The 54,189-nt window shown below is 66.5% G+C and carries 49 protein-coding genes, 1 tRNA gene and 1 pseudogene (1 of these 51 running past the window's edge); 26 read left to right on the forward strand and 25 right to left on the reverse strand.

Annotated features, from left to right (window positions below; translation table 11 throughout):
• The 6 genes from ACFWU5_RS19990 to ACFWU5_RS20015 form a co-directional block, all read right to left on the reverse strand.
• Nucleotides 1-284, reverse strand: partial view of a helix-turn-helix domain-containing protein gene (locus ACFWU5_RS19990; protein WP_379268203.1) — the 5' portion only. It extends 106 nt beyond the left edge of the window; only the first 284 of its 390 coding nucleotides appear in the window; it begins with the start codon at nucleotides 282-284; its stop codon lies beyond the left edge, outside the window.
• Between the two features lie 211 nt (nucleotides 285-495).
• Entirely contained in the window at nucleotides 496-1,677 is a 1,182-nt protein-coding gene (locus tag ACFWU5_RS19995; RefSeq protein WP_379268204.1) for an alpha/beta hydrolase family protein, read from the reverse strand.
• A 157-nt stretch (nucleotides 1,678-1,834) separates the two neighbouring features.
• On the reverse strand, nucleotides 1,835-2,299 hold the full coding sequence (locus ACFWU5_RS20000; protein ID WP_379245030.1) for a DUF5130 domain-containing protein: 465 nt from the start codon (nucleotides 2,297-2,299) through the stop codon (nucleotides 1,835-1,837).
• A complete protein-coding gene (locus ACFWU5_RS20005; RefSeq protein WP_379245028.1) occupies nucleotides 2,286-2,564 on the reverse strand; it encodes a hypothetical protein in 279 nt (92 codons plus the stop codon). The genes ACFWU5_RS20000 and ACFWU5_RS20005 overlap by 14 nt, the downstream gene beginning before the upstream one ends.
• Nucleotides 2,565-2,639: 75 nt before the next feature.
• Nucleotides 2,640-4,241, reverse strand: a complete 1,602-nt coding sequence (locus tag ACFWU5_RS20010) for a glycoside hydrolase family 13 protein (protein WP_379268205.1) — start codon at nucleotides 4,239-4,241, stop codon at nucleotides 2,640-2,642.
• A gap of 198 nt (nucleotides 4,242-4,439) precedes the next feature.
• On the reverse strand, nucleotides 4,440-4,853 hold the full coding sequence (locus ACFWU5_RS20015) for a globin (RefSeq protein WP_379268206.1): 414 nt from the start codon (nucleotides 4,851-4,853) through the stop codon (nucleotides 4,440-4,442).
• A 179-nt stretch (nucleotides 4,854-5,032) separates the two neighbouring features.
• On the opposite strand from ACFWU5_RS20015, the gene ACFWU5_RS20020 reads away from it, so the two are divergent.
• Complete coding sequence (locus tag ACFWU5_RS20020; RefSeq protein ID WP_379245022.1) at nucleotides 5,033-5,716, forward strand: HNH endonuclease; 684 nt, start codon at nucleotides 5,033-5,035, stop codon at nucleotides 5,714-5,716.
• Nucleotides 5,717-5,726: 10 nt separating this feature from the next.
• On the opposite strand, the gene ACFWU5_RS20025 is transcribed toward ACFWU5_RS20020, so the two are convergent.
• Nucleotides 5,727-6,296, reverse strand: coding sequence for a helix-turn-helix domain-containing protein (locus tag ACFWU5_RS20025; RefSeq protein ID WP_379245020.1), 570 nt, complete (start codon nucleotides 6,294-6,296; stop codon nucleotides 5,727-5,729).
• A gap of 67 nt (nucleotides 6,297-6,363) precedes the next feature.
• Here ACFWU5_RS20025 and ACFWU5_RS20030 point away from each other — a divergent pair, with 67 nt between their 5' ends.
• Nucleotides 6,364-7,056: an AzlC family ABC transporter permease gene (locus ACFWU5_RS20030; protein WP_379268207.1), complete on the forward strand. Its 693-nt coding sequence runs from the start codon at nucleotides 6,364-6,366 to the stop codon at nucleotides 7,054-7,056.
• Between the two features lie 40 nt (nucleotides 7,057-7,096).
• Complete coding sequence (locus ACFWU5_RS20035; RefSeq protein WP_379245016.1) at nucleotides 7,097-7,417, forward strand: AzlD domain-containing protein; 321 nt, start codon at nucleotides 7,097-7,099, stop codon at nucleotides 7,415-7,417.
• 153 nt (nucleotides 7,418-7,570) lie between these two features.
• Here the strand turns inward: ACFWU5_RS20035 and ACFWU5_RS20040 are convergent, their stop codons facing one another.
• From ACFWU5_RS20040 to ACFWU5_RS20070, 7 genes are all read right to left on the reverse strand, one after another.
• Nucleotides 7,571-8,242 (reverse strand): hypothetical protein, encoded by a 672-nt coding sequence (locus ACFWU5_RS20040; protein ID WP_379245014.1) that lies wholly within the window; start codon nucleotides 8,240-8,242, stop codon nucleotides 7,571-7,573.
• Nucleotides 8,243-8,246: 4 nt separating this feature from the next.
• Complete coding sequence (locus ACFWU5_RS20045) at nucleotides 8,247-8,672, reverse strand: acyl-CoA thioesterase (protein WP_379245134.1); 426 nt, start codon at nucleotides 8,670-8,672, stop codon at nucleotides 8,247-8,249.
• 41 nt (nucleotides 8,673-8,713) lie between these two features.
• A complete protein-coding gene (locus ACFWU5_RS20050; RefSeq protein ID WP_379268208.1) occupies nucleotides 8,714-13,597 on the reverse strand; it encodes an NAD-glutamate dehydrogenase in 4,884 nt (1,627 codons plus the stop codon).
• A gap of 223 nt (nucleotides 13,598-13,820) precedes the next feature.
• Nucleotides 13,821-15,497 carry an energy-dependent translational throttle protein EttA gene (gene ettA / locus ACFWU5_RS20055; protein ID WP_379245010.1) on the reverse strand — a complete coding sequence of 559 codons (1,677 nt, stop codon included), beginning with the start codon at nucleotides 15,495-15,497 and terminating at the stop codon, nucleotides 13,821-13,823.
• 58 nt (nucleotides 15,498-15,555) lie between these two features.
• The gene (locus ACFWU5_RS20060; RefSeq protein WP_379268209.1) at nucleotides 15,556-16,122 is read right to left on the reverse strand and encodes a single-stranded DNA-binding protein; all 567 of its coding nucleotides are present in this window, start codon (nucleotides 16,120-16,122) and stop codon (nucleotides 15,556-15,558) included.
• A gap of 121 nt (nucleotides 16,123-16,243) precedes the next feature.
• Nucleotides 16,244-17,203, reverse strand: coding sequence for a serine/threonine dehydratase (locus ACFWU5_RS20065; RefSeq protein ID WP_379268210.1), 960 nt, complete (start codon nucleotides 17,201-17,203; stop codon nucleotides 16,244-16,246).
• Entirely contained in the window at nucleotides 17,200-19,248 is a 2,049-nt protein-coding gene (locus ACFWU5_RS20070) for a cytochrome c oxidase assembly protein (protein WP_379268211.1), read from the reverse strand. Before ACFWU5_RS20070 ends, ACFWU5_RS20065 begins: the two co-directional genes overlap by 4 nt.
• A gap of 137 nt (nucleotides 19,249-19,385) precedes the next feature.
• On the opposite strand from ACFWU5_RS20070, the gene ACFWU5_RS20075 reads away from it, so the two are divergent.
• The 10 genes from ACFWU5_RS20075 (at nucleotide 19,386) to ACFWU5_RS20120 (ending at nucleotide 33,048) form a co-directional block, all read left to right on the forward strand.
• A tRNA-Arg gene (locus ACFWU5_RS20075) sits at nucleotides 19,386-19,459 on the forward strand.
• A gap of 203 nt (nucleotides 19,460-19,662) precedes the next feature.
• Nucleotides 19,663-20,859, forward strand: coding sequence for an MFS transporter (locus ACFWU5_RS20080; RefSeq protein ID WP_379245003.1), 1,197 nt, complete (start codon nucleotides 19,663-19,665; stop codon nucleotides 20,857-20,859).
• Between the two features lie 28 nt (nucleotides 20,860-20,887).
• Nucleotides 20,888-24,577, forward strand: a complete 3,690-nt coding sequence (locus ACFWU5_RS20085) for a nitrate reductase subunit alpha (RefSeq protein ID WP_379268212.1) — start codon at nucleotides 20,888-20,890, stop codon at nucleotides 24,575-24,577.
• The gene (gene narH / locus ACFWU5_RS20090) at nucleotides 24,577-26,226 is read left to right on the forward strand and encodes a nitrate reductase subunit beta (RefSeq protein WP_379244999.1); all 1,650 of its coding nucleotides are present in this window, start codon (nucleotides 24,577-24,579) and stop codon (nucleotides 26,224-26,226) included. The genes ACFWU5_RS20085 and narH overlap by 1 nt, the downstream gene beginning before the upstream one ends.
• Nucleotides 26,223-26,903: a nitrate reductase molybdenum cofactor assembly chaperone gene (gene narJ, locus ACFWU5_RS20095; protein WP_379268213.1), complete on the forward strand. Its 681-nt coding sequence runs from the start codon at nucleotides 26,223-26,225 to the stop codon at nucleotides 26,901-26,903. Before narH ends, narJ begins: the two co-directional genes overlap by 4 nt.
• Entirely contained in the window at nucleotides 26,900-27,622 is a 723-nt protein-coding gene (gene narI, locus ACFWU5_RS20100) for a respiratory nitrate reductase subunit gamma (RefSeq protein WP_379268214.1), read from the forward strand. The genes narJ and narI overlap by 4 nt, the downstream gene beginning before the upstream one ends.
• 131 nt (nucleotides 27,623-27,753) lie before the next feature.
• Entirely contained in the window at nucleotides 27,754-29,271 is a 1,518-nt protein-coding gene (gene glpK, locus ACFWU5_RS20105) for a glycerol kinase GlpK (RefSeq protein ID WP_379268215.1), read from the forward strand.
• Nucleotides 29,272-29,315: 44 nt separating this feature from the next.
• A complete protein-coding gene (locus tag ACFWU5_RS20110; RefSeq protein ID WP_379268216.1) occupies nucleotides 29,316-31,028 on the forward strand; it encodes a glycerol-3-phosphate dehydrogenase/oxidase in 1,713 nt (570 codons plus the stop codon).
• Nucleotides 31,025-31,831 (forward strand): MIP/aquaporin family protein, encoded by an 807-nt coding sequence (locus ACFWU5_RS20115; RefSeq protein ID WP_379268217.1) that lies wholly within the window; start codon nucleotides 31,025-31,027, stop codon nucleotides 31,829-31,831. The genes ACFWU5_RS20110 and ACFWU5_RS20115 overlap by 4 nt, the downstream gene beginning before the upstream one ends.
• Nucleotides 31,832-31,860: 29 nt before the next feature.
• Entirely contained in the window at nucleotides 31,861-33,048 is a 1,188-nt protein-coding gene (locus ACFWU5_RS20120; RefSeq protein WP_379244987.1) for a nitrate/nitrite transporter, read from the forward strand.
• Here ACFWU5_RS20120 and ACFWU5_RS20125 read toward each other — a convergent pair.
• Nucleotides 33,038-33,532 carry an SRPBCC family protein gene (locus tag ACFWU5_RS20125; RefSeq protein WP_379268218.1) on the reverse strand — a complete coding sequence of 165 codons (495 nt, stop codon included), beginning with the start codon at nucleotides 33,530-33,532 and terminating at the stop codon, nucleotides 33,038-33,040. The two genes, ACFWU5_RS20120 and ACFWU5_RS20125, sit on opposite strands and share 11 nt — an antisense overlap.
• A gap of 71 nt (nucleotides 33,533-33,603) precedes the next feature.
• Between ACFWU5_RS20125 and ACFWU5_RS20130 the strand changes: the two genes are divergently transcribed.
• On the forward strand, nucleotides 33,604-34,635 hold the full coding sequence (locus ACFWU5_RS20130) for an LLM class flavin-dependent oxidoreductase (RefSeq protein WP_379268219.1): 1,032 nt from the start codon (nucleotides 33,604-33,606) through the stop codon (nucleotides 34,633-34,635).
• On the opposite strand, the gene ACFWU5_RS20135 is transcribed toward ACFWU5_RS20130, so the two are convergent.
• Together ACFWU5_RS20135 and ACFWU5_RS20140 are read right to left on the reverse strand one after the other, a co-directional pair.
• Nucleotides 34,619-35,182, reverse strand: coding sequence for a TetR/AcrR family transcriptional regulator (locus tag ACFWU5_RS20135; protein WP_379268220.1), 564 nt, complete (start codon nucleotides 35,180-35,182; stop codon nucleotides 34,619-34,621). The genes ACFWU5_RS20130 and ACFWU5_RS20135 overlap by 17 nt on opposite strands.
• A gap of 101 nt (nucleotides 35,183-35,283) precedes the next feature.
• The gene (locus ACFWU5_RS20140; protein WP_379268221.1) at nucleotides 35,284-36,171 is read right to left on the reverse strand and encodes a LysR family transcriptional regulator; all 888 of its coding nucleotides are present in this window, start codon (nucleotides 36,169-36,171) and stop codon (nucleotides 35,284-35,286) included.
• A gap of 123 nt (nucleotides 36,172-36,294) precedes the next feature.
• Here ACFWU5_RS20140 and ACFWU5_RS20145 point away from each other — a divergent pair, with 123 nt between their 5' ends.
• The 3 genes from ACFWU5_RS20145 to ACFWU5_RS20155 are packed head-to-tail and all read left to right on the forward strand — an operon-like array spanning nucleotide 36,295 to nucleotide 38,674.
• Nucleotides 36,295-37,755 carry an alpha/beta fold hydrolase gene (locus tag ACFWU5_RS20145; protein WP_379268222.1) on the forward strand — a complete coding sequence of 487 codons (1,461 nt, stop codon included), beginning with the start codon at nucleotides 36,295-36,297 and terminating at the stop codon, nucleotides 37,753-37,755.
• 8 nt (nucleotides 37,756-37,763) lie between these two features.
• Nucleotides 37,764-38,201, forward strand: coding sequence for a DUF2871 domain-containing protein (locus tag ACFWU5_RS20150; RefSeq protein WP_379268223.1), 438 nt, complete (start codon nucleotides 37,764-37,766; stop codon nucleotides 38,199-38,201).
• Nucleotides 38,198-38,674 carry an anthrone oxygenase family protein gene (locus ACFWU5_RS20155; RefSeq protein ID WP_379268224.1) on the forward strand — a complete coding sequence of 159 codons (477 nt, stop codon included), beginning with the start codon at nucleotides 38,198-38,200 and terminating at the stop codon, nucleotides 38,672-38,674. The genes ACFWU5_RS20150 and ACFWU5_RS20155 overlap by 4 nt, the downstream gene beginning before the upstream one ends.
• A gap of 58 nt (nucleotides 38,675-38,732) precedes the next feature.
• On the opposite strand, the gene ACFWU5_RS20160 is transcribed toward ACFWU5_RS20155, so the two are convergent.
• From ACFWU5_RS20160 to ACFWU5_RS20170, 3 genes are all read right to left on the reverse strand, one after another.
• Nucleotides 38,733-39,056 (reverse strand): HipA domain-containing protein, encoded by a 324-nt coding sequence (locus tag ACFWU5_RS20160; protein ID WP_379268225.1) that lies wholly within the window; start codon nucleotides 39,054-39,056, stop codon nucleotides 38,733-38,735.
• A gap of 139 nt (nucleotides 39,057-39,195) precedes the next feature.
• Nucleotides 39,196-40,077: an oxidoreductase gene (locus tag ACFWU5_RS20165; protein ID WP_379244971.1), complete on the reverse strand. Its 882-nt coding sequence runs from the start codon at nucleotides 40,075-40,077 to the stop codon at nucleotides 39,196-39,198.
• A gap of 86 nt (nucleotides 40,078-40,163) precedes the next feature.
• A complete protein-coding gene (locus ACFWU5_RS20170; protein WP_379268226.1) occupies nucleotides 40,164-41,294 on the reverse strand; it encodes a GDSL-type esterase/lipase family protein in 1,131 nt (376 codons plus the stop codon).
• Nucleotides 41,295-41,401: 107 nt separating this feature from the next.
• Between ACFWU5_RS20170 and ACFWU5_RS20175 the strand changes: the two genes are divergently transcribed.
• The 5 genes and pseudogenes from ACFWU5_RS20175 to ACFWU5_RS20195 all read left to right on the forward strand — a co-directional run bounded on the left by ACFWU5_RS20175 (nucleotide 41,402) and on the right by ACFWU5_RS20195 (nucleotide 45,511).
• On the forward strand, nucleotides 41,402-41,881 hold the full coding sequence (locus ACFWU5_RS20175; RefSeq protein WP_379244967.1) for a MarR family winged helix-turn-helix transcriptional regulator: 480 nt from the start codon (nucleotides 41,402-41,404) through the stop codon (nucleotides 41,879-41,881).
• 110 nt (nucleotides 41,882-41,991) lie between these two features.
• Nucleotides 41,992-42,429 (forward strand): annotated as a pseudogene (locus ACFWU5_RS20180) (nitroreductase family deazaflavin-dependent oxidoreductase); the annotation flags it as partial.
• A 397-nt stretch (nucleotides 42,430-42,826) separates the two neighbouring features.
• Entirely contained in the window at nucleotides 42,827-43,690 is an 864-nt protein-coding gene (locus ACFWU5_RS20185) for an ABC transporter permease (protein ID WP_379268227.1), read from the forward strand.
• Nucleotides 43,683-44,516 carry an ABC transporter permease gene (locus tag ACFWU5_RS20190; RefSeq protein ID WP_379268228.1) on the forward strand — a complete coding sequence of 278 codons (834 nt, stop codon included), beginning with the start codon at nucleotides 43,683-43,685 and terminating at the stop codon, nucleotides 44,514-44,516. Before ACFWU5_RS20185 ends, ACFWU5_RS20190 begins: the two co-directional genes overlap by 8 nt.
• 2 nt (nucleotides 44,517-44,518) lie before the next feature.
• Entirely contained in the window at nucleotides 44,519-45,511 is a 993-nt protein-coding gene (locus ACFWU5_RS20195; protein WP_379268229.1) for an ATP-binding cassette domain-containing protein, read from the forward strand.
• A gap of 3 nt (nucleotides 45,512-45,514) precedes the next feature.
• On the opposite strand, the gene ACFWU5_RS20200 is transcribed toward ACFWU5_RS20195, so the two are convergent.
• A complete protein-coding gene (locus ACFWU5_RS20200) occupies nucleotides 45,515-45,835 on the reverse strand; it encodes a hypothetical protein (protein ID WP_379244959.1) in 321 nt (106 codons plus the stop codon).
• A gap of 328 nt (nucleotides 45,836-46,163) precedes the next feature.
• Here ACFWU5_RS20200 and ACFWU5_RS20205 point away from each other — a divergent pair, with 328 nt between their 5' ends.
• Complete coding sequence (locus tag ACFWU5_RS20205) at nucleotides 46,164-46,652, forward strand: DUF4254 domain-containing protein (RefSeq protein ID WP_379268230.1); 489 nt, start codon at nucleotides 46,164-46,166, stop codon at nucleotides 46,650-46,652.
• 3 nt (nucleotides 46,653-46,655) lie between these two features.
• Here ACFWU5_RS20205 and ACFWU5_RS20210 read toward each other — a convergent pair whose 3' ends face one another.
• Genes ACFWU5_RS20210 through ACFWU5_RS20220 form a run of 3 tightly spaced genes read right to left on the reverse strand, consistent with a single transcriptional unit; the run spans nucleotide 46,656 to nucleotide 49,255 of the window.
• A complete protein-coding gene (locus ACFWU5_RS20210) occupies nucleotides 46,656-46,973 on the reverse strand; it encodes a hypothetical protein (RefSeq protein ID WP_379268231.1) in 318 nt (105 codons plus the stop codon).
• Entirely contained in the window at nucleotides 46,974-48,125 is a 1,152-nt protein-coding gene (locus ACFWU5_RS20215; RefSeq protein ID WP_379244953.1) for a fatty acid desaturase family protein, read from the reverse strand.
• A gap of 35 nt (nucleotides 48,126-48,160) precedes the next feature.
• Nucleotides 48,161-49,255 carry a ferredoxin reductase gene (locus ACFWU5_RS20220; RefSeq protein ID WP_379244951.1) on the reverse strand — a complete coding sequence of 365 codons (1,095 nt, stop codon included), beginning with the start codon at nucleotides 49,253-49,255 and terminating at the stop codon, nucleotides 48,161-48,163.
• A gap of 142 nt (nucleotides 49,256-49,397) precedes the next feature.
• On the opposite strand from ACFWU5_RS20220, the gene ACFWU5_RS20225 reads away from it, so the two are divergent.
• Nucleotides 49,398-50,045 carry a TetR family transcriptional regulator gene (locus tag ACFWU5_RS20225; protein WP_379244949.1) on the forward strand — a complete coding sequence of 216 codons (648 nt, stop codon included), beginning with the start codon at nucleotides 49,398-49,400 and terminating at the stop codon, nucleotides 50,043-50,045.
• A gap of 51 nt (nucleotides 50,046-50,096) precedes the next feature.
• Here ACFWU5_RS20225 and ACFWU5_RS20230 read toward each other — a convergent pair whose 3' ends face one another.
• A complete protein-coding gene (locus ACFWU5_RS20230; protein WP_379268232.1) occupies nucleotides 50,097-51,440 on the reverse strand; it encodes an MFS transporter in 1,344 nt (447 codons plus the stop codon).
• A gap of 90 nt (nucleotides 51,441-51,530) precedes the next feature.
• Between ACFWU5_RS20230 and ACFWU5_RS20235 the strand changes: the two genes are divergently transcribed.
• Complete coding sequence (locus tag ACFWU5_RS20235; protein WP_379268233.1) at nucleotides 51,531-52,085, forward strand: PadR family transcriptional regulator; 555 nt, start codon at nucleotides 51,531-51,533, stop codon at nucleotides 52,083-52,085.
• Entirely contained in the window at nucleotides 52,082-54,112 is a 2,031-nt protein-coding gene (locus ACFWU5_RS20240; protein ID WP_379268234.1) for an FAD-dependent oxidoreductase, read from the forward strand. Before ACFWU5_RS20235 ends, ACFWU5_RS20240 begins: the two co-directional genes overlap by 4 nt.
• The last annotated feature ends 77 nt before the right edge of the window (nucleotides 54,113-54,189 follow it).

The raw sequence follows: 54,189 nt of genomic DNA on the forward strand, positions 1-54,189 counted from the left end.
TTGCGCATCGATTCCGCCACCTGGGCGACGAGTTCACCCAACGAAGTGCCAAGGGCCCCCGCGAGCGCCGCGATCATCTCGCTCGACGGCTCCTTACGCCCGCGTTCGACCTCGGACAGATACTGCGGCGAAATACCCGCCCGACCTGCGGTATCCACCAGCGTGCAGCCCTGCTCCAAGCGCAGCGCACGCAGGCGTTCGCCCAGCGCCTCACGCCACAGAGGTTCAGGCTGCCGTTCCCCACGTCCGCCTGGAATCACCCGCAACCCGCTGTGCTCGCCCATACCCGCCAGCGTAGAACTCGCGAGCCGAATCCCCGCGGTCATCTGCTCTGGGCGTAACCCGAACCGGCCCCCGCTCGAGCGCACCGATACGTCTCTTCAAGGGGCCCGCCCTGATCTGGACTGAGTGGAGGGTGCGACGAAGGAGTACCCGGAGGGAGGGAAGATCAGGGGCCCGAAGGGCCCCGCTCGAGCGCGCCAGCGCTCCAAAGACTCAGAAAAGCTTGTCTGCCCAGCTCAGTGCATCGGCGAAGGACGCCGACACGATGTGACTGTGGTCGACGTCGTCGTACTTGCGGTAGTCGACCGATTCCCCACGTCCCTGCTGTTCGCGAACCATGTCATCGGTCGATGCCAGCGGAACCGTGAGATCGGACTTACCCTGCAGCACCAGCACCGGAACGGTGAATCGCAAGCCGCCCGGGTCGTTGTCGTCGAGCACGCGCAGCAGCCCGGACACATCACCGTCGGAGGTGAACACGTCCTTCGGCGACAGTCCGCCCCATTGATCGCGCAGTCCGCCGGTGCATTCGGCGTCGGCGACCGGCAGCAGCGACCGGGCGCGGTCGGTGAGGAAGCGTGCCGGATCGACGTCGGTGATGGTCTGGGCGCCGCGCACCAGCAGGGGCACGTAGATCGAGATGTCGCCCGTGCCGAGTTTGCCCAGCGGGTTCGACGCCGCCCATTTCGCCATGCGGACCTGTTCGCCCAGATGCGAGGCGGGCGCGAGCGCGATGGCGCCCAGCAGCGGCGAGGCGGGGGCCCAACCGGCGGAGTCCGCGGCGGCGAACAGGGCCGCGTGACCGCCCTGCGAGTGCCCCATCGCCACCCAGCGCGCACCGACGGTTTTGTCGACTTCCCGTGCCGCGGTAGCGATATCGGCCATCGCGCGATGTTCGGTCTCGCCGATCAGGTAGCCGTGATCGCCGGGCGTACCCAGTCCCACATAATCGGTCCTGGCCACCGCGTACCCTTCGGCAACCCAGCGGGCCTGCTCGTCCCGACTCGGCGTGGACCCTTCGGACCGCGACGCCGCGCACACATCGGCGACCCCGGTACTCCCTGGCGCCCAGGAGATCAGCGGCCAACCACCTTCGGGCGCAACGCCTTCGGGCACCGCCAGCGTCCCCGACACCGCGACCGGCCGTTCCTGCGCGTCCAGCGATCGGTACAGCGTCAGGAAGTTGCGGGCCCCCGGCACGGCGTGCGACCCGGACAGCGGCTGCGAACGGATCACCGAACCACGCGGTCCCGGAATCGATTCCGCGCTGGGGTTGTAGAACTCCGACAAAGGAGCGGCCGCGGCGAATTCGACCGGCGTGCTGTCGTCGGCGCAGGCCGAAGCGGTCAACGCCAGGCAAGCCGCCACGAACACCGAAGCGATACGTCTGTACAAGTTCCCCCCACTACGCCGACTGCCGATAGACCGCGGACCAGGTTACGCGAACCCCGTGCGCGACCTGGCATCCCACGGTGACCGAGCAACCTTTCCCCGCGAACACGAACGGCGCGTTCACCTTTCACAGTGAACGCGCCGCACGGTCGAAGAAGTACTAGCGACCCATCGCCGCCGACATCACGCGGACCGCGGAGATCAGGCCGTCGATCAGGTTGCCCTGACGGAACGAGGCCGACGCGGCGGTGACGCCGAGCTGGCAGATGCGGTCGTTGGCACGCTCGGCCACATCGGCACCCGAACGCACCTCGATCGCACTCTGGTTCGGGGACACCGCGATCAGCACCGAGTGGGCCGACTCCGGGGTGTTGGGCAGGATCGCGTCGGCACCGGCCGCCGGATCGGTGCCCAGGTCACCGAGGTAGATGTTGAAACGGACCTTGGTCGCGCGAGTCGCCTCGGTGAGCGCGTTGTCCAGGGCCACCCGTTCACGATCGGTGAACGGCACCTCGTCGAACATCGCACCGGGCTCGTGCACACCGGACACGCGGCCACTGCTGGTCACCACGAACCCGTGCGGCAGGTCGGCATCGACCACCGCGGGCCAATTAGAACTTGCCACTTGCCCGGCCTCCGATCAGGTCCGCATGCGCGGTTTCGAGAGCCGCATGGCTGCCATGCGGCTCGGCGGTGTGGTGACCCGCCGCGGCGGTCACCTCATCGGTAGCACTCCACAGCACCGGCCGGTGGGTCCACTTCTGCCCGAGTGCGAAGTGGGCCGGCTTCTCACCGGAGAATGGCTTACCGAGATAGGACAAGCCCGCGATCGCGAAGTAGATCGCGGCCGGGATGCCGACGAAGATCAGCACTGTCTCGAGAATGCTCACGCTGCCACGGTAGACGATGCTGTGTAGTAGTTCATCCTCCGGCCACCGGTTTCCGCCTCGCGTGTCCGTCTGCGGTTACACCAACCAGGCCGCCGCGTTCGGTGGCAACCGGTCGTCGGTGACCGGTGCGCTCGACAGCAACACCTCGCCCGGCGGCAGCTGGATCGTGTTCTCCGAGGCGTTGAGCACGCAGATCAGCCCGCCCGGACGACGGAAGGCAAGGCAGCCGTCGGGACTGCCGTACCACTCGATGCGCTGCCCGCCGAACTCCGGTCGGGTGCCGCGCAGGTCGATCGCCAACCGGTACAGCGACAGTGTCGAGTGCAGGGTTTCCAGTTGCGCTTCGACGGTGCGATCGGCCCAGTCGGCGGGGATCGGCAGCCACGGCTTACCGGTGGTGAAACCGAACGGGGTGGTGGCGCCCTCCCACGGCATCGGCACCCGGCACCCGTCGCGACCGCGTTCGGTGTGGCCCGATCGCTGCCACACCGGGTCCTGCAGAACGTCTTCGGGCAGGTCGTCGACATTGGGCAGGCCCAGTTCGGCGCCGTTGTAGATGAACACCGCGCCGGGCAGGGCGAGTTCGACCATCATCATCGCGCGCGCCCGCGCGACACCGGTTTTGCCGCCGCCGTAGCGGGTCACCTCGCGCGCGATGTCGTGGTTGGACAGCGTCCAGGTGGGCGGTGCGCCCGCGGCGGCGACCGCGTCCAGGGAGTGCGTGATCGCCTCGTGGACCTTGTCCGCGGCGAACGGGGTCTCGGCCAGCCGGAAGTTGAACGCCAGGTGCAGTTCGTCGGGGCGCACGTATTCGCCGAATCGGACGTTGTCGTCGACCCACACCTCGCCGATCGACACCGCCTGCGGGTAGTCGTTGAGCACCGTGCGGATGCGGCGGTGGATCGCGTGCACGCCGGGGTTGTTGAAGCGGGGATCGTCGTCGTCGTTGACCAACATCTTGGTCTGCACCTTGGCCATATCGGGCAGACCTTCCGGCTTGGCCATGCCGTGCGCGACGTCGAGACGGAACCCGTCGATGCCACGGTCGAGCCAGAACCGCAGGGTCTTCTCGAAATCGGCGGCGACCTCGGGATTGTCCCAGTTCAGATCGGGTTGCTCGGGCGCGAAGATGTGCAGGTACCACTGGCCCGGGGTGCCGTCGGCCTCGGTGACCCTGGTCCACGCCGGGCCGCCGAAGATGCTGGGCCAGTTGTTGGGCGGCTGCTCGCCGTTCTTCCCGCGACCGTCACGGAAGATGTACCTGGCACGCTCGGGACTGCCCGGCGACGCCTCCACCGCGGCGTGGAACCACGCGTGTTCGACGCTGGTGTGGTTGGGCACCAGGTCCATGGTCACCTTGATCTCGCGATCGTGTGCCTCGGCGATCAACGCGTCCAGTGCTTCCAGCCCACCGAACAGCGGGTCGATATCGCGCGGATCGGACACGTCGTACCCGCCGTCGGCCTGCGGTGAACGCATCACCGGACAGATCCACAACGCGTCGACGCCCAATAGCTCCAGGTACCCCATCTTCTCGCGCACCCCGCCCAGATCACCGACCCCGTCACCATCGGAGTCGGCGAACGAACGCGGATAGACCTGATAGAACACGGCCGTTTTCCACCATGGAGCGGTGCTTGCTTCCCCCGGCACCAGCGAGGCAGGTGTCTGTGTCACACGTGCAATATTGCCAAAGGTCGCCGACATTAATCATCTGAGGCGAGACTTTCTGCGAATCTGGCAAATTGCCAGCGTTCGCCACGCCGCGGCGTTACATCGTGGTAAAAGACGGCATCGGCGCGAAATCGGGCGGCCATGTTCTCGACATCAGCGAACACCGGGCACCCGTACGCTGGGTGGCGCCGCCCGTGAGGGTCAGATCGTCGAGTTCTGCAAGGAGGATGCGGCCATTTGGAAATAGTCGAGCAGGGCCTTGCGATGTTCGTTGTCCAGGATCGCGGGTTCGATCTCGCCGATGGCGATCCGCATGCACCGCATCCACGCGTCGCGTTCCAGCGGACCGATCACGAACGGGTTGTGCCGCATCCGCAACCGCGGATGCCCGCGCTCGTCGGAGTAGGTGCGCGGACCGCCCCAGTACTGCTCGAGAAACATCCGAAATCGACGCTCAGCCGGACCGAGGTCCTCTTCCGGGTACAGCGGTCGCAGGATCTCGTCGGCCGCGACCTCGCGATAGAACACCGACACCAGACGGCGAAACGTCTCCGCGCCGCCCACGGCTTCGTAGAAGGAGGTCGTTGTCTGCTCACCGGAAGTCACGCGCTCCATTGTGCCCCGGTTCGCCGCGCCCCGAACGGGTCGGTCACGAACGCGCTGCCCTTCAACCACAGTTCACCCGGAAGTTTGAAAAATAGCCGTGCAATACCGCCGGAACCATGGTCAACTGAGGGCAGTATCGGCCCCAGATACCACATGATCCTGCCAATCATGAAATTGAGGTCACGACGATGAAGCAGCGACCCAGCACTCGTTCACACGAGGTGCGTGCGCACCGACAACTCCAGCCCGCCGACGTCCACAATCGGGGCTCGGGGGCTGTTCCGCTGCACATCCTGTCCGATCACACCCATATCCCCGCGCCACTTCATCTCGCCGGAGACCACGACGCCGCCGCCTGGCGCAAACGCCGGGTCCTGCTCCTGAACGCCACCTACGAGCCACTCACCGCGCTGTCCGCGCGTCGCGCCGTCGTGCTGCTGATCTGCGCCAAGGCAGACGCTGTCCACGAAGACCCCGAAGGCCCGGTCCTGCACTCCGCGGGCTCGGCAGTGGCCATTCCGTCCGTCATCCGCCTGCGCACCTACGTGCGCGTGCCCTACCGCGCCCGCGTGCCGATGACCCGCGCCGCGCTCATGCATCGCGACCACTACCGATGCGGGTACTGCGGCGGCAAAGCCGAAACCATCGACCACGTGATCCCCCGCAGTCGCGGCGGCGAACACTCGTGGGAGAACTGCGTGGCCAGCTGCGCCCCCTGCAATCACCGCAAAGCCGACAAGATGCTGGTCGATCTGGGTTGGCACCTGCGCCACCCGCTGGTCTCGCCCAAGGGACCGCACTGGCGGCTGCTGTCGACCACCGCCGATCTGGATCCGATCTGGTTGCAGTATCTGGGCGAGGGAGCCGCCTGACACCGGCGGTTCAGGCGCTTTCGATCACCATCGTGGCCCAGGTTCCCGGTTCGAGGGCTTCGAAGATGTGCGGGAGATCGCCCAGGTAGCGGATGTAGTCGCCGGGGCGCATCTCCACGGGCTCGTCGGCCGGGCCTGCCATGGCATGACCTGCCGCGAGCACGACGTGTTCGACCACGCCGGGGGTGTGCGGGTCGGAGCGGCGGATGTGGCCGGGCTCGGCGGCGATGCGGTAGACGTCGCAGCGAGTCAGCGACTGGCCCGCTGCGAGCAACGTCACCCGGTAGTCGGCATCCGCGGACGGGACCGGCGAACCCTCGTCGGCGCGGATGACCTGAACGTTGGCGCGCGGGGGATCCAGTAGCCGGGAGAACGGCATCTCCAGCGCGACACACAGTGCCCACAGGGTTTCCAGGCTGGGATTGCCGGTGCCCGATTCCAGTTGCGACAGTGTGGATTTCGCCACACCCGCCCGGCTGGCCACCTCGGTCAGCGAGAGCCCGGCACGCGCGCGTTCACGCCGCAGCGCGGCCGCGATCACCGCCTGGGGCGGTCCGACGACAGGGTCCTGCCGGTCCATCTACGCCTCCTGGGGCCGTGCGATACCGCGTTGACTTTACCCACCCTCAGCGTTCACTATAAACAACATGCGTTCGATATGGCGAACACTCGACCGGGGAACCGCGGCTGCCGTAGCCGCGGCGTGCTTTGCCGTTGGCCTGTTCGGAGTGTCCTACGGTGCGTCCACGATCGCGGCCGGATTCCCGATGTGGATGCCGATCGTGATGGCGGTGACGGTGCTGGCAGGCGGGTCGGAACTGTTGTTCTTCGGCATCGTCGCCGCCGGTGGCAGTCCCCTGGCGGCGATGGTGGCCGGTCTGCTGCTCAACGCGCGGCATCTGCCGTACGGGTTGGCGGCGCCGGAAGTGTTCGGGCAGGGCTGGAAACGCGCACTGGGCATCCACATGCTCAACGACGAATCGGCGGCCTTCGCCGCGGCACCCGGCAATCCTGAACGCAAACGCGCCGCGTATTGGGCCTGCGGGATCGGCGTGGCGCTGTGCTGGCCGCTCGGCGCGACCCTCGGTGCCGCCCTGGGCTCGCTGGTGCCCGACACTTCCGCGCTCGGCTTGGACGCGGTGTTCCCGGTGATTCTGCTGGCCTTGATCCTGCCCGCGCTGCGCGACCGGGCGACGTTGCGTCCAGTGCTGGTCGGGGCCGGAGTGGCCGTGGTGGTCGCGCCGTTCGTCCCGGCGGGTCTGCCGATCCTGATCGCACTGTGCGGACTGGTGTTCGCGTTGCGCACGCCTGCACCCGTGGCCGAGGCGGTAGCGGCATGACTCTTCGTCCGACCGCCGCTTCGATCAGTACGGAAATGACATGAGCGCGCCGTACCTGCTCCCCGCGATGCTGGCCCTGGCGGTGGGAACCTACGCCCTGCGCTGGACCGGACCCGCGATGCGCCATCGACTACGCCTGTCCCCCAAGGCAATACACCTGCTGGACACCGGCGCCCTCATCCTGCTCGCAGCCCTGGTAGCCACCGCGACCCTGCCCACCGGCTCCGACCACATGGGCATCGCGCTACCCGCGGGCGTCGCCGTCGGCGGCCTGCTCGCCTGGCGCCGCGCTCCACTGCTGGTCACCGTGTTGGCCGCGGCAACGACAACGGCCCTGCTGCGACTGGTGGGCGTTCACTGACCCCAAACCACTAAGCCCGCACCACCCATGCCCGGCGGGCGGCAGCGGCACCCTGCAAACCCAAAATCCGCCATGACAGCAATTCAGCTGGGCGACCCCAATCCGCCACGGCAGCAATTCAGCTGGGCGACCCCAATCCGCCACGGCAGCAATTCAGCTGGGCGACAAAGGAATCCCGCCGCCCAGACGCCGTGCCACCGACCCATACCGGGCATCCAACCGCAACCACGTCCGCGTGGCCCGAACCCGAACCAACTCCGACGGCTGAATACGCCGCGACTCAGTCTTCTCCCCCGCGTGCGGAATGAAGTCCATCGCGGTGAGCGCGAACACGACCCGCATCGGGACCTGAACCTCGAGATCGTCCGCGCCGGTCACGGTGAGCACCGACTGATCCAGCAGCGAAGCGGGCGGCCCCTTGGGACCACCGTGATCGCGGGCCACCTCGGCCCCACGCTCGGCCAACTCGACCAGCGTCCGAGCGGGCACATCGTCGACGTGGGTGAAGCCGTCGGTCGGCGGCAGCGCGCCCCGCCATGCGGAATCCATCGAGTACCCGAGGTCGATCGGATGACCGGTGCTCAATCCCGCCAGGACCATGTCGGCTCCGACGGTGACATCGTCGACCCCGAGTTCGGCGGTGATCGTGCGCACTGCCAGGGTCTCGAAACCTGTTGTCACCCAAGCGGAGACGAGACTGGAGCCGCGCCGCCGCAGCCGAACCACCGCGGCGGGGTCGAGGCGGAGAGCGCGGGTGAGAAACGTCGCCAGGTTCTCGCGTTCCGCCGGGTCGGGTGTGTGCAGTACCCGCTGTTCAGAACTCACGAAATCAGGCCCGCCACAACGCGAGATAGTCGCGTTCGGTCTCGCTGAGCCTGCGCAAACGCTGGGTGTCGATGTCGAACGCGGCCAGCTGGGTGGTCGCGATGACCGCGGGCGGCGAATCGGGGGCCGCGCCGTTGGCCCGCACCTCGTAGCCGATCGTGAAATCGACCGCGCGCAACTGCTTGACCCACATCGCGATATCCAGCGGTGTGTCCTCGTGCCGCAACTGCCCGCGGTACTTCACGTGCAGGTCGACCAGCACACAACCCTGGCGCCCCATCGACGCCGTCGGCTTGTCGTCGTCGAACAGCCACGGAATCCGTGCCTCTTCCAACAGGGTCACCATTCGGGCGTGGTTGACGTGCTGGAACACGTCCATATCCGACCAGCGGATCTCGACCTTGGCGTGAAAACGCTGCGGCAGCACCAGGTCTGCCGCGGGCGTGGCGGTGTTGCCGTTCGGCGAACTCGTCACCGTACCTCCGATTGGGCGCCCACCCCGCTCACCATGCTCCGCACCTGTCGTGCGGCAACCGACAGTGTGGCGAGGTCGTGGGTCCCGGACTCGAACAGTTCCGACAGTGCCGCGCGCGCACGGCCGAGTCGGGACTGGTTCTTCGACTCCCAGTATGCAATTTTCTCGTCGGCGGTTTCCTCCGGGTCACCCGCGGACAGCACATCCAGGGTCAGCGAGCGCAGCGAACCGTACATGTCGTCGCGCAGGGCAAGGCGAGCCAGCGCGTGCCAGCGGTCGCCGCGTTCGAGGTGGCTCACCGCCTCGAGCAGCCAGTCGATCTTGAGATGCTCGTTCAGGGCGTAGTACAGCGCGCCTACTTCGGCACCGTCACGATCGGTGATGTCGGCGATATCGACGATGTCCAACAGCGGGTACAACCCCAGCAGTCCGAACACCTCGGTGGCCAGGTCGGTCGGGGCCCCGCGCGCGATCAGCTCGGCCGCGCCCTGGGTGAGCGAGGTGACGTGATGCCCACGCAACCAGCCGGGCACCTGCGGTGCCAGCTCCTGCACTCGGCGGTGATACCGATTGATCTCCGCGCCGACCGCGACCGGCTGCGGGCGGTTGCTCAGCAGCCAGCGCGAGGCGCGGTCCAGGGTCCGCTTGGACTCCAGTTCGAGCAGATCGCGCACCGCGGTCGGGGCGTCGGCGCTGCGGATGCGCGACCAGATGTCGTGCAGCCCGAAGATCTCGGTGACCGCGGCGAACGCGCGCACGGTGTCGGTGGTGGTGGCCCCGACTTCCTCGTTGAGACGATGCGCGTAGGTGATGCCGCCGTAGTCCACGACCTCGTTGACGATCATCGTGGTGACGATCTCGCGGCGCAGCCGGTGCTTCTTGATCGCCGCGCCGAACCGTTCCCGCAGCGGGGTCGGGAAATACAGCGGCAGGGTGCTGGCGAAGAAGGCGCTGTCGGGCAGGTCGGTGTCCAGCAGATCGGCTTTGAGTCCCAGCTTCACGTGCGCGAGCAGGTTGGCCAGCTCCGGGGAGGCCAGGCCCGTGCCCTCGTCGTGGCGGCGGGCCAGTTCCGCGGGCGACGGCAGCGCTTCCAGTTCCCGGTCCAGACCGCGTCGCCGTTCCAGGTCGGCGATCACGCGGCCGTGCACGGTGAGCATGTGCGGTGCGTCGGTGCGGGAGATGCCGATCAACACGTTCTGATCGACGTTGTCGTGCAACACCATTGCCGCGACTTCGTCGGTCATCGAGGCCAGCAGCGGATTACGGTCGGCGGGGTCGAGTCCGCCCGCGCTGACCACGCCGTCGAGCAGGACCTTGATATTGACCTCGTGGTCGGAGCAGTCAACGCCCGCGGAATTGTCCAGGGCATCGGTGTTCATCTTGCCGCCGTTGCGGCAGAACTCGATTCGACCCAGGGCGGTGGCACCCAGGTTGCCACCTTCGCCGATCACCTTGACCCGCAACTGGTTTCCGTCGACTCGCACCGCGTCGTTGGACTTGTCGCCCACGTCGGCATTGGTTTCCGAGCTCGCCTTCACGTAGGTGCCGATGCCGCCGTTCCACAGCAGCTGCACCGGCGCGAGCAGGATCGCGCGCACCAGTTCCGGCGGCGACAGCGTCTGCACCGAATCGGGCAGGCCCAGCGCGACACGGGCCTGCGGCGAGATCGGCACCGACTTCACGGTCCGCTCGAACACGCCGCCGCCCTCGCTGATCAGGCTGCGGTCGTAGTCGGCCCACGACGATCGCGGCAGCGCGAACAGCCGTTCGCGTTCGGCGAAGGAGGTGGCGGCGTCGGGGTTCGGGTCGAGGAAGATGTGGCGGTGGTCGAAGGCGGCGACCAACCGGATGTGCGGGGACAGCAGCATCCCGTTGCCGAACACGTCACCGCTCATGTCGCCGACGCCGACGACGGTGAATTCCTGGCTCTGGGTGTCGATGTCCATCTCGCGGAAGTGGCGTTTGACCGCTTCCCACGCACCCTTGGCGGTGATGCCCATCGCCTTGTGGTCGTAGCCGACCGAGCCGCCGGAGGCGAACGCGTCGCCCAGCCAGAAGCCGTAGTTCTGCGCCACCTCGTTGGCGATATCGGAGAAGCTGGCGGTGCCCTTGTCCGCGGCGACCACCAGGTAGGTGTCGTCGCCGTCGCGGCGAACGACCCGGTCCGGCGGCAGCACCGCGCCGGTGGCCAGGTCGACATTGTCGGTGACGTCGAGCAACCCGGAGATGAACGTGCGATAGCAGGCGATGCCCTCGGCGATGCCGGCCTGACGGTCCACGGTCGGGTCGCCGGTGGCCGCGGGCGGACGTTTCACCACGAAACCGCCCTTGGCGCCCACGGGCACGATGACCGCGTTCTTCACCGCCTGCGCCTTGACCAGGCCCAGGATCTCGGTGCGGAAGTCTTCCAGGCGATCGGACCAGCGCAGCCCACCGCGCGCGACCGAGCCGAACCGCAGGTGCACACCCTCCACGCGCGGCGAGTACACGAAGATTTCGAATTGTGGTCGCGGCTTGGGCAATTCGGCGATCTCGCGCGGTTCCACCTTCAACGCCAGGTAGTCGCGCGGTCGGCCGTCGGCGTCCACGACGTAGTTGTTGGTGCGCAGGGTGGCCTTGATCAGGCCGAGGATGGCGCGCAGGATGCGGTCGGCGTCCATGCTGACCACGTCGTCGATCCCGGCCCGCACCCGTGCCTCGATCGCCACGGCCTTGTCGACCGAGACCGTGTCCGGATCGAATCGGGCGGCGAACAGGTCGACGAAATCGCGCGCGACCTCCGGATGCGCCAGCAGCACCCGCGCGATATTGGCCTGCGAGTACGGAAATCCGGCCTGCTGCAGGTATTTCGCGTACGCGCGCAGGATCGCGACCGACCGCCACGGCAGCCCGGCGCGCAGCACGAGTTCGTTGAGGCCGTCGGCTTCGGCGCGGCCGTACCAGACCGCCTCGAACGCCTCGGTGAAGCGGGTGCGCAGTGCGTCGGCTTGGCCGGGCGCCTCGAGCAGCAGTGCGGCGTCCAGGTCACCGCCCAGGGCGTTGCGCAGCAGTTCCGGACGCGCCTGCAGGCCGAAGTCGTAGATCCAGCGCTCGGTGCCGCCTTCGCGTTCGAGCTGGTAGGGCCGTTCGTCGACCACTTCCACGCCCAGGCTCTGCAGCACGGGCAGCACCTGACTCAGCGACACCCCGGTGCCCGCGATGTACAGGCTGAACCGCCACGAACCGGGCGCCGCCTCTGGCCTGCGGTACAGGTACTGGTCGATGCCGCCCTCGGCGAGGTGCTCGAGGCGCACCACATCGGCCAGCGCGCGATCGGGCGCGAAGTCCTCCTTGTAACTTTCGGGCAGTGCCTCCGAATACCGTTTCACCACAGCGGGATCGATCAGCGTCGAGGACGCGACCGCGTCACCGATGCGGTCGTCCCAGGTGTGGCTGGCGTCGTTCAGCAGGGTCTGCAGCCGCAGCCGGTTGTCCTCGGACGTATCAGGGGCGGCAACACCTTTGGCTTCGGCGGGCAGCATCACCGTGAAATACACACTGGCGAGCTCACTTTCGCTCACCCGTGCCGAATAGTCGATGTCCACCCCGCCCAGTTCCGCGACCAGGATCTCCTGCATTTCCAGGCGCACCGCGGTGGTGTAGCGGTCGCGCGGCAGGTACACCATGCAGGCCACGAAGCGGCCGTACCCGTCGCTGCGCAGGAAAAGCCTTACCTGCCTGCGCAATCCGACACCCAGCACCGCGACCGCAGTGCGGCGCATGGCATCGGTGTCGGCGGAGAACAGTTCGGTGCGCGGGAACGACTCGATCACCTCGAGCATCGCCTGCCCGGAGAACGAATCCTTGTCGAAGCCCGCACCCTCGATCGCGGTGCGCACCCGGCGGTTGATCACCGGGATGTCGAGCACGTTCTCGTGCACCGCGCTCACGGTGAACACCCCGATGAACAGGTGCACACCCACCACCGCGCCCGCGGCGTCGACATCGGCGACGCCGACGAAGTACGGGTACACCGAGCGGTGCACGGTCGCGCGCACCAGGCCCTGGGTGAGCAGCAGCAGCGGCCGGTCCTCGCCGTTGATGGGCACCTGGAAGTCGGTGCCGATATCGGGGCGAAGCACCCCCAGGCTCGCGCCGGGCACCGGCGTGGACACGGTGTGCCCGTCGCGGACCTCGCGCCGGTAGCGGGCATACCCGAGCAGCGTGAAATTGCCCGCAGCCAACCAGCGCAGCAACTGCGCGCAATCGGCCACCTCGACCGCGGGGAACGGCGTAGAGCTCGAGTCTGCGGCCCGATCGAGCTCGTCGGCCAGCGAACTCTGTACTGCGGCCATGGCTTCGGTGTCGTCGATCACCTGGCGCACATCGGCGATCACCTCGGGCATGGTGCGCTCGATGTCGTCGAGCTGCGCCCGGCTGGTCGAGGGGTGCAGCTGCAGGTGCATCCACGACTCGGTGAGCCCGGTGGCCCCGTTGCCGTCCACTTCGTGCGCCGCCGCGCCGGTGAGGTCTCCGTCGGCGTCGCGGGTGACCTCGAAGATCGGGTGGATCACCTCGGACACGGTGACCTGCATGCGGCCAAGCGCCGCGGTGATCGACTCCACCAGCAGCGGCATGTCGTCGGTGACCACCTGCACCGCCGCGCCCATCCCCGTGCCGTCGTCGGGGTGGTGCACGCGGACCTTGGCGTTGCCCGGCCGCCGGACCGCGGCCAATTCCATGTGGTGCCGGAAGATCTGGGTGATTCCAGGGATCGGGAAGTCGATGTCGCCGGCGTCCACGTGTCGGAAGTACGCCTGCTCGAGAGTCGCGAGATCGCCGCGCAGACTCTGCGGCATTCCCGCGGCCCACGCCGCGCTCGAGATTTCCGAGACCGTCATCGCTTAGCCAACTCCCATGGTTGTGGATCGCTTCGATTTCGCAACGCTTGTGGCGCGAATTCGAGACTAGCGGCGGGTAGACGAACACGCTGTGGGAATTTTCGCTTGCCGCGCCGGTAACTTGCGCAACACCGGATGAACGGCAGACGGCACCGACGCAGACGGCCCGGCGGATCGACCATTCACAGATCGTTCCACCGGGCCGTCACACCGACCGCGAGAATCAGTCGCGGGTCAGCTTGCGGTGCGTAACACGGTGCGGGCGTGCGGCTTCCGCGCCCATGCGCTCGATCTTGTTCGCCTCGTAGGCCTCGAAGTTGCCTTCGAACCAGTACCACTTGGCGTCGTTGTCGTTGTCGCCCTCCCACGCCAGGATGTGGGTGCAGGTGCGATCGAGGAACCACCGGTCGTGGGAGATCACCACGGCGCAGCCGGGGAACTGGTCCAGCGCGTTCTCGAGCGAACTGAGGGTTTCCACGTCCAGGTCGTTGGTCGGTTCGTCGAGCAGGATCAGGTTGCCGCCCTCTTTGAGGGTCAGCGCCAGGTTCAGACGGTTGCGCTCACCACCGGAGAGCACACCGGCCGGCTTCTGCTGATCCGGACCCTTGAAGCCGAACGCGCTGACGTAGGCGCGCGAGGGCATCTCCTGGTTGCCGACCTGGATGAAGTCCAGGCCTTCGGACACGACCTGCCAGACGTTCTTCTTCGGGTCGATGCCGCCACGGTTCTGGTCGACGTAGCTGAGCTTGACCGTCTCGCCGACCTTCACCTCGCCGCTGTCGGCGGATTCGAGACCGACGATGGTCTTGAACAGCGTGGTCTTACCGACACCGTTGGGCCCGATGACGCCGACGATGCCGTTGCGCGGCAGCGTGAACGACAGGTCCTTGATGAGCTGGCGATCGCCGAAGCCCTTGTCCAGGTTCGACACGTTGACCACGATGTCGCCCAGGCGCGGACCCGCGGGGATCTGGATCTCCTCGAAGTCCAACTTGCGGTGCTGCTCGGCCTCGGCCGCCATCTCTTCGTAGCGACCCAGGCGAGCCTTGTTCTTGGCCTGACGGGCCTTGGCGCCGGAGCGCACCCAGGCCAGTTCGTCCTTGAGCCGCTTCTGCAGCTTCTGGTCCTTCTTGCCCTGCACCTCGAGGCGCTGCGCCTTCTTCTCCAGGTAGGTGGAGTAGTTGCCCTCGTAGGGGTAGGCACGGCCACGGTCGAGTTCGAGGATCCACTCGGCGACGTTGTCGAGGAAGTACCGGTCGTGGGTCACGGCCAGCACGGCGCCCGGGTAGTCGGCGAGGTGCTTCTCCAGCCACAGCACGCTCTCGGCGTCGAGGTGGTTGGTCGGTTCGTCCAGCAGCAGCAGATCGGGCTTGCTCAGCAGCAGCTTGCACAGCGCGACACGGCGGCGCTCACCACCGGAGAGGTTGGTGACCGGCGCGTCCGGCGGCGGGCAGCGCAGCGCGTCCATGGCCTGTTCGAGCTGGGAGTCGACATCCCACGCGTCGGCGTGGTCGAGGAACTCCTGCAGCTGGCCCATTTCGTCCATGAGCTCGTCGGAGTACTCGGTGGCCATCAGTTCGGCGATCTCGTTGAACCGGTCCAGCTTGACCTTGACCTCGCCCAGGCCCTCTTCCACGTTGCCGCGGACGGTCTTCTCTTCGTTCAGATCGGGTTCCTGCATGAGGATGCCGACCGTGGCGCCCGCGCCGAGGAACGCCTCACCGTTGTTGGGCCGGTCCAGTCCCGCCATGATCTTCAGCACGCTGGATTTACCGGCGCCGTTGGGACCAACGACACCGATTTTGGCGCCGGGAAGGAAGTTCAAGTACACGTCGTCGAGGATGACTTTGTCGCCGTGTGCTTTGCGAACCTTGATCATCTGATAAATGAACTCAGCCATACGCGCAAGCCTATCGGTGGAGGAAACAGGGAAGGGACCAGTGCCGCGGAACCGACCCTCAAGCGTCGACCTGCTCGACACCGTTGGCGCTTGGCACCACGTCCGGCGATCGCGCGGGGACAGCATCCGCCACGGTCGTAGAGGCTACGGCAACGGGGTCGGTCGACGCATACCCGGTGGCAGCGTCGTCGGCCTTCGGTAGGGCAGCGCTACCCGCGTCGGAGATATTGCGCACCGTCGCGTGTGGCAGCGATCGCAGACCCTCCGACCGGCGAACAACGCTGGCATGGCAGCGCGCCAGATCTGGCCCCACCGCGATCGCGCGCATCTCCAGATCCCGCCGATCGGTGCCGTCCTTGCCGCGATACTCGTTGGACCGCAGCTGCCCGTAGGCGATCACCGGATCACCCCGATGCAACGACTGATCCACCCCCGCCACCAGCCTTCGCCAACAACTGACCGTGAGATACAAAGTCCCGTTGTCGGTCCACTCCCCCGCTTTGGCGTCGAACCGTCGTGCGTTGCTCGCCATTCGGAAAGTCAGCATCTGCTCCCCGGTGCTCAGATCGCGCCGCACCGGTTCTGTGATGACGGTCCCGATCACCGTCGAGTGTGCCTCGTACATCGTGCCCGCCCCCCGCTCGATTCCTGTTGCTCTGACCACTCAAGGATGACGTGGAAATGCACAGGTGGCAGGCGCCCAGCCGATCTGTGGATAAGTTTCTCGGTTGTGGATATCGCGTGTGTCAGAGCACCGGAAGTTCGGTATTCGCCCCGCACAGGACCACAATCGGCCGCACACCGGGTGCCGGCGTGTACATCCCGCTCTGCACCGCGGCCAGCGCCGCAGCACCCTCGAGCTCGACCACCACACGGAATTCGCGCCACAGATACTCCCGAGCAGCAGCGACCGCGTCGTCGGCGACCGACAGCACCGGCATCTGATGCCGCTGGGCGATATCGAAGGCGATATCGCCGACCCGCGTCGCGCACAGCACCTCGGTCGCCTCGATATCCACCGGCCCGCCCGCCTCGAGCGCCGCCGACAACACCGGCAGGTGCTCGGATTCGACCCCGATGATCTGCCTGCGTTTACCCAGCGCCGCACCCAGACCCGCGATCAACGCACCGCCGCCGACCGCGGCCAGCACCGGCGGCCGCCCGCGCACCTGTTCTTCCAGCTCGAGCCCGACAACTCCGGCACCCGCGACCACGGCGGGCATGTCATAGGCGTGCAGATGGTCGGCCCCACGCTCGGCGGCCAGGCTCACCGCACGTTCCTGCGCCTGCGCGTAAGTCGTTCCGTGCCACAGCACTTCGGCCCCGTGCGCCCACATCGCGGCAACCTTGGTGTGCGGCGCGGACTCGGGCACCACGATCGTGCATTCCTTGCCCAACTGCGCGGCGGCCAACGCGACCGCGATCCCCGCATTCCCCGCCGAAGCGACCACCACCTGGTCGGCCCCGTCGTCGGCAGCGAGCAGAGCATTGAGGGCACCACGCACAGTGAAAGTGCCACCATGCTGCAGGAATTCCATCTTCAGCGATACCGGCACCGGCCCGTGCGGCCCCTCCACACTCGTGTGGAACACCGGCGTCTTACGCACCCGTCCGGCCAGCCGACGTCGCGCTTCCCGAACGTCGGTGCGCAACACCCGTTCCGGTTCGGTGCGTCGCGTCGATTCACCGGACTGCACACCGGTCACCGACGGACCTCGCGGTCGCGGCGGGCCAGCTCGGAGTACATCGCGTTGTAGGCGGTCAGTTCCGCGTCGTTGTCGCGGTCGGCGGCCCGGTCGGTGCGCTTGGCCAGCCTGGTGTCGCTGCGCGACCATTGGATCAGCAGCGCCAGCATCACCACCACCAGCGGGATCTCGCCGCTGGCCCAGGCGAAACTGCCGCCGTTGCGCTGGTCAGCGAGCAGGTCGATGCGCCAGCCCAGGTCCAGCGTGCGATAGAACCAGTCGCCCAGCACCGTGGTCATGCTCATCAGCGCGATCCCGAAGAACGCGTGGAACGGCAGCGTGCCGAACACCATCGCGAGCTTGGTCAGCGGCGCCACCTCGCGCGGTTTGGGATCGATGCCGATCACCACCCAGTAGAACAGGTAGCCGCTGAGCAGGAAGTGCGTGTTCATCATCAGGTGGGCGGCGTGCGAGTCGACGTAGGCGTCGAAGATGCCGCCCAGGTACAGCGCGTAGAACCCGGCCACGAAGATCACCGACGCCACCACGGGCTGGGTGAGGAACCGGGAGACCGGGTTGTGCACGGCCGCCAGAATCCACTCGCGCGGGCCCGGCACTCCACCGCGCCCGGCGGGCGGCAACGCGCGCAGTGCCAGAGTCACCGCGCCGCCGAGGGCGAGCAGGATCGGCGCCAGCATCGACAACGCCATGTGCGCGCCCATGTGCACGCTGAACATCGCCGGCGAATACCGGCCGACACCCGACGACGTGGCCAGCAACAACACCAAACAACCGCTGCACCAGGCGATGGTCCGTCCGACCGGCCAGGCATCGCCGCGCTTGCGCAGCCGGTACACACCGAGCAGATACAGCGCGGCCAGCACGATCGCCAACGTTCCGAAGATCAGGTCGAAACGCCAGTCGAACAGCAGTCGCGTCACGGTCGGCGGTCCGGCCAGGTTGTAACCCAGCTCCACTTCGACCGGCGTCGGGATCGCCGTGGGCGGTGGAGGCGGAGTACGCCCGAGGCCGACAGCCAGGCCGATGGTCGCCGCGAAGATCAACATCTCCACCCCGGCGAAGCGAATCAGCGCACCGCGATCGCGCGAGTCGGCCGCAAGCGCAGGCAGCGCGGCGCGACGCTGCAGATAACCGATGGCACCCAGCACCAGCAACGCGGCCGCCTTCGCGAGCACGAGCCGGCCATACGTGGTCGTGAACAGATCGGAGAACGGCACCCGCACCCAGGCATTGACCACGCCGCTCAGGCCGATCACCACGATCGAGATGGTCGCGGCCACCGAGAACCGCCGAGCGGCGATATCGGTATTCGCACCCCCGCGCATCGCGTGTGCCAGCACCGCGACCAACCCGCCCACCCAAATCGAGGCCGACACCATGTGCAAAATCAGTGAATTGGTCGCCACATCGTGGGAGCCACCCGACGACGAATGCCCGGTCAATGCCAGCGGCATCATGCTCACCAGCGCACCCGCCAGCAGAACCGGCGTCCACCCCCAGCGCAACGCGCACCGGCAGCCGATCGCCACGATCAGCGCGAACAACACCGTCGTACGCCAAGCCCCCGCCACCTCGACCTGCGCGATCACCGGCCACAACATCTCCGGCCGCCACAGCGCATCCACCGGCTGACCCGTGGTATCCGACACCGTCAACGGCACCAACAGCGCCGCGCTGCCCGCCCACACCAGCGCCGCGTCCGAGGCTCGCCGCACCGCCCGATACCCGCCCGCTTCCAGCAGCCCACCATCGCGCGGCGGCAACAGAAACGCCGCGAACAGCAGCGAACCCACCGTCACCGCGGCAGCCAGATCGGCCACCGCCCGCAACGCGGGCAACCCATATGTTGTCAATGCCCCCGGATCGGGTATCCCGAGCAAACGCAGCGCGTGCGCCGCCGACAACCCGACCACCACGGCCGCGACCACCGCGGCGATACACCCGGCCATCACGCTGAGCACACCGAACGACGCCACCGAACGCGAATCCGCCGGTGTTCCGCCGTCGACGGCGGGTCCAGCGGAGCGGTCCTGCGATAACGACATGACAACGAGGGTAGTTCGGTGAGCCCCGCCACGCCCCGATGGGGCGTCCCACCGCAGCCCCCGATCACCCATCCGACCGGTCGCTATACTTTTCGAACTGGACACCTGCGCCGACTTCGGCCAAGGTGGATGCGATTGCCTCCGTAGCTCAGTTGGATAGAGCAAGAGCCTTCTAATCTCTAGGTCGCAGGTTCGATTCCTGCCGGGGGCGCATCGAACGGCCCGTTCCCTGCGGCGATATATCGCCCACCGGAGCGGGCCGTTGCTGTCGGCGGCGGCAACAGCTAGAAACCGTTCGAGTTTGCCGCCGGACCACCACCGAGTAGTACCCGCAGCTAGCCCGATTTCCACCGGGTAGCCCAAAAGTTGCGTGTTGCCGCCGTCAGCGGGCGATTCTGTGGTTTTCTAAGCGACGTGAACTCGCTACAGCCAGCGGTACGCAACGGGTCGGCGACCCTGAATCTCGCCCTTGCCACGTGGACGTCGGCGGTGAACTTCTGGGCCTGGAATCTGATCGGCCCGTTGTCGTCGCAGTATTCCCATCACATGGCGTTGAGCAGTACCGCGGCCTCGATCATGGTGGCGATGCCGATTCTGGTCGGGTCGTTGGGGCGGATCGTGTCCGGTTCGCTCACTGATCGGCTGGGTGGGCGAACGATGTTCATCGGGGTGTCGTTGGCCTCGATCGTGCCGGTGATCGCGGTCGGGATCGCGGGGCAGGTCGAGTCCTATCCCCTGATGTTGGCGTTCGCGTTCCTGCTCGGTATTCCCGGCACGATTTTCGCGGTCGGGATTCCGTTCGCCAATTCCTGGTACGTGCCCGCGCGGCGCGGGTTCGCCACCGGCGTGTTCGGGGCGGGCATGGTCGGGACCGCGGTGTCGGCGTTCTTCACGCCGCGCTTCGTGAACTGGTTCGGACTGTTCCCGACGCATCTGATCGTGGCGGTCGTGCTCGCGGTGACGGCGGGTGCGTGCATCGCGTTCATGCGCAACTCACCGGACTTCACCCCGAGTACAGATCCCGTGCTGCCCAAGCTGCGCGCGGCGATGAAACTCGCGGTGACCTGGGAGATGTCGTTCCTGTACGCGGTGGTGTTCGGCGGGTTCGTGGCGTTCAGTTCGTATCTGCCCACCTACATCACCAATGTGTACGGGTTCGCCTCGGTGGACGCGGGCACCCGCACCGCCGCGTTCGCGCTCGCCGCGGTGATCGCCCGGCCCGTCGGTGGCGCGCTGTCGGACCGGATCGCGCCGAAGTACATCGTGGTCGTCTCGCTGGCGGGCACCGCGGTCATGGCGGTGGTGGCCGCGTTCAAACCGCCCGCCGATGTCGCTTCGGCCGCCACGTTCATCACCCTGGCGTTGTTCCTGGGGATCGGGACCGGTGGCGTGTTCGCGTGGGTGGCGCGGCGCACGCCCGCGTCCAGTGTCGGCAGTGTCACCGGCGTCGTGTCCGCGGCCGGTGGTCTGGGCGGCTATTTCCCGCCGCTGATCATGGGCATCACCTACAACGAGGCCAGTCACAGTTACGCCGTGGGCCTGCTGCTGCTCGCGGCGACGGCGCTGGCGGCCCTGATCTACACCGTGGTCAAACTGCGCGCCGTCGAGTAATTCGGTCCGATTCGTCGAAGGAGAAGCTGTGGCACCCCAAGCTCGAATCGGCGGTCCCGTCGAAGATCTGCTCGTTCGCAGTGGCCGGTTCTTCACCCCCGGCGTGGAATCGGCCGACTTGCGCACCGTCACCCGCAAGGGCGGGCGCGAAGGCGACATCTTCTATCGCAACCGGTGGAGCCATGACAAGGTGGTGCGCTCGACCCACGGCGTGAACTGCACCGGCTCGTGCTCGTGGAAGGTCTACGTCAAAGACGACATCATCACCTGGGAAGCGCAGGACGTCGACTACCCGTCGGCGGGCCCCGACCGACCCGGTTACGAGCCGCGTGGTTGTCCGCGCGGCGCCGCGTTCTCCTGGTACACCTACTCCCCCACTCGCGTCCGCTATCCGTACGCGCGCGGCCTGCTGGTCGAGATGTATCGCGAAGCCAAGAAGCGGCTGGGCGATCCTGTGCTGGCCTGGGCCGACATCCAGGCCGACGACGATCGTCGGCGCACGTACCAAAAGGCCAGGGGCATGGGCGGTTTGGTGCGTGTGACCTGGGACGAAGCGGTCGAGATGATCGCCGCGGCGCACGTGCACACGATCAAGGAGTACGGTCCCGACCGAGTCGCGGGCTTCTCCCCGATCCCGGCCATGTCGATGGTGTCGTTCGCCGCCGGTTCGCGCTTCATCGAGCTCATCGGTGGCGTGATGACCTCGTTCTACGACTGGTACGCCGACCTGCCGGTGGCCTCACCGCAGGTGTTCGGCGACCAGACCGACGTGCCCGAATCGGGCGACTGGTGGGATGCGTCATACCTGCTCATGTGGGGTTCGAACGTGCCGGTGACCCGCACCCCGGATGCGCACTGGATGGCCGAGGTGCGCTACCGGGGCACCAAGGTCGTCACGATCAGCCCCGACTACGCCGACAACACCAAGTTCGCCGACGAGTGGATGCCGTGCGCGGCGGGCACCGACGGCGCGATGGCCATGGCGATGGGGCACGTCATCCTCACCGAGTATTTCGTGCGCAAGCGCGAACCGTTCTTCGTCGACTACGTCCAGAAGTTCACCGACCTGCCGTTCCTGGTGAGCCTGGAACAGCGCGACGGCCGGCTGGTGCCAGGCAAGAACCTGACCGCCTCGGACCTGGGCAGCACCGACGAGAACGCGGCGTTCAAACCGATCTTCATCGACGGCGTCACCAGTCGCCCCGTCATCCCGCACGGCTCGCTGGGCTTCCGCTTCGGCCCCGACGGGGCAGGCAAGTGGAACCTGGAGCTGGGCGATCTGCAGCCGGTGCTCAGCGTCGCCGATGTGCGCGGCGCGCAACTGAAGGCCGCGACCGTCACCCTGCCCCGCTTCGACACGCTCGACGGCCACGGCGAGACCATCGAGCGCGGCGTGCCGGTGCTGATCCTGGACGGCCGCCCGGTGTGCACGGTCTTCGATCTGATGCTGGCCCAGTACGGCGTGGGCCGCGAGCAGCTGCCCGGTGCGTGGCCCGCCGATTACACCGACGCCGACAGTCTCTACACCCCCGCCTGGCAGGAACAGATCACCGGCGTGTCCGCCGAGCAGGTCATCCGGATCGCCCGCCAATTCGCCGACAACGCCGTGGATTCCGGTGGCCGGTCCATGATCATCATGGGTGCCGGCATCTGCCAGTGGTTCCACGGCGACGCCACCTATCGCGCGATCCTGGCGATGCTGCTGCTCACCGGTTCGATGGGCCGCAACGGCGGCGGCTGGGCCCATTACGTCGGCCAGGAGAAGTGCCGACCGGTGACCGGGTGGGCGACTGTGGCGATGGGCACCGACTGGTCGCGCCCGCCGCGCCTGATGGCGGGCACCTCCTACTGGTACGCGCACACCGACCAGTGGCGTTATGACGGCTACCGCGCCGACGTGCTCGCCTCCCCTACCGGCCGCGGCCTGTTCCGCGACAAGCACACGATGGACATCATGAGCGCGGGCGTGGCGATGGGCTGGACGCCGTTCTACCCCCAGTTCGACCGCTCCTCGCTGACGCTGGCCGACGAGGCGAAGGCGGCAGGTGAGGATCCCGCCACCTACACCGCCAACCAATTACACAGCGGCGCACTGAAATTCGCGGTCCAGGATCCCGACAACCCGAAGAACTGGCCCCGCGTGCTCAGCGTGTGGCGGTCCAATCTGCTGGGCTCCTCCTCCAAGGGCAACGAGTACTTCCTGAAGCACCTGCTGGGCACCGCCTCGAACGTGCGCAACACCATCGCCGCGCCCGCGGATCGCCCCGTCGACGTGGTGTCCCCTGACGAAGTCCCCGAGGGCAAACTCGATCTGCTGATGTCGATCGACTTCCGCATGACCTCGACCACCCTGTTCTCCGACATCGTGCTGCCCGCGGCGACCTGGTACGAGAAGGCCGACCTGTCCAGCACCGACATGCACCCCTTCATGAACGCCTTCACCCCCGCCATCGACCCGCCGTGGGAAACCAGGTCCGACTTCGACGCGTTCGGCGCGATCGCCCGCGCGTTCTCGTCGATGGCGGCCAAGCATCTCGGCACCAGAACCGACGTGGTCCTCGGCACCCTGCAGCACGACACCCCGGGCGCGATGGCCTATCCCCATGGCACGCAATCGAATTGGCAGGACACCGGCGAGGTGCCCGTGCCAGGGAAGACGATGGGCCCCATCGCGGTGGTCGAACGCGACTTCGCCGCGGTGGCCGACAAATGGACCGCGCTGGGACCACTGGTGGAGAAGCTGGGCCTGACCACCAAGGGCATCACCACCTTCCCCGATCAGGAAGTCCCCGAACTCGCCCGCCTGCACGGGGTCATGAATGCCGGTGTGGCAGTGGGACGTCCGGCGATGGACACCGCGGAGAAGGCCGCCGAGACCATCCTCATGCTCTCGGGAACGTCCAACGGCCGGTTGTCGGTGGAAGGTTTCAAGGAGCTCGACCGGCGAACCGGCTGCAACATGGTCGTGCTGGCCGAGGGCAGCGAGGAACGTCGAATCACCTTCGCCGAGACCCAATCTCGCCCGGTGCCCGTGATCACCAGCCCGGAATGGTCGGGCAGCGAAACCGGCGGCCGCCGCTATGCCCCGTTCACCCAGAACATCGAATTCGGCAAACCGTTCCACACGCTCACCGGCCGGATGCATTTCTACGTCGACCACGACTGGATCGAGGAACTCGGCGAGGCCCTGCCGATCTATCGGCCGCCCCTTGATATGGGAAAGCTGTTCGGCGAACCGGCAATTGGTGAACGCAACGGCGTCGGCCTGACCCTGCGCTATCTGACTCCGCATTCGAAATGGTCGATCCATTCCGAATATCAGGACAACCTGCTGATGCTGTCGCTGTCGCGCGGCGGTCCGACGATGTGGATGAGTCCTGGCGACGCGGACAAGATCGGCGTCAGCGACAACGACTGGGTCGAGGCGCTGAACCGCAACGGCGTGTACGTGTGCCGCGCGGTGGTCTCCCAGCGCATGCCCGAAGGCGTGGTCTACGTCTACCACGCACAGGAACGCACCATCGATGTCCCGCTGTCGGATACCACCGGAACCCGCGGCGGCATTCACAATTCGATCACGCAGCTGCTGATCAAACCCACGCACCTGGCGGGCGGTTACGCCCAGACCTCGTTCGCGTTCAACTATCTCGGCCCCACCGGAAATCAACGCGACGAGGTAACCGTGGTCCGTCGCCGCAGCCAGGAGGTGACGTACTGATGAAGGTCATGGCGCAATTGGCGATGGTGATGAACCTGGACAAATGCATCGGCTGCCACACCTGTTCGGTGACCTGCAAGCAGGCGTGGACCAACCGGTCCGGTACCGAATACGTGTGGTTCAACAATGTGGAAACCCGGCCGGGACAGGGTTATCCGCGGCAGTACGAGGATCAGGAGAAATGGCGCGGCGGCTGGACCTTGAAGAAGGGTCGGTTGCGGCTGCTGGGCGGTGATCGTTTCGCCAAGCTCGCCAATATCTTCGCCAATCCGAAGATGCCGTCGATGGACGACTACTACGAGCCGTGGACCTACGACTACGAGAATCTGATCAATGCCCCGCTGAGCGACCAGATCCCGGTCGCCGCGCCGCGCAGCCTGCTCACCGGCGAGCGGATGAAGATCAACTGGTCGGCCAACTGGGACGACGACCTGGCCGGTTCGCCGGAGATCCTGCCCGGAGATCCGGTGCTGGCGAAGGTGAGCGAGAAGGTCAAGACCGACCTCGAGTCCACGTTCATGTTCTATCTTCCGCGCATCTGCGAACACTGCCTGAACCCGGCATGTGTCGCGTCGTGCCCGTCGGGAGCGATCTACAAGCGCACCGAGGACGGCATCGTGCTGGTGGATCAGGACAAGTGCCGTGGCTGGCGGATGTGTATTTCCGGCTGCCCGTACAAGAAGGTGTATTTCAACCACAAAACCGGCAAGGCCGAGAAATGTACGTTCTGCTATCCGCGCGTGGAGGTCGGGTTGCCGACGGTGTGCGCGGAAACCTGTGTGGGCCGGTTGCGCTATATCGGGCTGGTGTTCTACGACGTGGACCGAGTGCTCGATGCCGCGGCCGTGCCCGACGAGCACGACCTGTACGAGGCGCAAATGGACGTGATGCTGGACCCCAACGACCCGGAAGTGGTTGCGGGAGCGAAGGCTTCGGGCATTCCCGATAGCTGGATCGAGGCGGCCCAACGGTCACCGATCCACGCCCTGATCAAGGATTTCCGGGTAGCACTGCCGCTACATCCGGAATACCGAACCCTGCCGATGGTCTGGTATATCCCGCCGCTGTCGCCGGTGGTCGACGCGGTCAGCCGCGACGGTCACGACGGTGAGGACATCGGCAACCTGTTCGGCGCGCTGGATTCGCTGCGAATTCCGTTGGAGTACTTGGCCGGATTGTTCACCGCCGGCGATATCGAACCGGTGGCCCTGGTGTTGCGCAAGCTGGCCGCGATGCGTTCCTACATGCGCGATATCAATCTCGGCCGTGAACCGCAGGCCCATATTCCCGAAGCCGTCGGCATGACCGAAGAACAGATGTACCGCATGTACCGACTGCTGGCACTGGCGAAAATCGAAGACCGGTATGTGATTCCGTCGGCCTATGCCGATCAGGGCCATCAGCTCGAGGAATCGATGACCGACTGCGCCCTGGATTTCGACGGCGGCCCCGGCATGTACGAACAGGCGTCGGGACCGTTCGGCGAAACCAGCGGCAAACCGGTGCCGGTCGCGGTGGAGACCTTCCAGGCGCTCAAACAACGCCAGACCAGCGAATCCGTGGACAGCAGCAATTCCTCCCGGGTCAACCTGCTCAACTGGGACGGCAAGGGCGCACCCGACGGAATGTTCCCCGGCGGCGGCAAATGATGCGCACACGCACGGCCCGCCGGTCCGCCGAACATCGCCTGACCTGGCAGGCGGCATCGCTGCTGCTGGCGTACCCGGACGCCGAACAGCGCGCGCGCCTGGACCTGGTCACGCAACTGACCGCGCACCTGCCCGCCGAACAGTCGCGCCCCCTGCTCGACACCGCCGAAGCCCTGCGCGCCCTGACGGAAACCGCTGCGGCACAACAGTATGTCGATACCTTCGACCTGCGCAGACGGGCGACACTGCTGTTGACCTACTGGACCGACGGCGACACCCGCAACCGCGGCATGGCCATGCTCACCTTCACCCAGGCCTACCGGGCGGCGGGCGTCGCACCGCCGTCGAGCGAGGTCCCCGATCACCTGCCCGTAGTCCTCGAATTCGCGGCCACCGTCGACCCCATCGCCGGTGCAGCCCTGCTGTCGGCCAACCGCCGCGCAATCCATGCGATCGGCATGGCCCTGCAAGACGAAAACTCGCTCTACGCACCGACAGTGGCCGCAGTCACCGCCACTTTGCCACCGGCGAACGACGCCGATCTGGGCTGGGCGCGCAGGCTCGTCGACACCGGCCCCGCCGCCGAATCGGTCGGCCTGGCCCCCTTCACCCTGACCGTGCCCCCACGTCGCACCGGCACCGACCGGGAACCCGCTGTAGCGAAAGGACTCCGGTGACGACCTTCTGGAACATCGTCCCGTACGTGAGCCTGGCGATCCTGATCGTGGGCACCTGGTGGCGTTACCGCTACGACAAGTTCGGCTGGACCACCCGCTCCTCGCAGCTGTACGAATCCAAGCTGCTGCGCATCGGCAGCCCGCTGTTCCACTACGGGATGATGGTGGTGATCGTGGGCCACATCATCGGCCTGGTCATCCCCGAATCGTGGACCGACGCCATCGGGATGAGCCAGCACGTCTATCACATCCAGGCCATCGCGCTGGGCAGCATCGCCGGGGTCTCCACCCTGGCCGGCCTCGCGCTGCTGATCTACCGGCGGCGCCGCCACGGACCGGTGTTCACCGCGACCACCCTCAACGACAAGATCATGTACCTGGTCCTGTTCTCGGCGCTGGTGACGGGCCTTGCCACCACGCTGATCGGTTCCGGCGCGGTCGGCCCCGAGCACAATTACCGCGAAACCGTGTCGCCGTGGTTCCGCTCGATCTGGATCCTGCAACCGCGCGGCGACCTCATGGCCGAAGCGCCGACGTCGTTCCACATCCACGTACTGATCGCGCTGACGCTGTTCGCGATCTGGCCGTTCACTCGCCTCGTGCACGCGTTCAGCGCCCCGATCAGCTATTTCTACCGGCCCTACATCGTCTACCGGTCCCGCTCGAGCGCCAAGCAGGACGAGCTGATGGGGTCGCGCCCGGAGCGTCGGGGCTGGTGAGGATGGCCACAATTCGACATTGTCGAACGGGGTAGCTGCTGCGGGACGTCTCGAGTTCCTAGCGTCGAATGTGTAACCCGGTGATTGCCGGGCGGCGGGCCCAACGACGAGCCCGTCGGAAAGGACCGCACATGACGCAGCAGTACGTGGGTGCCATCGATCAGGGCACGACCAGCACCCGATTCCTGGTGTTCGACCACGACGGCGCGATCGTCGCCCGTCATCAGCTCGAACACGACCAGATCTTGCCCGCACCCGGCTGGGTGGAGCACAACCCGGACGAGATCTGGGAGCGCACCCGCACCGTCATCAAGAGCGCGTTGGCCGGTGCCGGACTCACCCATCGCGACCTCGCCGCGATCGGCGTCACCAACCAGCGCGAGACCACCGTGGTCTGGAACCGGCATACCGGGCGCTGCTACGGCAACGCGATCGTGTGGCAGGACACCCGCACCGACAAGATCATCGCCGACCTGCACCGCACCGGCCACGCCGACTTCGTGCACAAGCTCACCGGTCTGCCGCCCGCGACCTACTTCTCCGGCGGCAAACTGCGCTGGATTCTCGACAACGTCGAGGGCGTGCGCGCCGACGCCGAGCGTGGTGACGCCCTGTTCGGCACCATCGATTCCTGGCTGATCTGGAACCTCACCGGCGGCGTCAACGGCGGCCTGCATCTCACCGATCCGACCAACGCCTCGCGCACCATGTTGATGAACCTGGAGACGCTGACCTGGGACGACGACCTGCTCGCCCTGTTCGACGTGCCCCGCGCGATGCTGCCGGTGATCGCCCCGTCGTCGAATCCGACCACCTTCGGGTTCACCAATCCCGACGGCCCGTTCAAGGGCGAGGTCCCGATCATGGGTGTGCTGGGCGACCAGCAGTCCGCCACCGTCGGGCAGGTGTGTTTCCGCGCGGGCGAGGCGAAGAACACGTACGGCACCGGCAATTTCCTGGTGCTCAACACCGGCACCGAGATCGTGCACTCCACGCACGGGCTGCTGACGACCGTCGCCTACCAGTTCGACCGACAGAAGCCGGTCTACGCGTTGGAGGGGTCGATCGCGGTCACCGGTTCGGCGGTGCAGTGGTTGCGCGATCAGCTGGGCATCATCGGCGGCACCGCCTATGTCGAGGACTTGGCGTCGAAGGTGCCCGATAACGGCGGCGTGTACTTCGTGCCCGCGTTCTCCGGACTGTTCGCCCCGTACTGGCGACCCGACGCGCGTGGCGCGATCGTCGGCCTGTCCCGCTTCAGCAACAACGCCCACTTGGCCAGGGCCACGTTGGAATCCATCGCCTATCAGACCCGCGATGTGGTCGAGGCGATGCAGCGCGACTCCGGCGTGGAGCTGGCGACCTTGCGGGTCGACGGCGGCGTCACCGCCAACGAGTTGGCGATGCAGATCCAGGCCGATTTCCTCGGCGTGCCGGTGTCGTGCCCCGCGGTCGCGGAGACCACGGCCCTTGGTGCCGCCTACGCCGCGGGCCTGGCGGTCGGTTTCTGGTCCGACGTCGACGAACTGGTCGCCAACTGGCATGAAGGCAGGCGCTGGGAGCCGACCTGGACCGCGCAACAGCGAGCCACCGGCTACACCCGCTGGAAAAACGCGGTCGGCCGCACCCTCGACTGGGTCGACGTATAACGCGCCCCACCACCACTTTTCACACTTTTCCCAAGGAGCACCCGATGACCAGCCATGCCCGCACCACCCGCCTGAGCCCCGCCTACCGCGCCGCCGCGATCGCCACCCTCGACGACACCGAGGTCGACGTCCTCGTGATCGGCGGCGGTGTCACCGGCGCCGGTGCCGCCCTCGACGCCGCCTCGCGTGGCCTGTCCGTAACCCTGGTCGAGGCAAGGGATTTCGCCGCAGGCACCTCGAGCCGTTCGTCGAAACTCATCCACGGCGGCCTGCGCTACCTGGAGCAGATGGACTTCGCACTGGTGCGTGAAGCTCTGAAAGAGCGTGGGCTGCTGCTGAATTCGCTCGCCCCGCACCTGGTCAAGCCCGTGTCGTTCCTGTTCCCGCTGCAGCATCGCGTGTGGGAGCGCGCCTACATCGGCGCGGGCATCGCCCTCTACGACACCCTCGGCGGCGCCCGCTCGGTGCCCATGCACAAGCACCTCAGCCGCACCAAGGCACTGGAATTGGCGCCCGCGCTCACCGAGGACGCGATGACCGGCGCGATCCGCTACTACGACGCCCAGGTCGACGACGCCCGCCACACCATGATGCTGGCCCGCACCGCCGCCGACGCAGGCGCCACCGTGCTCACCCGCACCACGGTCGTCGGCCTGCTGCGCGAGGGCGAACGCGTCACCGGCGCGATGGTCGAAGACTCCGAAACCGGGCGCCTGCACCAGATCAAGGCCAAGACCGTGATCAGCGCGACCGGCGTGTGGACCGACGACATGATCGAGATGACCGGCGTCGAATTCCCCTTCCACGTACAGATGTCGAAGGGCGTGCACATCATGGTGCCGCGCGACCGGCTGAACATGGACACCGGCCTGATCATGCGGACCGAGAAGTCGGTGCTGTTCGTGATCCCGTGGGCGCAGCACTGGATCATCGGCACCACCGACACCGAATGGTCCCTCGACAAGAACCACCCCACCGCCAGCGCCGCCGACGTGCAGTACATCCTCGATCACGTCAATTCGCTGCTGCGCGAGCCTCTTACGCGCGCTGACATCGTCGGCACCTACGCCGGGCTGCGTCCGCTGATGACCGGTGCGACCAAGGAGACCGCGAAGCTCTCGCGTGAACACGCCGTCGCCGAACCCGCGCCGGGCCTGTTCGTGATCGCCGGCGGCAAGTACACCACCTACCGGGTGATGGCGAAGGACGTGGTCGACGCCGCCGCGCAACGCCTGAATCGCGCGGTCGCCCCGTCGGCGACCGAGTTCATGCCGATTCTCGGCGCGCAGGGCTACTTCGAACTGCGGGCGACCCTGCTGGCCGATCCCGAAGACCTTGTCGCACAGACCGGTTTGTCGGCCGAGGTCATCGAGCACCTGCTCGGTCGATACGGATCACTGGTCACCGAACTGTTCGACCTCATCGCCGCGAACCCGAGCCTGGCCCGCCCGATCGACGGCGCACCGAATTACCTTGCCGCCGAGGTCGTATACGCGGCCACCAGCGAAGGCGTGCTGCACCTGGACGACCTGCTCACCCGCCGCACCCGCATCTCGATCGAAGTCCCCGACCGCGGCCTGGCCGCCGCCCAGGACATCGGCCGCCTGGTCGCGGGCCCGCTGGGCTGGGACACCGATCGCGTCGACACCGAGGTCAACGCCTACTTCGACCGCGTGCACGCGGAGTTGGCGGCCAACCAGGCCACCACCGATGTCTCCGCCAACGCGGCCCGCCTGGTCACCGCGCGCTGGCTATGAACCTCGGCCAGATTTTCGTCAGCGAAGCGCTGGGCACCGGCATCCTGCTGCTGCTCGGTGCCGGGGTGGTGGCCAATGTGTCCCTGCGGAAATCCAAAGGGATCGGCGGCGGCTGGCTGCTGATCAGTGTCGGCTGGGGCATCGGCGTGTTCGCCGGGGTCTACGCCGCCTACAAGACCGGCGGCCACCTCAACCCCGCGGTCACCATCGGCATGATCACCAGCGGCGCAACCGAATTCGCGCCGGGCATCCCGGTCAACGTCGCCGACACCGCGGCGTATCTCACCGGGCAGTTCACCGGCGCGTTCCTCGGTGCGTGCGCCGCGTTCGCGGTCTATAAACAGCATTTCGACGCCGAACCCGACGAGGCCACCAAGCTGGCCGTGTTCGCGACCGGCCCCGCGATCCGGTCGCACCGCTGGAACTTCGTGACCGAGGCGATCGCGACGTTCGCGCTGGTCCTGGTGATCCTGTCGCTGGGTCACACACCCAGCGGTCTCGGCCCGCTCGCCGCGGCGCTGCTGGTTGTCGGGATCGGCGCGTCGCTGGGTGGGCCGACCGGATACGCGATCAACCCCGCCCGCGACCTGGCTCCCCGCCTGGCCTACGCCCTGCTGCCCACCAGTCGGGTGTCGCCGCGCGCCCTGGTCACCGTCGGTTCGCCGGTTTCGATCCCCGACCGTTTCCGAGCCCCGGTAACGGCCACCAACAAGGACCCCGACTGGGGTTACGCCTGGGTCCCCGTCTGCGGGCCACTGCTCGGCGGCGCCGTCGCGGGCCTGCTCACCTACTTCCTCACGTAAACCTGCCTCGCAGAAAGGACCGAGCTCAAGTGAAGTCACGCAATCTTGCCCTGGCGACCCTCGTTTTCGGCATCACCTTCTGGGCCTGGAATCTCATCGGCCCACTCTCGACCTCGTACACGAAACTGCTCTCGCTGTCGGCGGGCCAGCAGTCCATGCTCGTGGCCACCCCCGTGTTGGTCGGTTCGCTGGGCCGCATCCCGGTCGGGGTCCTGGCCGACCGCTACGGCGGGCGACGCATGTTCACGATCCTGTGCTTCGTCAGCATCATCCCGGTGCTGATGGTCGGATGGTCCAATTCCTATGGGGCCCTGATCTTCTGGGGATTCTTCCTCGGCATCGCGGGCACCACCTTCGCCGTCGGCGTCCCGTTCGTGAACAACTGGTACGAGCCCAGCCGTCGCGGTTTCGCCACCGGCATCTTCGGTGCGGGCATGGGCGGCACGGCCCTGTCGGCCCTGCTCACCCCGCGACTGGTCGAGTGGTTCGGCCGCGGCACCACCCATGTGCTGATCGCGATCGCGCTGGCAGCGGCCGGTGTGGCGATGTACCTGTTCAGCAAGGACGCACCCAACTGGACTCCGGCCACCACTCCCGCCCTTCCCCGCATCGGCGCCGCGCTGAAGATGAAGGCCACCTGGCAGGGCGCGTTCCTGTACGCCGTCGCCTTCGGCGGTTTCGTCGCGTTCTCCACCTACCTGCCGACCGTGCTGCACAACGTCTACGAATTCGCCCAGTCCGACGCGGGCCTGCGCACCGCCGGCTTCGCCCTGGCCGGTGTCGCCGCCCGCCCACTGGGCGGCATCCTGTCGGACAAGATCGGCCCGATCATGGTGTTGGCCATCGCCTTCGCGGGCACGGCGACCATGGCGGTCGTCCTCTCGTTCGGCCCGCCCCTGGAACTAGCGGCCGGCGCCAGCCTGGTCCTGACCGCCCTGTTCCTCGGCCTCGGTACCGGCGGCGTGTTCGCCCTGCTGGCGAAGATGGTCGACCCGAGCAAGGTCGGCACGGTCACCGGCCTGGTCGGCGCCGCAGGCGGCCTCGGCGGCTACTTCCCGCCGCTGGTCATGGGCCTGACCTACAGCCACTGGCACGACTACACCCTCGGTTACCTACTGCTGGCCGCCACCGCGTCGGCCGCCCTGGTCTACACGCTGACCTTGCGCGGAAAGTCCAAGCAGCACACCAAGTCCGAGCAGCTGCTGGCTACTCGGTAGTGCACTGCGCGCCAACCCAGGCAAGGTTGGCGCGCATGCTGTCGGCCCACTCGACCAGGCGGCGGGCCACGATGCGGCCCTCCAGTTCCGGCTTCGCCGCGATCGCCAACGACAACCCCGACGGACCGGGGCCCAGCTTGGCCCACTGCCGCACCAGCGTCCCCTCCCGTGCCGGATCGACCTCGAAACCCCAGGTGGCGCTGACCCCGTCGGGCCCGAAAACGTTCCACACCCAGCGGCGGCCCGGTTCCATCTCCACGATCTCGCATTCGGTTTCCCAGGTGCCCAGCGCAGGGTGGCTGTTGCGCCCGCGGAATCGCGCGCCGACTTCGACCCGGTCGATCGGGCCGATCCACTCGACCTCGGCCAGCTCGCCGGCACAGCGGACCGGCAGTTCGATATCGGTGACCAAGGCCCAGACGGTGGCCGGATCGCCGGGGACTCGCTCGGTCACTTCGATCGTCGGGCAGTCGCGGTAGCGCACAGCGAACCTTCCTCTACTCTGGTGCCAGTGAAGTTATGTTGTAGAGCATAATTCATCCACGAGGAGGCGTGATGCACATCGGTGTTCTGATCGAGCCGCGACTGCCCGGCGCGATCGACTTCGCGGTCGCCGCGGAGGAAGCCGGCGCGCGTTCGCTGTGGGTCCCGGAGGTCTGGAGCTACGACGCGCTCACCGCGCTCGCGTACCTGGCGGCGAAAACCTCGACGATTCGTCTGGGCACCTTCGTGGTCCAACTCGGTTCCCGCACACCAGCATTGCTGGCCACCTCGGCGCTGAGCATCCACGAACTCTCCGGCGGACGATTCGATCTCGGCATCGGTGTCTCCGGCCCGCGGGTGATGGAGGGTTGGCACGGTGTCCGGTTCCGGCAGCCGATCCAGACCACCCGCGAAACCATCGAGATCATCCGGACCGTCAGTCGCGCCGAACGGCTCGAGCACGCGGGCGAGATCTACCCACTGCCACTGCCGGACGGTCCGGGACGCGCGCTGCAGCCGATGGTCGCACCCGCGCACATTCCGATCTACAACGCCGCCATGGGTCCGAAAAACCTGCGCCTGACCGGCGAACTCGCCGACGGCTGGCTGGCCAACGCCTTCATCCCCGAAGCCGCCGAAATCTTCCTCGACCCACTGCGCGAGGGGGCAGAGAGCGCGGGCCGATCACTGACCGACCTCGATCTGGTTGCCCCGGTCGCGGTCGAGATCACCGCCGACGAGGACACCGCGGCCGCCGCGATCGCCCGGCACGCGCAGGGTTACGCGTTCACCATCGGCGCGATGGGCAGCGGCCGAAACTTCTACAACGACGCCTTCACCCGACTCGGATTCGGCAGCGCCGTCACCGAAGTCGCCGCGCTGTGGCAATCCGGCGACCGCGACGCCGCCCGACAAGCGGTCCCCCGCGAACTGGGCCAGCTCACCAACCTGATCGGCACACCGGCGATGATCGCCGAACGCCTGCACCGGTACCGAGCCACCGGAATCACCAGCCTGCTGGCCAAACTCGACGGCGACTTCGACCAGCAACTCGCGACGCTGCGCCAATTGCTGGCGATCGAGTCGGCTATCGACGCGGAATAACTATCGCCAGCATCCCGGTGAGCTCGCCGATCACGTCATCGAGCGGGGTGATCGTGCGCGTGGTCCGGCACAGAATGACCGCTCCCTCGATGGAGGCCATCGCCATGGTCGCCAGCGGAACCGCCCGCTGCGGCGAGAGCCCGGCCGTGACCAGACAGGCGCGCAAACTGGTCTGCCACCGCTGCACGATCGCGGCCACCTTGTGCGAAAGCTCGTCATCGGGCGCCCCGCCGACCGCCACCGCGATCACCGGACATCCCGCTTCGAAGTCACTGTCGCGCAGAATCTGCTTCCAGAACGCGGCGAATCGTTCCAGCCCCGCGACCGGCCCGTCTTTCAGCGATTCGTCGATGATGGCCGCGATCGCGTCACCGGCCAGATCCAGCGACTCACTGATGATCTGCCCGCGACCACCGGGAAAGTGGTGATACACCGACCCACGCGGCGTCGCGGTCCGAGCCAGAATCGCATCGATGGTCACCCCCGCCGCCCCGCGCTCCCGCAGCAACTCGACCCCGCCGAGCAGCATCTTCTGCCGGGTAGTCACTCGCGCCGCCATTCGCCCGCCTCACCTCGTCCGGCAACTATTGTATGACCCATAATATAGGCCGCCGATCTGCGGCGATGCCGACACCGAGCAGCGAAGTCTCACTCCCCGCGCTGATCGACCGCCACCTGCACCAGCGCCTCGACGCGCCGGGTCAGGCTCGCGGTCATCCAGCCGAGGCCGAATTGCAGGGGTGGGGCGTCGGTGACGGGGATGAAGGTGACGTCGGGGCGCTGGTAGAACAGCGGGGCCTGGGTGGTGGTGAGGTAGACGCCCTTGCCCGCGCCGACCAGGGCGAGGATTTCCTGGAAGGTGCACGCGGTGGGGCCGGGTGGGATGTGTCGGCCCGACGGGGTGCGTTTGGGATGGTGGAATTCGTCGTAGTCAGCCGGTAGTCCGGGCGGGTTCTGGATCATCGCCACGTCGGCGAGGTCTTCCAGGGAGACCGATTCTCTGCGCGCGAACTCGTGGCTCGACGGCACCGCGAGCATCTTGTCCTCGGAGATCAGCGGCGGCCCGATGGCCATGTCGGGCTCGCACATCGGGAAGCAGCACAGCAGGGCTTCGACCTCGCCCGACCGCAGCCTGCTCGCCCCGTCGCTGAGCTGCATTTCGGCGATCCGCACCTCGCATTCGGGGTAGCGGGCGTGGAAGATCTCGCCCAGCTCGAGCAGGTACCGGCCCCCGGCGGACCCGAAGTAGCCCACCCACAAGGTCCCTGCGATGCCACGCCCGTTCAGCTTGGCGTTGCGCATACTGCGTTGTACCTGCTCGTAGGCGGGGCGCAGTTCCTCGCGCAGTTGCACGCCGACCGCGGTGAGCGCCACTTTGCGACTGGTCCGTTCGAACAGTGGTACCCCGACCTGGCGTTCGATGGCTTTGATCGTCTTGCTGACGTGTGCCGTGGACACCCGTAGGCGTTCGGCGGTGCGGCCGAAATGCAGTTCCTCCGACAGCGTCAGGAACGCCTCGATCTCGTTTCGTTCCACTGTCGTCCTCGTGATCCTTGCCCGCTGGTTAACGATCCTTGGGTGATCTGTCGTTGATCACTTCCGGGGAACGCTCAATCATAGATTCGTCTACGAAAAACGTTCAGAGAGGTCGGTTTTGACATGGTGTTCCCGCACATCAAGCACCGGTTCGTCGAGGTCGACGGAGTGCGAGTCTTCTACCGGGAAACCGGACCGCAGGGTGCGCCGACTTTGCTTCTGCTGCACGGCTTTCCGTCAGCCTCGCATCAGTACCGTCGACTCATGGACGCGCTCGGTGGGCGATACCGGCTGATCGCTCCCGACTATCCCGGGTTCGGGCACACCGAGACCCCCGCGGATTTCGAGTACAGCTTCGAGCGGCTCGCCGACATCGTCGAAGGGTTCGTCGATGCAGTCAGTCTGTCGCGATTTGTGTTGTATGCCTTCGACTTCGGCGGTCCCGTGGGAATGCGCCTGGCGACCCGTCGCCCGGAACTGATCGCCGGGTTGATCATCCAGAACGCCAACACCTACGACGAGGGCCTGTCCGACGTAGCCCGCGCTATGACCGCGAACACCCCGGACGTGCCCGGCGGCGCCGACAACGTGCGACAGATCCTCGAACTGCCCGTCACCCGAAGCCAATACGAAGGTGGCACAACCGATCCCGAGCTCATCGCCCCCGACGGCTGGACCCTGGACCAGCACTTCCTCGACCTGCCCGGCCGCAAGGAAGCCCAGGTCCAGCTCGGCCTGAACTACCACACCAACCTCGCGCTCTACCCGGTCTGGCAGCAGTGGCTGCGCGACAACCAACCGCCCACCCTGGTGCTGTGGGGCCGCAACGACGCCTTCTTCCCCGAGGCCGGTGCGTACGCCTACCTGCGCGATGTTCCCGATGCCGCCGTCCATGTACTGGACACGGGCCACTTCGCACTCGAGGAGAACCTTCCCGAAATCGCCCCCCTCATCAGCGATTTCGTTGCTCGGGTGCATCGAACCGAGCCCATGAAGATCGCTGTCATCGGCGCGAAAGGCAACCTCGGCAGCGCGGTCGTCCGCGAGGCCACCGCCCGCGGGCTCCGGGTCACACCCCTGGACCGAACCACAGTGGACGTCACCGACCCCGCCTCGGTCAAAAACGCTGTCGCAGACCATGATGCCGTCGTCGTAGCGATCAAGGGCGACGACCGACTGGTCCCCCGCGGCGCGCAGACCCTGCTCGAAGCCCTCCCCCTCGCAGGCGTGGACCGCCTGATCTTCCTCGGCGGTGGCGGCAGCCTCGAATACGCACCCGGACAACGTTTCGTGGACTCCCCCAACTTCCCGCCCCAGTACTTGGAAACCGCCCGCGACCAGGGCGAAGCACTGGAAATCTTCCGTGCTTCCACCACCTCGATCCGCTGGTCCTACGTCAGCCCACCACCGGTGCACCTGCTGCCCGGCGACGCGACCGGCACCTACCGCGCCGAAGCCCGCGACACCCCGCTCACCGACGCCAACGGCGAAAGCCGCATCACCGTAGGCGATTACGCGAGCGCCGTCGTCGACGCGCTGCAAAACAGCACCTTCGTGAACCAGCGTTTCACCGTCTCGTACTGAGGACCCCGATGAAAAAGCTCTACTACGCCGCGCACACGTACATGATCGTCGGCCTGCTCTCCGGTCTGTACTACCGCGAAATCACCAAGCTCAACGACTTCACCGGCGAATCCCAACTCGGCCTCGTCCACACCCACCTGCTGGCACTGGGCATGCTGTTCTTCCTGATCGTGCTGGCCCTGGAAAAACTGTTCACCCTGTCGGCGGGCACCCTGTTCACCCCGTTCTTCTGGACCTACAACGCGGGCCTGGCACTGACCGTCACCGTGATGACCATCCGCGGCACCCGCACGGTCCTCGGCCACGAAACCCCTGAACTGGCAGCACATTTCGCAGGCGGTGGCCACATCATCCTGACGATAGGCCTGGTCTTCTTCTTCATCACCCTCGGCAAGCGCATCACCGAAACCCCCGCGCCTGTCCGACCTGAGAGCATCGCCGCATGAGATCCGCCCCCATCCGCGCCATCGCCCTGCTCACCACCGGCCTGCTCGTAGGCGCCTTCAGTTACGGCGCCGCGAACCTGATCCCCACCTTTCACCGAGTCCCCCTCCAGATGCGCCTGGAATTCCACACCGAACTGATGCGCAACAACAGCATCAGCATGCAACTCACCATGGCCGCCGCCGCCCTGACCTGCCTCGCCCTGGCAGTCATCTCGACCGGCCACGATCGCCTACTCGCGGCGGCAGCCACGGTGTTCGTAGTCGCGTCGTTCCTCATCACCCGCCTCGGCAACGTCCCGATCAACTACCAGATCAACGACTGGGCCGTCGACGGCGTCCCCACCGACTACGCCACCCTGCTCACCCGCTGGGACATCTTCCATTTCCTACGCACCGGGACAGCATTGGTCGCCTTCGCACTGATCATCGTCCTGGCGGTATGGGGAACAGCCTCGCGCGCAGACAAGATCTAATCCGCCTGAGCATCTACCGAACTCGACGCCCCTCCCCACAGTGCGGAGGGGCGTTCTCCTACGGGCCGCCGACAGTCCACTGACGCCGAATCCACAATGCCTCCAACCGAGCCGTGATCTCCTCAACACCGGCGGGCAACGCGACTGCGCCTCTGCCACGAGGTCGGACACATCCACCCAGTCGATATTCGTGCGCCCGTTGATGACATGCCCCGTGCCCTTGATTCGCGACATGCCCCGTGCCCTTGATTCGCGATTCGAGGTACATGACCGGCGCCGAGTCGTACAGCGGCGCCAATGCCACCTCCCCGTGCCGACTGAGCAGTAGCGAGTAGTTGTTCGAATGGGCGTCGCCGTTGCCCATGATGACGTTGAAGGTCACGGCAGACAGTAGGTCGATGCGAAATGCCTGGGGATCTATCGCACGATCGGGACCTAGCTTCCTTCAAAGATCTATATATCGATCATTCGTGCCGCGAGGCCGACCACGCGCGGCTGCAGCAGGAGCCGACTCCGCAGGGTCAGACCGCAGCGGCACCGATCGTGTCGAGCGTTTCGATCGCCTCGGCGGGCAACTCCAAAGACGCGGCGGCGATGTTGTCGTGTAGGTGGTCGATCGAGGAGGTGCCGGGGATCAGGGCGATGGTGGTCGAGCGGTGCAGTAGCCATGCCAGGGCTACTTGTTGCGGGGTCGCGCCCAGGCCGGCGGCGACGTCGGTCAGGGACTGGGACTGCAGAGGTGAGAAGCCGCCGAGGGGGAAGAACGGGACGAAGGCGATCTTCTCGGTTTCGCAGCGGTCGACCAGATCATCGTGGTTGCGCTGGGCGAGGTTGTAGTAGTTCTGCACGGACACCACCGGCGCGATGGACTGCGCCTCAGTCAGTTGTGCGTCCGACACGCAACTCAGGCCCAGATGTCGAATCGCACCTTCGCGTTGCAGGTCGGCCAACGCGCTGAACTGTTCGGCGATGGAATCGTCGCTCACCGTGTCGAGGGCTTCGGTGTCGACACGGAGGTTGACCAGATCCAGGGTCTCGAGTCCCAATCGGTCGAGGTTGTCGTGCACCTGTCGCCGCAGGTCGTCGGGGTCCGCGGCGGGCGACCAATTTCCGTCGCGGTCGGACCGGAAGCCGACTTTGGTCGCGATGTGCAGGTCGCTCGGGTAGGGGTGCAGTGCGCTGCGAAGGAGTTCGTTCACACCGCCCGCGCCGTAGAAATCGCTGGTGTCGATGTGGTTGATGCCCAGCTCCACCACGTGCCGCAGCACCGCACCCGCCTTCCCGTCGGCACCATGCGACCCGACCGTGCCTGGCAGTCCGAACTGCATTGCGCCATAACCCATTCGGGTGATGGTGAGGTCGTCACCGAGGGTGATGGTGCCGCCGGGAAGGGGTGTGGGCATGACGTTCTCCGATCGTTGGTCACCGAACGCTGTCAAGGCGAGTCAAACAGACAGCGCCGCGAGCGCTCGGACGACACGGTCGGTCTTCACACGAACAGTGCGTCCACATCGACCGTCTGCGCCATGGCCGCGGCGCCGGCGTCGTTGAGGTGCATGCCGTCGCCGCTGTCGAATTCGGGGCGGATGAAATCGGGACGCTGTGGGTCGGCGACTGCGCGGTCGACATCGAAGATAGAGTCGAAAACCGAAGTGGTGCGCAACCATTCGTTGACAGCGTGGCGGGTCGGCTGGGTTTCCAGCAGCGGCATGCCGGGGAATACGCAACCGGCGTAGGGGCCGATGGTGGCGGCGTGGATGCGTAGGCCCGCGGCGTGTGCTCGGGTGGCGAGTTCGGTGAATCCGGCGATCAGTTCTTCGGTGGTGGCCGACGGCTGACCGCCCATCGCGCCCAGGATCAGGTCGTTGATGCCGAAGTTGATCAGCACGTCGGTGACGCCGGGGACCCGCAGTGCATCGGAATCGAAACGGCGCAAACCTGATTCGCCGATCTCCTCGGCGGTGAGGCGGTTGCCCGCGATGCCGTTGTTGACCACCCAGCCGTGGGACAACCGGGTGTTGAGCACGTCCACCGACCGCCGGTTGGCGCTCAATGTGGTGCCGACGCCTTCGAACCAGGAATCGCCGAAGGCGACCGCGACCGGAGTGCCTTCGGGAGCGAGCACATCGACGCCGGTGACGAAGAAGCGGAAGGGGACCTGTTCCGCGTCAACGAGTTCCGTGTCAGCGGTGCGGTCACCGCCGGCGATGTAGGTGATCTCCGCGGGCTGGTGCGAAAAGGTCGCCAGGCCAGTGGATTCCGGGAGGTAGAGGCTGAGCAACACGTCTTCGCCTGCAGCAACCGGGAATTCGACCGTATCGCTGACCAGCTCGGCACCCGGCGCGATGGTGACCTCGGTAGCCCCACCGAACCTGATCTCGTGATCGCCGGAAATCGCCGACCCCTCCTTACGCCCACCGATGCGCGCGGCCCCGATCCGCAACGGAACCAGCCCGTAACGGTTGGTCAGCCGCACCCGCACCGCCTCGCCACCGCCTGCCATCCGGATGACGTGGCGCACCATCTCGTCGCTGAACTCCCGTGACTCCACGAGCTTGATCTGCTCGGCGGGGTTGATGACGCCGGTCCGGAAGCCCGCGATCCAGGTGTTGTTCTGCATGACCACTCCATTAGTTGCCGTGAGGAATATTGCCTACGCATAGGTTTACGCCAAGGTATTCCTCTTGTCAACTATCCGCAGGGCAAGCACCGGCTAGAGTGGATGTCATGTCCATGAACGATCTCTTCGACGACCCCCGCCTGACCATCTCCGGCCTGCTCTTCGAGGCTCACAGTGGCCTTGTCGCCAAACTGGAGCCGACCTGGAAGTCGCACGGAATGTCGGGACTGGAGGTCAACGCGATCCTGCGCCTGAGCCGTTCACCGGATCAGCGCCTGCGCATGTCCGACCTGGCCGCGCAAACCGAACTCTCCACCAGCGGCGTCACCCGCCTGGTCGACCGCCTCACCACCGCGGGCCTGGTCGAACGCCACTTCGACCCCACCGACCGCCGCAGCGCCTACGCGGTACTGACCGACGCCGGCACCCACCGCCTCGAACAAGTCCTGCCCGACTACCTGGCCGCGATCCACCAGTGGCTCACCGGCCTGCTGACCCCCGACCAACTCGACGGCCTGGTCACCGCCCTGCGCATCATCCGCGACGCCACCAACCCCGCCGCCACAGCCATCGCCGACCGGGACTGACGACACCGCGCACACCGCCGCGATTATGGTAGATAGCATAATATCGGGACGGGGCGACACACGTGCGCCTCCGCCCACCTGGCAAAGGAGCCCCGGTGACCGATCACGGATTGCGCAAGTTTCAGATGGAACGCCTGGTTGGACGCTATGTGGCCAACCCTGCGGTGCGGGCACTCGACGCGATCGGCATCCAGACCTCGCTGGCCACCGAACTGGAGACGACGGGCCGCAAATCCGGCCTCGCCCGGCGCGTCCCGGTGGCCGCCGCGTTCGACAACGACGGCGCCTGGGTGATCTCCCAACACGGTCGCCGCTCCGGTTGGGGCATCAACATCACCGCCGACCCCGCGGTACGAATCCGCCAGGGCAACACCTGGCGAACCGGCACCGCCACCTTCGTCCCCGACGATGACATCGCCGCCCGCAATCGCAGCTTCGCCACCAACCGCGTCACCGGCATCCTCACCACGGCCACCTTCCGCGCCCTACAAACCACCCCGATCTCGGTCCGCATCACCTTCACCGATCGCAATGCGTCCGGCCAGTAGATCCCACCTGCGGGTCTGCCAGATCTCGAACTAGATCATTCGCGCGAAGCGCAGCGGTGACCCAGTGCCCGCGCTGCCACCGGGCACCGCCGTACCGCAGTTCGACACGGGCGCCTAGCGATCGACCGTCGGCCCGAAGCCACACACCCCCGCGACCAGCCGCGATGCCGGTCACGGCGGTGCGATGCCGAACCCGCACCTACCTCCGGGTAATCTTCCGATTCATGTGGATCATTCTTGCCGTCTCCGTGGTCAGCTCGGTTGCTATTGCGATCTTGTTCGCGACGGGTTTCCCCGAGCACTGAGCGTGCGGCACTGACCCGCAACGCGGCCCGCACCGGTCGATCCGTGCCGTTTTCGTCCTGATCTCGGGCGAGCGGCCTACAGTGGACTGATTGTGCGGGGCAAGGCGGTGGGGGATGGTGGGCTTGCCTTCGCGGTGCGGCGTCGACGCAAGCCCGGGGCGATCAGGGTGTATTGGACGCTGGCGCGGGCGGGATTCAAGCGGCAGGCGCAGTACAAACTGGCGATGTTCGCTGGGCTTTTCACCAACTGCGTGTTCGGGTTCGTCCGTGCCGCGGTGATGGTGGCCGCGGTGCGGTCGGCCAGCGATTTCGGCGGGTACGACGAGGGCACCATCGGCGCGTATGTCTGGTTGTCGCAGGCACTTCTGGGCGCCACCCAGTTCATGGGACCGCAGATCGACCTGGTCGACCGGATCAAATCCGGTGATGTCGCGATCGATTTCCTGCGCCCCATCGACGTGCAACTGGGCTACCTGGCCACCGATATGGGCCGCGCCGCCTGCACGATCCTGCCGCGCGGCATCCCCAGCGTGGTCATCGGCGCCGCGACCTTCGGCCTGTCGATGCCCGATACTCCCCTGGCCTACCTGCTGGGCGTGATCAGTGTGCTGCTCGCGGTGGCACTGTCGTTTCTGTGCCTGTTCGCGGTGGCGCTGATCGGGTTCTGGGTCATCGAGATCCGCGGCATCCGGATCCTGTACCAGATCGTGGGAACGTTTCTGGCCGGGCTGTTCGTGCCCGTGCACATGTTCCCCGACTGGCTGCGTGTCGTGGCCATGTCTACGCCGTTTCCGTCCATCCTGCAGGCCCCGATCGATACGCTGTCAGGGCGGGCCGCCGGCTCCGACGCCTTGCTGATCGTTGCGATACAGGGCTTCTGGGTGCTGGCGATCGGACTGCTGGGCAGGGTGTTGCTGCGAGCGGGACAACGCAGGCTGGAGGTACAGGGTGGCTGAACCGGATTCCGTGCGCATCGTAGCCGGGACCTGGTTCACCCCCTATCTCGCAGTATTGCGTTCGCGTGTGAAAGCACAGCAGGTGTACCGGCTCTCGTTCGCCACCGAGGTGTTCAGCGCCTTCCTGATCGGCCTGGTCGAGTTCGGCGAAGTGTGGGTGATCTTCCACAACGTCGGCACACTGGGCGGTCTGGATGTCGAGGCTGCGCTGCTGCTTTTCGGCCTGTCCAACACCTCGTTCGCGCTGGCCCAGGTCGCGGTGGGGCACCTGGATTCGTTGCCGTCGATGATCCGCATGGGCACGCTGGACGCCTATCACCTTCGCCCCCAACCACTTCTGTTGCAACTGGTGACCAGCGACATCTCCCTGCGCAGACTCGCGCGTGCCGCGGTGGCGGTGATCGTGCTCGCGATCGGACTGTGGCGCAACGACATCGACTGGGGCATCGCGCCGGTTACCTTGATCGTGATCACCCTGATCAGTGGAATTGCGCTGTTCTGTGGCCTTTTCGTATGCGCGGCGGGACTACAGTTCTTCTTGATCGACGGTGCCGAGCTCACCAACAGCTTCACCTACGGCGGATCGTTCGCCGCGATGCAGCCGGCCTCGGTGTTCCCGACACCGCTGAAACTGCTGTTCGGGTTCGCGATTCCCGTCGCGTTCACGGCCTACGTGCCCACGATCGCCCTGCTGGGGCTGCCCGGCCCACCACTGTTGCCCGCATGGTCGGCCTGGCTCACCCCGCTGGCCGCGATATGGGTGTGGTTGCTCGCATCAGCGGCATGGCGGATCGGTACCAGGCACTATCAGGGAGGAGGGGGATAACGATGGACGACAACGAAGACCGCGAGCCGATCATCGACATCGATGACCTCACCCGCGAATTCACCGTGTACCGCAAGAACGGGCGCCGTTGGCGTCGACACCGCGACACCATCACCGCGGTCGACCGGATGAGCTTTCGGATCGAACGTGGTTCCGCGGTGGGCTATATCGGCGCCAACGGCGCGGGCAAGTCGACCACGATCAAGATGCTCACCGGCATCCTGGTGCCCACCACCGGCACCGTGCGCACGTGCGGCCTCGAGCCGGTGCGCCAGCGCAAGGAACTGGCCTCACGCATCGGGGTGGTGTTCGGGCAGCGTTCGCAACTGTGGTGGGATCTGCCGCTGCACGAATCGTTTTCGATCCTGGCCGCGATCCACCGCCTCGACCCCGACGTCGCCGACAAGCGCACCCACGAACTGGTGGAACAGCTGGAAATGGCCGACACTCTCGACACTCCGGTTCGCCAACTCTCGCTGGGACAGCGCATGCGCGCGGAAGTCGCTGCGGCGCTGTTACATTCGCCGGAACTGGTGATCCTGGACGAACCGACCATCGGCTTGGATGTGTTGTCCAAGCAGCGATTACGCGAATTCCTGCGCGCCGAACGCATCGAACGCGGCACCACCCTGTTACTGACCACCCACGACATGGGCGATATCGAGCGACTGTGCGATCGCGTGCTCGTGGTCGACTACGGGCGACTGGTGTACGACGGTTCACTGACCGGTTTGGGCGCCACCGTCGGCGCGCGCCGGGTGCTGGTGGTCGATTTGGCCGCTCCCACACCGGATCTCAATGATCTGCCCTGCGGGGCGCAGCTACTGTCCAGCGAAGCGGGCGGGATGCGTCAGCGGCTGGCTTTCGATGCCGAACACACCACCGCGGCGGCGTTGCTGGCGGCGGTGTCGGACCGGGCGCAGGTGCGCGATCTGTCGATCGAGGAACCCGATATCGAAGACGTGGTGCGGCGCATCTACGAGTCGACCCGCTGATCGTCAGTGCGGCGCGTCGGGACTGCCCGCGTACATGCTCACTTCGCCGCCGTCGCCGAGGAACGCGTTGACCAACATGATCCGCGCGGCCCGCAACTCCTGCTCGTCGGGGGCGCTGGTGGTGATCGAAATCTGTGGAATGGCAGCCCAATTCACGACGTAGCGTTGCGGCGGGCCGTCGTCGTCGGACAGGCGCGCCAGCCGGAACACCGACACCGCACGGCGTTCCATGAGACCGCGCACGACATCGGCGATGCGCTCGGGATCTTCCAGCGCGAACAGGAACCCGAACGTCAGCTCTGGCGAGGACACGTAAGCCGGCACAGTTATCGAGGTTAGTGCATTCGGCGGCAAAATGATTGCCGGAAATATGCTCCGTCCGGTTACCGGGCAGTGCCCGCCAGGAGACCCACCCGTAATGGTGGATAACAATTCCCGCGCACGGCCGAGTTTGCCGACCATATTATTGCGCGTCGCCGACAGAGCGCGGTTTCCTGGAAGAGTCCCGATTTTTCCCCGGGCCGTCTACACCACCGCAGCGTCGCGGATTTCCGTCGACGCCCGGGCGGGGCTACGCCGGTGCCGGGGAGTGCGCCACTTCCTCCTCGGCCCTGGCGTATCCATGCTCGAATGCGCTGTCAGGGGCAACACCATGCCGATCGATCACCTGGATTCCGCCCAGCTGCCGACACCGTCGGCGCTGCTGCGAGCGTTCACCGAAACCGACCACCCCGGCCGACACCGGGTGCTCGACGCCGCCAACGGGCTGGCCCGCTGCCACGATCGCCGCCGTCTGCTGCTGGAAACGACCAGCAACGTCGAGGCCCGCACCCGCTGCATCGACGACATCGACAACGACCGCACCGCCCTGATCGCGCGCATCGACGACTGGGTCGCCACCCACATCGAACACCGCGAAGGCGCCTCCCTGCACACCGAGACCCTGGGCGCGGTGATCGACCGGATGGCCGCGAAATGGGTTGCCGCCCAACAAGCTTTGGCCGCGCAAACGCAAACGACACCACGGCAGCGGGAGCGTGTTACCCATCTGCAGTGGTGTCGTCTGGCGGAACTGACCGACGGCTACCGGGACCTGATCACCGATGTCACCGAACACCGCAGGCGGTTGCCGGTGTGGTGAGGATCAGGCCTGGCTGGTCTTGTCGGTAGGGACCGGTTCGGTGAACAGGGTCTGCGCACCATCGGCAACCGGAGCATCGAGATCGACAACCTCGGTCTTGACCTCGGTCTCGACGAACGCCGCCCGATCCTGCTCGGCATCGCGCCGAGCAGCCGCCGCGGCTTCGCGCATCTCGATCGCGTCGGTGACGAACTCACCGATCTCCCGAGTGACCTCGATGATGGTTCCGGTGATCAGCGTCGCGATCCTGCCGACTCGCTGGGCACCGGAAGCCGTCAACTCCTGGACCAGGTCCTTGTTGCTTTCGAATTTCCCGACCATTTACCCGCTCACAGTGGAAGATTCCGGCTGATTACGCATCAGGATAACAGCAGGCTTGGACGACCTGTTGACAAAGCGATCCGGTACCGAGAGCAGGAAGATCTTGGCCCAGACCGAGCCGATCTGCTTGGAGAAACGGCCGGTGTTGTAGGGCAGGCCGTACTTGTCGGCCAGCGCCTTGACCTCGGGCGCGATCTCCGGGTACCGGTTCGCCGGGATATCCGGGAACAGGTGGTGCTCGATCTGGTGCGACAGGTTGCCCGACATGATGTGGAACAGTCGCGAACCCTTGATGTTGGCCGAACCCAGCATCTGACGCACGTACCACTCGCCGCGGGTCTCGACCTCGGTCTCCTCCTTGGAGAACGTCTGCACGCCCGAGGGGAAGTGACCACAGAAGATGATCGAGTAGGTCCACACGTTGCGCACCAGGTTGGCCGCCACGTTGCCTGCCAGGGTGGACACGAACAGTGGGCCGGTCAGCGCCGGGAACATCACGTAGTCCTTGAAGACCTGCTTGCCGGCCTTCTTGCCCTGGCCCTTGAGCAGCGGCTTGAGGTCGGACCACTTGCGCTTGCCCTTGATGATGTTGTCGGCCTCGAGGTCGTGCAGCATCACGCCCCACTCGAAGAACGTCATCAGCAGGAACGCGTACAGCGGGTTGCCCAGGTAGTACGGGTGCCACTTCTGACCCTCGTCCATACGCAGGATGCCGTAACCGATGTCGCGGTCCATGTCGTGGATGTTGGTGTAGGTGTGGTGCATGTAGTTGTGCGAGTGCTTCCACTGATCCGCCGGGCACACGGTGTCCCAGTCGAATTCGCGGGAGTTGATGCCGCGCTCACGCATCCAGTCGTACTGGCCGTGCATGACGTTGTGGCCGATCTCCATGTTGTCCAGGATCTTCGACACACCCAGCGCCGCCACACCGGCGAGCCAGAACGGGGGCAGGAAGCCCAGGTACATCAGACCGCGGCCGGCGATCTCGAAGCCACGCTGGGTCTTGATGATGTTGTAGATGTAGTCGCGGTCGCGTTCGCCGAGGTCGTCGACGACGCGGGCGCGGATCGCGTCCAGTGCGGCGCCGAGCTCTTCGACCTGCTCCGGGCTCAGGATGACCGGGCCGTCTTTGCCTTCGGTGAGGATCGTCATGGCTATATCTCCCCTTGTTTGGTTCTGTGTGTCGATCAGAGTGCGATGTCGACGTCGCCGACAGCGGTGTTGATGCAGACCTGGATCTGCTTGTCGGGCTCGGCGTCGAGTTCGCCGGTGCGGATGTTGCGGGTGCAGCCGGAGACCTTGGTCGCGGTGCAGGAGAAGCAAATTCCCATGCGGCAGCCGTATTCCGGGGTCAGGCCCGATGCTTCGGCCTGTTCGAGCAGCGTTGCTCCGGTGTTGTCGGCGGCGACGTCGCTGTCGGAGAAGGTCACCGTGCCGGTGGCTTCGGACGGGTCGGTGGGCACGGTGGTGAGCGTGAACTCTTCGCTGAGTACCCGATCCTGCAGACCTTCGGCGTCGAAGATCGTGTGCACCGCGCGCATCAGCGGCGGCGGCCCACAGACGAACGTCTGTGCGTTCGCGAACCACGGTGCCACCCGCTCGAGCTCGTCGTAGTCGAAGAACCCACTGCCGGTGGAGGTTTCACCGTCGATCACCGTGCCCGGCTCGACCGGGTAGCGGTACTCGATACGGAAGTTGGCGCGACGCTGCGCGATCGAGGACAGTTCCGCGCGGTGCGGCACCATTTCGGGCTGCCGCGCGTAGTGCAGGAAGGTGACATCTCCTGTGTACCCCTCGGCGTCGAGAGTACGCAGCATCGACAGTACCGGCGTGATGCCGCTGCCGCCGCTGACCAACAGGATCTTGTCGGGACGCTGCTGCGGCAGGTGGAACACACCCGACGCGGGCGCCAGGTCGACGACCATGCCGGGCTTGGCGTTGTCGTGCAGGTAGTTCGAGACCAGCCCGCCCGGGTGCGCCTTCACGGTGATCTGCAGGTAGCGCTGGCCGTTGCTGCTCTCGGGGTCGATCGGCGAGTAGCAGCGGGTGTGGCGCACGCCGTTGATCGAGACGCCGATCTGGATGTACTGGCCCGCGGCGTGGCCGCGCCACTGACGGGAGGCCCGCAGCGTCAGCGTCACCGAGCCGGGTGTGGCGTGCGAGACGTGGGTGACCTCGGCGCGCAGCTCCCGGGCGGTGAGCCCGGGGCGCACGAGCTCCAGGTACCGGTCCAGCGGGTGCGGCGTGGTCAACGTCTGCACCAGATCGATCAGTCCCACCATGTCGTATTGCCCCTTACGAGAAAGTTCGGCGTGCGCTTCAACTTTCAGTGCACGTCTGTACACTCACTAGTGTGCCGGATGACCCCGGGGCGCTGTCAACCGGCAAAGATGTGAGGCGGACAACACAATGACGAAAGCGGCTATGGTGAACGCACGTATACTCACCGATGTGACTGAGCAGGCCGGGACCCGCAATGAGCGCAAAGCGCACACCAGGGCCGCACTGCTGGACGGCACTCTCCTGCTGGCATCGGAGCGCGGTTTCGCGGCCTTGAGCCTGCGCGAGATCGCCCGCTCGGCCGGCATCGTGCCCACGGCCTTCTACCGTCATTTCGCCTCGTTGGACGACCTGGGCGCGACCATCGTCGACGAGGGCGTGACCGCGCTGCGCCTGGCATTGCGCGAGGTCAGGCGCAAACCCGACGCCCACCTGGCCGATACGGTGCGCTTCGTGTTCGAACAGGTGCGCGCCAAGCGGGCACTGTTCGGCTTTCTCATTCGCGAACGTCACGGTGGTCCCGCACCACTGCGTCAGGCGATCGCGATGGAGATGCAGTTGATCGTGCGCGAGATCGTCGCGGATCTGTCCCGGTTGCGTGCACTGGATTCGTGGAGCACCACCGAGTTGGAGATCGCCGCTGATCTACTGGTCACCACCGTGACCGACGGTATTGCCGCGTTCGTGGCATCCACCCCCCGTGAGGAATCGGCGATTCAGGAGCGCACCGTCATGCAGATGCGACTGATCGCTTTGGGCATCGCGGGCTGGGTACCCAAAAACGCGGAGTGAACTCAGAGTACGGGCGTACACACAACTATCGGGCGCTGCTTCGGTGACGCATCACAGAGATTCCTTCTCCAGCGTGACCTTTCCGGGCGAACGCACCGGCAACAGCACCAGCAAACCCAGCGCCAACACCACCAGCAGTCCCGCGATGCCCGCGCGATCGCTGTGGAACACCGCCACGAACACCCCGAACAGGGCCGGTGCCAGGAACGACACGGCCCGGCCGGTCGTGGTGTACAGCCCGAACAGCTGACCTTCGCGTCCCGGTGGCGCCAGCCGCGCGACGAACGAACGCGCCGACGCCTGCGCGGGCCCCACGAACACCGTCAGGGCCAGCCCGAAGATCCAGAACATCGTCGGGCCCGAGACCGCCAGCAGCACCGAACCGCAGATCAGCATGCCGACCAGCGACGCCACGATCACCCGTTTGGGCCCCATCCGGTCGTCGAACCGACCCGCCACGATCGCGGCCGCGCCCGCCACCACATTGGCGGCGATCCCGAACAGCAGCACGTCGGCGTCGGCGAACCCGTACACCGTCACCGCCAGCACCCCGCCGAAGGTGAACACCCCCGCCAGACCGTCCCGGAATACCGCGCTGGCCAGCAGGAAGTACACCGTGTGCCGGTCCTGCCCCCACAGCACGCGCACGTCGCGCGCGAGCACCCGGTAGGAACCGAGGAACCCGACCTTGGCCGCCCCCGGATCGGCGCCGGTGCGTGGCATCTCCGGCACCGCGAACAGCACCGGCAGCGCGAACACCGTGAACCACACCGCCGCGAGCACGATCACCAGGCGGATGTTCAAGCCCTGATCGGTGGGCATCCCGAGCAGCCCGCGGGTGTCGCCGTCACCGGCCAAGAACCCGACGTAGCAGATCAGCAGCAGCACGATGCCGCCGAAATAGCCCATCGCCCAACCGAATCCGGAGACCCGCCCGACCGTGGCCGGTGTGGAAACCTGGCGCATCATCGCGTTGTAGGGCACGCCCGCCAGTTCGAAGGTGGCCGCGGCAAACGCCAGCAGCGCAAGGCCCAGCCACAGGTCGTGATAGTCGTCGTGGACGAAGAACATCAGCGACATCGCGCCGACGGTGAGCGCGGTCAACGTCGCCAAGGCCCGTTTACGCGAACCGACCGCGTCGAAGTACTGCCCGCACACCGGCGCGGTGACCGCCACGACCAATCCGGCCCCGGCCAGTGCCCACCCCAGCCACGCGCTCGCGGAGATCGAACCGGGCAGGTCGTCGCCCACCTTGTCGGTGAGATACACCGAGAACACAAAGGTCAGCGTCACGGCCTGGAAGGCCGACGACCCCCAGTCCCACAGCCCCCACGCCAGTACCTGTCCGCGTCCGGCCGCCTCGCCGACGGTGTCGGACGCGTTCACCTCGGTCATCCGCGAAGCGTATCGGCGATCCGACATTCGCGCCGTCAATTCATATGAACCTGGTTGCATAGTACCGAGCGTTGCGGATACTCTCGTGTCATGGCACTGGAGCACGCGCTGCTGGTCTCGCTCACCGAGCGGGCCGGCTCTGGGTATGAGCTCGCGCGCCGATTCGACAAGTCGATCGGCTACTTCTGGAGTGCCACCCACCAGCAGATCTACCGGGTCCTCAAGCGTATGGAGGAATCCGGCTGGGTGACCGCGGAATCGGTGAACCAGCAGGGCAAACCCGACAAGAAGGTGTACTCGGTGGCACCGGCCGGGCAGGCCGAGATCGCCCGCTGGCTGGCCGAACCCACCGACGCCGCACCCGCCCGCGACGAACTGGGCGTGAAGATCCGCGCCGCCGCGTACGGCGACATCGATGCCATCTGCGCCGAGGTCGCGCGGCATCGCGCCCAGCACGCGCAGCGCCTGGACGAATACCGCCTCAGCGAAAAGAAATTCTTTCCGGCGCCGGACCAGCTCTCCGGCACCGCTCTGCACCAGTATCTGGTGCTTCGCGCGGGCATCCGCGCGGAGTCCGGCTATCTCGAATGGTGCGACGAAGTACTGCAGGCCCTGCGACCGCGAAAAGGTGACCACCGCCCATGACTGCCTATCCCCATCTGTTCTCCCCCCTCGACCTCGGCCACACCACCCTGCGCAACCGGGTGGTCATGGGTTCCATGCACACCGGCCTGGAAGATCGCGCCTGGGACACCAACAAGCTGGCCGCCTACTTCGCCGAACGCGCGCGCGGCGGTGTCGGCCTGATCATCACCGGCGGCTACTCCCCCAACCGCACCGGCTGGCTGTCCCCGTTCGGCGGCAAGCTCTCCAACAAGACCGAGGCCTACCGGCATCGCGCGATCACCAAGGCGGTGCACGCCGAAGGCGGCAAGATCGCCATCCAGATCCTGCACGCGGGCCGCTATTCCTATATGCCGACCAGTGTTTCGGCTTCGGCGATCAAGTCCGCGATCAACCCGTTCAAGCCGCGCGCACTGTCGTCGAAGGGTGTCGAGCGCACCATCGACGACTACGCGCGCTGCGCCGGGCTGGCGAAATTCGCCGGCTACGACGGCTGCGAGATCATGGGCGGTGAGGGCTATTTCCTCAACCAGTTCCTCGCCCCGCGCGTGAACAAGCGCACCGACAAGTGGGGTGGCACGCCCGAGAACCGGCGTCGGCTGCCCGTGGAGATCGCGCGCCGCATCCGCGCCGAGGTGGGCCCCGACTTCATCATCGTGTTCCGGCTGTCGATGGCCGAACTGGTGGAGAAGGGCCAGACCTTCGACGAAATCGTCGCGCTGGCACAGGAATTGGAAGCGGTCGGCGTCGACATCATCAACACCGATATCGGCTGGCACGAGGCGCGGGTGCCCACCATCGTCACCTCGGTGCCGCGCGCGGCGTTCGTGGAGTTCACCGCCAAGATCGCCCGCAAGGTGACCATCCCGGTGTGCGCGTCGAACCGGATCAATATGCCCGAGATCGCCGAGGAGATCCTGACGCGCGGTGACGCGGCCCTGATCTCGCTGGCCCGGCCGCTGCTGGCCGACCCCGAATGGGCGAACAAGGCGCAGGGTGACCGCGCCGACGAGATCAACACCTGCATCGCCTGCAACCAGGCCTGCCTGGATCACGCCTTCGGCAACAAGAAGGTGTCGTGCCTGGTCAACCCGCGTGCGGGCAGCGAGACCACGTTGAACCTGCTGCCCACCCGCCGCGCCAAGCGGTTCGCCGTCGTCGGTGCCGGTCCGGCGGGCCTGTCGGCCGCGGTGAGCCTGGCCGAGCGAGGTCATCACGTGGACCTGTTCGAGTCCGACGACAAGATCGGCGGCCAGTTCGACATCGCCCGCCGCATCCCCGGCAAGGAGGAGTTCGACGAGTCGATCCGCTACTTCCGCCGCAAGATCGACGTCACCGGCGTGACCCTGCACCTCGAAAAGCGGGTCAGCGCAGACGAATTGATCGCAGGCAAGTACGACTCGGTGATCCTGGCCACCGGCGTGCGCCCCCGCATCCCCAACATCCCCGGCATCGACCACCCGATGGTGCTGTCGTACGCCGAACTGGTGAAGGAGGAGAAGCCGGTCGGCAAGAAGGTCGCGGTGATCGGCGCGGGCGGTATCGGCTACGACGTGAGCGAATACCTCACCGTCGAAGGACATCCCACGCTCAAGCTCGACGAGTGGAAAGAGGAGTGGGGCGTGGACTCCGAGGACGAGCAGTCCCGCGGCCAGCTCAAGAAGCCCAACCCCTCCCCCGCCGCGCGCGATGTCGTTCTGCTGCAACGCAAGTCGACCCCGTTCGGCAAGGACCTGGGCAAGACCTCCGGCTGGGTCCACCGTGCCGCCCTCAAAGCCAAGGGCGTCGAGAAGGTCGGCGGCGTGAACTACGACCGCATCGACGACGCGGGCCTGCACATCAGCTTCGGCGACAAGCACGAGAACCCGCGGGTGATCGAGGTCGACAACGTGATCGTGTGTGCCGGACAGGAATCCGTGCGCGAACTCGAAGAGCCGCTGCGTGCGGCGGGCGTGGACCTGCACCTCATCGGCGGCGCCGACCTGGCCGCAGAACTGGATGCCAAGCGCGCCATCGACCAGGGCACCCGCCTGGCTGCTCGGCTGTAATTTTGGAGCGCTGGCGCGCTCGAGCGCGGCCCCTGAGGGGCCGCTACCGCCGCTGCGCGGCGGACCCTCCCTAGGGC

This window comes from Nocardia sp. NPDC058640 (genome assembly GCF_042716995.1).
In the GTDB taxonomy this organism is placed as follows: Bacteria; Actinomycetota; Actinomycetes; order Mycobacteriales; family Mycobacteriaceae; genus Nocardia.

Coding starts and splice junctions, on each gene's coding strand:
- ACFWU5_RS20165 (WP_379244971.1), bottom strand. CDS start 40,077: ATGCCCACACCCCTTCCCGGCGGCACCATCACCCTCGGTGACGACCTC.
- ACFWU5_RS20195 (WP_379268229.1), top strand. CDS start 44,519: ATGGACGACAACGAAGACCGCGAGCCGATCATCGACATCGATGACCTC.
- ACFWU5_RS20175 (WP_379244967.1), top strand. CDS start 41,402: ATGTCCATGAACGATCTCTTCGACGACCCCCGCCTGACCATCTCCGGC.
- ACFWU5_RS20155 (WP_379268224.1), top strand. CDS start 38,198: ATGAGATCCGCCCCCATCCGCGCCATCGCCCTGCTCACCACCGGCCTG.
- ACFWU5_RS20235 (WP_379268233.1), top strand. CDS start 51,531: ATGGCACTGGAGCACGCGCTGCTGGTCTCGCTCACCGAGCGGGCCGGC.
- ACFWU5_RS20130 (WP_379268219.1), top strand. CDS start 33,604: ATGCACATCGGTGTTCTGATCGAGCCGCGACTGCCCGGCGCGATCGAC.
- ACFWU5_RS20020 (WP_379245022.1), top strand. CDS start 5,033: ATGAAGCAGCGACCCAGCACTCGTTCACACGAGGTGCGTGCGCACCGA.
- ACFWU5_RS20230 (WP_379268232.1), bottom strand. CDS start 51,440: ATGACCGAGGTGAACGCGTCCGACACCGTCGGCGAGGCGGCCGGACGC.
- ACFWU5_RS20115 (WP_379268217.1), top strand. CDS start 31,025: ATGAACCTCGGCCAGATTTTCGTCAGCGAAGCGCTGGGCACCGGCATC.
- ACFWU5_RS20150 (WP_379268223.1), top strand. CDS start 37,764: ATGAAAAAGCTCTACTACGCCGCGCACACGTACATGATCGTCGGCCTG.
- ACFWU5_RS20210 (WP_379268231.1), bottom strand. CDS start 46,973: ATGGTCGGGAAATTCGAAAGCAACAAGGACCTGGTCCAGGAGTTGACG.
- narH (WP_379244999.1), top strand. CDS start 24,577: ATGAAGGTCATGGCGCAATTGGCGATGGTGATGAACCTGGACAAATGC.
- ACFWU5_RS20030 (WP_379268207.1), top strand. CDS start 6,364: ATGCGTTCGATATGGCGAACACTCGACCGGGGAACCGCGGCTGCCGTA.
- ACFWU5_RS20170 (WP_379268226.1), bottom strand. CDS start 41,294: ATGCAGAACAACACCTGGATCGCGGGCTTCCGGACCGGCGTCATCAAC.
- ACFWU5_RS20220 (WP_379244951.1), bottom strand. CDS start 49,255: ATGGTGGGACTGATCGATCTGGTGCAGACGTTGACCACGCCGCACCCG.
- ACFWU5_RS20215 (WP_379244953.1), bottom strand. CDS start 48,125: ATGACGATCCTCACCGAAGGCAAAGACGGCCCGGTCATCCTGAGCCCG.
- glpK (WP_379268215.1), top strand. CDS start 27,754: ATGACGCAGCAGTACGTGGGTGCCATCGATCAGGGCACGACCAGCACC.
- ettA (WP_379245010.1), bottom strand. CDS start 15,497: ATGGCTGAGTTCATTTATCAGATGATCAAGGTTCGCAAAGCACACGGC.
- ACFWU5_RS20050 (WP_379268208.1), bottom strand. CDS start 13,597: ATGACGGTCTCGGAAATCTCGAGCGCGGCGTGGGCCGCGGGAATGCCG.
- ACFWU5_RS20025 (WP_379245020.1), bottom strand. CDS start 6,296: ATGGACCGGCAGGACCCTGTCGTCGGACCGCCCCAGGCGGTGATCGCG.
- ACFWU5_RS20015 (WP_379268206.1), bottom strand. CDS start 4,853: ATGGAGCGCGTGACTTCCGGTGAGCAGACAACGACCTCCTTCTACGAA.
- ACFWU5_RS20060 (WP_379268209.1), bottom strand. CDS start 16,122: ATGTACGAGGCACACTCGACGGTGATCGGGACCGTCATCACAGAACCG.
- ACFWU5_RS20240 (WP_379268234.1), top strand. CDS start 52,082: ATGACTGCCTATCCCCATCTGTTCTCCCCCCTCGACCTCGGCCACACC.
- ACFWU5_RS20145 (WP_379268222.1), top strand. CDS start 36,295: ATGGTGTTCCCGCACATCAAGCACCGGTTCGTCGAGGTCGACGGAGTG.
- ACFWU5_RS20225 (WP_379244949.1), top strand. CDS start 49,398: ATGGTGAACGCACGTATACTCACCGATGTGACTGAGCAGGCCGGGACC.
- ACFWU5_RS20070 (WP_379268211.1), bottom strand. CDS start 19,248: ATGTCGTTATCGCAGGACCGCTCCGCTGGACCCGCCGTCGACGGCGGA.
- ACFWU5_RS20110 (WP_379268216.1), top strand. CDS start 29,316: ATGACCAGCCATGCCCGCACCACCCGCCTGAGCCCCGCCTACCGCGCC.
- ACFWU5_RS20035 (WP_379245016.1), top strand. CDS start 7,097: ATGAGCGCGCCGTACCTGCTCCCCGCGATGCTGGCCCTGGCGGTGGGA.
- ACFWU5_RS20205 (WP_379268230.1), top strand. CDS start 46,164: ATGCCGATCGATCACCTGGATTCCGCCCAGCTGCCGACACCGTCGGCG.
- narJ (WP_379268213.1), top strand. CDS start 26,223: ATGATGCGCACACGCACGGCCCGCCGGTCCGCCGAACATCGCCTGACC.